The following is a 57,671-nucleotide window of genomic DNA, read 5'->3' on the forward strand; positions in this document are numbered from 1 at the left end:
CGCGGGGTGGAGCAGCCCGGTAGCTCGTCAGGCTCATAACCTGAAGGCCGCAGGTTCAAATCCTGCCCCCGCAACCAAGAAACATCAACAAAAACAAATACATAAAGCCTCAGCAAGGAGGCTTCCGTCGTTTCCAAGTTTAGCCGTGGAAGCACACTGGAAGCAGCAGAGATATGGCCACAGCGTGGAAATGGCGGAGTGACTGTAGATGTGGATTGATGCCAGCGTGTGGCGGAAACGCAACGCCAGTCGAAGGTGATTAGCGCGGGGGAAGCACCGAACGACCATGCGCCGCCCACTGAAATATCGGGAAAGGTCGTCTCGGCTACAGGCGAATGTCCGACATCCGCCCGTACCTTGGCCGCCACAAGTCGGCAACCATCCACCAATTAATCAAAGTGGCCGGTGCGCGCCTCTCATTCTTGCCACCCTGTTCGCCGGACCTTAGTCCGATCGAACAGGCCATCTCCAAGATTAAACATTGGGTGAGAAATGCGCAAAAGCGCGCCATCGCCCACACATAGCGTCATATCGGCAGCTTGATCGCAACCATCCAGCTCGCCGATTGCCAAAACTATCTCGATAATGCCGGATAAGGTTCCGTCAAAAGATGAAACGCTCTAGATATCAATGACCAGTTTGCCCTTCGCACGCCCACCTTCCAGCTCGTCATAAGCATGCGGCGCTTGGTCCAGCGAAAAGCTGCGATTATCCACAATGGGACTGAGCTGACTCGCCTCGACTATCTTGGCTATGTTCCTCAGGATCGCGCCGTGCTTGGCTTTCTCGTGATTATGAAGCATCGGGATGAGCATGAAAATTCCATGCAATGTGAGGCCCTTGGCGTGGACAAGTCCGAGATCCAGGGTGGCCCTTGCCGCCGTCGTTGCAATGCGTCCGTCGAGGGAGGCCGCCTCGAAGGAATTTATGAGGTTCGGACCACCGACTGTATCGATGATAGCGGAGAAGCCTCGCCCCCCGGTCAGACGCTGCTTGTATTCGGCAGGGCTCTCTTGCTTGAACAAGATCGCTTCGCTGGCACCCAGCGAAAGCGCAACGCGTGCGTCATCCTCATTCTCGACAGTCACTGTGATCGAGTTGGTGATACGCTTCGCGAGTTGAAGCGCGATGTGCCCTACGCCGCCCACGCCGCCATGAATGAGAAGGTTGTCATCTTCACGCAGTTGTAGGCGCTCAAGCAGGTTTGTTGCGGTAATCGACACCAGAGGAAGCGCCGCACTCTCTTTCACTGAAATGTTCGATGGCCGTTTCGCGATCAACTCCTGATCTGCGGCAATGTACTCGGCAAGAGCGCCACCGCGTCCCTTCACGCCGCCAGCGCAGCCGAATACCTCGTCTCCGACTGAAAAGCCTTCAACGCCATCCCCGATCGTCGCGATCACTCCAGCGAAGTCGCAGCCGATCACAGACGGAAGTTCTGGGCCGATAGGAAGACCGGCGCGGATTTTGTTATCGATCGGGTTGAGCGAAGCCGCTGCTATCCGGACAACCTGTCAATCGGCGTTTAAACGGAACCCCTTATCGGCGTCCAAAAAGTACCCCTCCTTTAGGTTGCAACGTTTAGCGTGCGCGGGCCCGGAACTTTCAATTTAGTGCAGGGTTTGCGCGCGCGGATCACTAGCGTTCTTCGGCTTTAGCTTTGAGAGCGGTTTTTGAAGCGCCACGATTCATTTCCCGTTTCAACGATCTCGCAATGATGGGTAAGCCGGTCGAGCAGAGCGGCGGTCATTTTTGCGTCGCCGAAGACAGTCGGCCATTCGCCGAACGTCAGGTTTGTGGTGACGATGATTGAAGTTCGCTCGTAGAGCCTGCTGATGAGGTGGAACAGCAACTGTCCGCCCGCTTGGGCGAACGGAAGATAGCCAAGCTCGTCCATAATGACGAAATCGAGCCTGGAGATAAAGTCGGCAAGACGCCCCTGCTTACCATTACGCGCTTCCGTTTCAAGACGATTGACGAGATCGACGACGTTGTAGAAGCGCCCGCGCGCGCCGTTGCGGATCAAGGCACGGGCAAGTGCGATGGACAAATGGGATTTTCCAGTGCCAGTTCCTCCAACGAGGACGACATTGTGCTGCTCGGCAAGGAAAGCTCCGCTCGCGAGCTGGCGCACCAGTCCTTCATTGACCGGCGTGTCGGTAAAGTCGAAGTCGTCGATGTCCTTGGCCAGCGGCAGCTTTGCGACGGTGATCTGGTATTTAATCGAGCGCGCCTGTTTCTCGGCGATCTCCGACTGCAACAGGTCGCCGACAATGCGCGGTGGTTCGTGCTGGCGTTTGATGCCAGAGGCCATGATCTCGTCATAGGCGCTGCGCATGCCGTAAAGCTTCAGCGTGCTCATCATGTCGAAGATTTGAGATCGTTCCATATCAGCTTGCCCTCCTGAGGCTGTCATAACGTGCGCAGTCTGCCACAGGCTCATGGGTCAGGCGCAGCGCATCGGGGATGGAAAGAATGGCGGCGGGCTGTGGATCACGCTTGCGAGCCAGAATGTTGATAATCACAGCGGCGGAGAATACGCCTTGATCAAGCGCCTCCTGGCAGGCCGCTTCGACTGCAGAAAGGCCGTCGATACCGACACATTCTAGGATCGACACCATCTGCCGGTCCCCATCATGCATGGCCTTGAGCTTTCGCCGAACATGCTCCATGGAGGCTGGCAGGACCCAATCAAGGAATGGTGCACCGTTCCTCAGTGCTCCCGGCTTGCGCGTCAGGACCGGAACATAATGCCATGGATTATAAATCGTCTCGCCACGGCCAAAGCAGCGTTCATGCTGGCCGATCTCGACACCATTTTGCCGTATGACGATGCGGTCGGCATAAGCATGTATCTCGGCCGGGCGGCCAACGGCAGTCGATAGCACCGAATATTTGTTGTTATCAAAACGCACGAGGCAGGTTTTGCCGATCGAGGCCTGTATCGTGTGGAAGCCATCGAATTTGCCCGGATAGCCGACCAGATGGGCCTTCTCCTCTTCGAACACCTCCCAGATTGTGCGCTCCGTCTGATCGACATGCTTATGAGCGCGGGCGTAGCTAATGCATTTATCCAGCAGCCAGCCGTTCAACTCATCGTAAGATTTGAAGCGCAGCCGCGGCGTGAAAAAGCGTTCCCGGACCAGATTAACCTGGTTCTCGACCTGACCCTTCTCCCAGCCCGACGCCGGTGTACAGGCCACCGGCTCGACCAGGAAATGACTGCACATTTGCTGAAAGCGGCGATTGTATTGACGCTCTTTACCGACGAAGACTGTTTCCACTGCTGTCTTCATATTGTCGTAGATGCCGCGTGTGCAAGCCCCGCCAAAAAAGGCGAACGCCCGATCATGCGCGTCGAACACCATCTCCTGCGTCTCGCGCGGATAGGCCCGCACATACATCATCCGGCTGTGGCAGAGCCGGATATGCGCAACCTTCACCGCCGTCGTCACACCGCCCAGAACGACAATCTCGTGGCTCCAGTCGAACTGGTAGGCCTCGCCGGGTGCGTAATAAAGCGGCACATAAGCCTCCGCCGTCACGGCCCCGCGCTCTTTCAACCACGAGCGTGCATAACGCCGGACTGTATCGTAGCCACCCGCGTAACCAAGATCGCGTAGATCTTCGAATATCCGGATCAAAGTCAGGCGTTCGCGCGAGGCCTTCGCCTCATTAGCTAGCAGTATTCCATCAAGATGATCACGCCAGGGACCGAGCTTTGGCTGCGGTTGACTGGAGCGCGCGTATTTGAAATCAGTCTCTTCACTGCGCAGAACCTTCCGCACAACTTTGCGCGAAACGCCCAGTTCCCGACAGATCGCTTTGATTGTTTTGCCCTGCACATGTGCAAGACGACGTATCTTCGAAATAGTCTCCACAATAAGCATCCAATAGAAAACCTCCGATTGAAATCGAAGATCATGTTACCCTTTAAACAAGGGGTCCCGTTTGGATGCCGATAACCCCTCAAATGGGGTCCTTATTCCATGCTTAATGACAAAAACGGCCTCGCCCATGTCATGGCTGCCCACAGCCCATTGTCGGCGCGACTGGCGGATGAGGCCGGGTTCGACGGTCTCTGGGCCTCCGGCTTCGAGTTGTCCGCCCTTTACGGCCTGCCCGATGTCAGCGTGATCTCCATGACGCAGCATCTCGACATGGTGCGGGCAATGGCCGAGCAAAGTTCGTTGCCGATCATCGCCGACATCGACACCGGTTTCGGCAACGCCATCAACGTCATCCACGCTATCAAGCAATATGAGCGCGCCGGAGCGGCGGCCGTCGTCATCGAGGACAAGACCTTTCCGAAGGTCACAAGCCTCGTCGCCGACGGCCGGCAGGAGCTGGTGCGCGTGCAAGAGTTTCAGGGCAAGATCCGCGCCGCCATAGCCACCCGGGCCGATCCGGATTTCCTGATCATTGCCCGCACCGAGGCGCTGATCGCAGGGCTGGGAGAGGAAGAGGCGCTGAAGCGCGCGGCGGCCTATGAGGAGGCCGGGGCGGATATGATCCTCGTCCATTCCAAGCAGAAGACGCCTGACGAGATAGAGAGCTTCGTGCGGGCATGGAACGGCAAGGTGCCGATCGTCATCGTGCCGACCGCCTATCCCGAGATGAACGAGGAACGCATCAAAGCACTCGGCAAGATCGCCATCGTCATCTACGGCAACCATGCTCTGCGGGCATCGGTGACGGCGATGCAGGATGTGTTCGCGCGCATCCTCAAGGACCGTGGCATCCATAACGTCAACAAAGACATTGTTCCGGTCGAGGAAATCTTCCGCCTGCAGAAGATGGATCAGGTGAAGGCAGACGAGAAACTGTTCCTTGCCTGACCATTGCATTTCGCCGAGCTGAGCGGACCCGCCCTTATGGGCGCAGCCGACGAAGTTGCAATTGGGCAATCGAGAACTACGTCAAGAAGGAGCACAGATTGGAGCTGCGTCATATCCGGTATGTCGTGGCGGCTGCTCGCAATGGCAGTTTCAGCGCGGCGGCGCATGAATTGCATGTCAGGCAACCGATCATCAGCAGGAGAATCAAGGAACTTGAAGACGAGCTTGGCATATCCCTGTTTGATCGTTCTTCTTCCGGAGCGCGGCTGACCCCGTGCGGCGAGGAATTCATTGTTGATGCAAGGCGTATCATCGAGGATATTCAGCGTCTCACCCAGCGGGCCAAGGCGAGCAAAGCCGGCAAGTTGGGCCGTGTTGTCGTCGGATTCTACAAATCGCTTTCGACCGGCCATCTGCGCACGAGCCTCCATGAATTTCGCCAAAGTGGGTTCGTTGCGGGCCTCATTCTGGGAGGTGTCATTACCGACCTGATGGGATGGCGCTGGGTACTGTGGATCAATGTTCCGATTGGCGTGCTGGTCGTGGCATTTGCTGGCGTGCTGCCAGTGGGTAAGCCGGGCGCCGAAGCGGTATCGGGAAAACTAGATGTTTTGGGCGCAATGTTGGTGGCAACAGGTGCCGCCTCGCTGGTCTATGCGTTTGCCAACAGCGAGCATGTCGGGTTGGCGCATCCAACTACCTTTGGCCTGATCTTGTTGGCACTCGCACTGCTCGGGATGTTCGTATGGGTGGAAAGCAAGGTGGATACACCGCTAATGCCCATTCCCGTCTTCTGGCGGCGATCGACGGGCGGAGCTAACCTTGTTTCCTTGCTGGCAAACACGGCGCTGGGTCCGACCTTCGTGATCGTGGCTTTGTATATGCAGGAAACTCTCGGCTTCACCGCAACTCAGACAGGCTTAGGTCTTCTGCCGATGGCGACAGCTTTCACGCTTGCAAGTGCGTTGGTCGGGCCTGCTCTGATCGCGAAAGTGGGGACAAAGCCGGTCGTCCTCGACGGAATGATCTTGTTCATCGCAGGGTTGGCGACATTGGGCGTATCTCTGTCGGCGGATGCCTCATGGGCAGCCTCGATATTACCAGGAACCGTAGTGGCAGGAATTGGCTACGGCATCGCATTTCCCGCTTGGACGGTTGCCGGGATTGAAGGTGTTGAAGCCGCCGATCACGGTCTGGCCGGAGGAATGCTCACCACGACGCAGGAAGTGGGGTCGGCCGTTGGGCTTGCGGTGGGCGTCGCTGTCAGCGTTGCCGTGCTGGCATCCGGTGGGACGGCCGCGCAGGGCGCGAGTTCCGCGATCCTGGTTTCGGCCTGCATCGTTCTGGTGGGCCTCATTAGCGCCGCGATCATTTTGCCGCGCAATGCCCGCGAGCGACCAGTCGCTAGATAGAGAAAAATCCTCACCATGGCGAACAGACTATTTCGAGGGAAAGAGATGAAAAGATCAGTAAAAGAAGATCTTACAACGGAAATCATAATCCGCGCCATCACTGCGGAGGATGCCGAGGCATGGCGAAAACTCTATAGCGGTTATGCCAACTTCTACAGCACGCCTATGGCAGATGACATTCTTGATCGGACGTGGGCGTGGCTGCTTGAGCCCGCTCACCCATTGGAGGGGCTGATCGCTCTGACCGATGGTGGCCAACTTGTCGGTCTTGTCCATTACCGGCTATTCCCAAAGCCACTTCTTGGACAAGATGCGGGTTTTCTAGATGATCTTTTCGTCGATCCCGGCAGGCGCGGATCAGGTGTCGGACGCGCCTGCTCGCCGACTTTATGATGATGTGGCGAAGGCAACGCCTTGGGTCACATACGATCTGAAACCATGAGGCGCGTGATGCTTGAACTTCGACCCAACTGCGAGTGCTGCAACTGCGATTTGCCGCCATCGAGTATTGAAGCTCGCATATGCAGCTTTGAATGCACGTTTTGCGCAATTTGCGCCAAGACGTTTCCCAGCGGGAGTTGCCCTAATTGCGGTGGCAATCTCGTATCGAGGCCGATCCGGCCCGGCGCCTTGCTCGCACGGCATTCAGGATCGACAGAGCGCATCTTCAACGCAAGACGTTGCGAACAGCCGGAGCGCGAAGCGGAGGGCTATGAGTGCATTTCTTGGGAAACATAGAAACGCCAATCGGACGGGTGCAAGCTATTGTGAACGGCGGCGGCGCTCTGGTCCGTCTCGACTTCGAAGGCGACACTCGGGCGGATGCAGACTGGCAGCCCTCGGATGGCATTGTCCCGGAAGATGATGCCGTTGCGCATGTTGCCGCACAGCTCGCGGCATACTTCCGCCGCGAGCTACAGGTTTTCGATCTCCCCCTCGCGCCTGTAGGTAATGCATTCCTACGCGAAGCGTGGTCACATTTGGCGAGGGTGCCTTACGGCACGACCATCACCTATGGCGATCTGGCCCAACGGCTGGACAAGCCAACATCGGCAAGGGCCATCGGGCGGGCTAATGCCATCAACCCGATCTCGATCATCGTGCCTTGCCATCGCGTAATCGGCGCGGATGGCAAACTCACCGGCTATAGTGGTGGACTGGAGAGAAAAGCCGCCTTGCTTCGCTTGGAGGGCGTCAATGCAGGTTGGGCCGGTCATGAGCCGGCTCGCCTCCTGTAGGGGGCGAACACGATGCGCAGGCGACGACATCGGCAGGCTTCCACAGGTCCTTTGTTTCAACTGCGAAGCGGTCGCATTCCAATGGCATCATTGGTGCAGACGCTAGCCGTCGCCGAGTATCTTAGCTTCCATCGCGCAGCAAAGGCACTCGGCACCAGCCAAGCGGGCGTCAGTGCGCGGATCAAGGCACTGGAGGAAGACCTTGGCGTCGTTCTGTTCGACCGCAACACACGCGGTGTCCGGCTACGGTGCCGATCTGTTCATCAGGGGGGATCTGGTCAAGCAAGTGGGGCAGCACAGGGCTGTCGCCCTTGTCGCTCGAGGTAAACTCTACAGCACGGATGTCGCCGGTGGCCGTATCCATCGCCAAATGAACCTTGCGATATTGGCGTCGGCGCTGCGTGCCATGCTTGCGCGCAAGCCATTCCCTATCGCCGAGGAACTTGATCCCGGTGCTGTCCACCAGCAGGTTCGGCGGACCCGGCGCACGGCGGTTCGATATCTGCACCGTGATGCGTTTTTGCCTGCGGCTCAGGGCTGAGAAGTCGGGCACTGGCCAATCGAGGCCAGCCATCGACAGAATACTCTCCACCATCCCGGTCGTTTGTCGAAGCGGAAGCCCGAACAGGACTTTCACCATGAGGCAGAACTGAATGGCCGCGTCGCTAAAGACCGCAGGCCGGCCGTTACCCCCAGTCCTGGGACCGCGCCACGCCATGTCCTTGTCCAGCCAGATCAGCAAGGAACTGCGCTGCTTCAGCGCTCCGTTGTAGGACTTCCAGTTCGTCGTATGGTAGCGGGCGGGTTCAGGCTTGGTCATCCCAGCCCCTTAAACCCACAGATTCGACGTGTGAATCCTGCTCGCTGGGGACTTCTGCAACAACGCCGTCAAAATGTCTCGAGCATTGAGGGTTATTCGTGAGTTTGCGCTTCTCTAATGAAGGTCCGGCATTTCCAGAGCAACTGGTCAATGCATTACTGACTGGTGACGTAGTATTTCTTTGTGGGGCTGGCGTTAGTGCACCTCAGCTCCCCGGCTTTGGCGGATTGGTGCGGGAGTGTTTCGAACATCTCCGCTTGGAGATGAATGCATCTGAATGCCTATCGTTACGAAGAGGTCTTGGGGTCGCTCAGCCGCAGGATTGTGAATCCAACGGAATTTACCCAGACAATCACAGAACTGCTGCGCCCTCCGGCAGAACCCGATCTTGGTACCCAAGATACTCGACCGGTTTATCGCAGCAATGCCTGCAATCGAATTTGACCGACGTTTGCAGTGGCTAGACCAACGTGCAATCCGCTACGATTGAGCAAAAGCCCCTAACTGCCTACTGCTTTTTACCGATTTCTGTTTTCAAACAGCGACTTGCAGTGAATGTCGGTATCGGTAGTTGCGAGCCCCCGCAACCAGTTCCGACATAAAAGCATTGTTATCTAGATATAGAAAATTGAGGTTCTTTCCATGCCTGATGTTTTCGGCTGGATCCTGTTTGGCTTTTGATTGGGTTATGCTACTTTAACCCGTCACTCATCCTTTTCATACAATCATGCAATAATTTGAATATGAGATGAGGTGGACTTTTTTGCTGCTTCTTGGGAGGAGGCGCAGATGGAGACCGAGGTCAAGCGCGCATGGGAACAATTTGTCAGTCGGGGGCAATTGCCGACCACCAAGATTCGTAGTGTTGTAGCTCAATCCTGGCAGCGCTCTGCGGAGATGCAGGTCAGTTTTGCCCGAAAGCAGGCACCAGTCCTGAGTGAAGGCGACCTGCATCGTCGCAAATTACACAGCGTTGACATGATTGCGGCTGCCGTTCCCGCGCTACAGCGATCGCGCCATTTTCTTGCCAATGCCGGATCGATGTTAATTCTTGCAGATGAATCTGGTCACATTATTGCCACTGAAGGTGATGCGCGGATTATTGATGCCGGTCGCGACAACCATCTTGAACTGGGAGGCGACTGGAACGAAGAGCGGATTGGAACCAATGCAATCGGCACGGCCCTAGTCGAAAAGACGGCAGTTCATATTCACGGTAACGAACATTATTGCGAGGGCGCTCAACGCTGGACATGTGCGGCAGTGCCTGTTTTTAATCCGGTAAAACGTCGGCTCATAGGCGTCGTGAATGTGTCGGGTCCGGCAAATAAATTCAATCCCCAAAGTATGGCCCTTGCCGTTTCGGTTGGCAGTGAAATCGAAGCGGCTATGGACCGCCAATTGCGTATGGAGCATGAAGTGCTGTTACGCCAGTTCCTGAGCAAGCGGGCTGTCTGGCTTAATGAGGATATGCTTGTTCTTGACCGATATGGCCAGATCATTCATTCCACCGACGAAAGCAATCTCAAAATGCTGCTGCTGGAAAGCGGCCTTCAGGAACAGATCGCAATCAATCCGCCCGAAGAGTGGCAGAGCCGGTTTCGCACCGGCGCAGCGAATGCGGAGTTGGATTTGATTAAAAGCGATGGTGTCAGCATTGGAGCAATCGTGCTGGCCCGGGGGCGCAGCAAGCGGGTTTCTTTGAAACCCATTCATCATTCATCGTCTTCTGAACGAGTGGTTTCATTTGAAGAAATTCTCGGAAACAGCCCAGTGGTCCGTGAAGCCAAGGAAAGAGCCCGTCAATTCGTCGAGGCGGGTCTGCCAGTGCTTCTCGAAGGAGAAACGGGAACCGGCAAGGAATTGTTTGCACGCGCCATGCATCAGACTGTGTACGCACCGTCGAGCCCTTTCGTACCGGTAAATTGCGGTGGAATTGCCAAAGACCTTATCGCAAGTGAGTTGTTCGGTTATGCCAAAGGTTCCTTTACTGGTGCAGATGTGCGCGGACGCGAGGGGAAAATCATTGCAGCGGATGGGGGTATGCTCTGCCTTGACGAGATTGGCGAATTGCCGCTCGAATTGCAGCCCTATCTTCTGCGCGTGCTGGAAGACGGTGTCGTCTACCCGGTCGGCTCGCAGGACGGGCGCAGCATAGAATTTCAACTCGTATCCATGACCAACCGCTCGCTTCAGTCCGAAATAGCGGCGGGGCGGTTCAGAAGCGATCTGTTTTACCGGATCGCTGTTGCTACTGTGAATATTCCTGCACTTCGTGACCGGGGTGACGACGCAGCTCTTCTGGCCGAGCATTTTGCTCGCAAGGCCGCCAGCCGAATGGGCCGCGCCAGTCTTGACCTCACGCCTGAAGCGCTCGATGCTCTTTGCCAGTATGATTGGCCCGGCAATGTGAGACAATTGCGCAATGTCGTTGAAACCGCCGTAGCGCTGAACCGCAACGGCAGGATTGAACTGGAGGATCTTCCAGCTGAACTGCATATGCAATCCGTGGTTCGTAGCACGCATGACAAAAAGATACTGCAACGCGTGGAAGAAACCGCAATCCGTGAAGCAATGAGCCAGTGCAACGGAAATCTGACCGAAGCCGCCAGACAGCTTGGCATCGCACGTTCCACGCTTTATCTGCGGCTTGAACGCTACGGCATCGCTCATTGACCGCTTCGCGGATCAAACAAATGTTCCGCGCAATATATTGATAAAAGACTATCTGGCAAAAGCTTTGATGCAGACCGCGATGCTCATACCGTAAGCTAGGGTCAGGACCCATTAATTTGATGAGAATGGCATTTGAAATGAGAAGATATGCCCAAGTATTCAAAGAGAGAGACGTAAGGACCGGGGTTGTTCCCCCGGTTGAGCGGCTCGACGCAGCAGATCGCCCAAATCGCATACTAGTCATTTCGATGTCCGAAGGATGTGGTCCATCCGCCCGGTCTACTTCGTCGTAAAGTCTTGAAAATGAACCACATTTCCTTCGCCTTTTCTTATCAAATCCAAACGGATGGCCTCACACCATTCCCGTCAAATTAATGAGTCCTGACCCTAGGTTATATGGATGGCTTCGATGAGGCTCGCCGGTATGCTGCAAGCCCGAACGCTCCTGACAGGATCGTCATGCCATGCTGCAATCTGTCCGCCAGGGCTTCAGAAGAGGTAGAAAAGACCTTGTCCATCAAACCATATTCCCGCTTGAACTGCTTGTTTATGGTGTATGGTTGTGGATTTGCCTGACGGGTGCGGCGTCTTGGAACCGCACCCGTCTGCTCTTCCCGGATGAGCCTTATGTGGCTTCAGTACGTTCCGGGACAGGCAACCCCAGCCAGTCCTTGTAGAAAGTATCGATGTCAGGTTCGAAATCCCGGATGATCGGATACCATGGCGTCGGAGCCTCAACGTCATGCAGCGTGCCGCATTCTGGGCAGCAATATTCGCGGATGACCTGCCATGTCGGTGTTGGCGCCATGAGACGGGGATAGATTTCCTCCATCTTTTCCGGCGTATCGCGCACATGCACCAATGCATGCAGTTTCCAATTCTGCCGCCAGTCGCAGAAGTCATGACCGCATTCGCAACGCACGGTCCATTGTTTCGATTGCTTCTGCTGCACGATATAGAGTTTTGGCCCGAGCGGCAGGATGATCTTTTCATCCCATGGCATCCGTTCCTGCAATATTTCGATATAGGTCTGGAAACGCTCCGGATCTTTCGGTGTCGAAAGCATCTGGTGCAGCGTATCGTGGTCGATCTTGCCGTCAATGAGATCGGCGATCTTGGCGCGTGTATAAGCCATTTTCATTCCTCCCAGAAAATGTAAGGTGAAGCGGATACGGGCCTTACTGCCCGTATCCTGATATGGTTCAGGAGATCATTCCTCGACGAACTGCACGGTCTTCACGTCCGGCAACTCAGAAATGTCCATCGAATAATTGGCGCCATAGCAAGGTATGCCGAGTTCTTCCTCGGTGAGAATCCAGCTATCCGGCAGGTCCCAGAATTCACGGAATTCCTTCTCGAAGCGCGGTCCGAGCTTGAAGGAAGCCGCGAACATCTGCTGGACCTGTGTTCCGGCCTTCTTGGCGAGAATTTTCTCCCTTTCTCCCTTCATCCATTCCCTTGCAGGAACCGATCTGGCGATACGCGCCTTGCGGATGGCTTTGCGCTCGGCTTCGGTTGCTGCTTCGTCCACAACCAGCCCTTCCGTGCCTTTCTTGAGAATGACGCCATAGACCTGTTGCGCGAAACGTTCGAGCACATAGCCGCCATTCACATCGTCAGCGACCGCCTGCGGTTCGCGGTCCAGCGGATCGCCGAAACCGGGGCCACCACGCATATAGTTGAGGTAAAGATCGTAATCGGAGAACATTTCCTCTGTGGTGATGGCCTGCTTGTCGCGCTTGATCCTCGCATCCTTGAGGAGCGAATCCCAGACCGGGTTCTGCGGATCGGTATCGCCGCCGAGCGGAATTTCCTTTCCTTCTTCGATGAGTTTCTTGAGATTGGTGTCATGGGCTGCGAAACGATAGCCCGATGCCGCCGGATAGCCGCCCATCAGACCCCAGTCCGAGGAAATATGGCCGTTGCCCATGAAGAACATGGTCCAGTCCTTGGCGTTCCAGACCATTCGCAGGCTTTCAAAACCGCAACCGCCGCGATATTTGCCCGAACCGCCCGACGATGCCTTGATCTGACGGCCCAGATAGACAAGCGGCTCCGCCAGTTCCCAGATTTCCATGTCGCCCATGTCGCCTTCCGGGTTCCAGATAGCGGCTGCATGGGAAAGTCCGTCTCCCACCGCCGTAGCCCCGGTTCCATTGGCGGCGCATTCAAAGGAATTGACGGCATGGATTTCATCATACTGGTTGAAACCACCACCTTGCAGCCAGTTGGATGTATTGGCGTTACCCGCATTGACCTCTTCCAGATAGCCGCGTCCGTAATAGGAACGTGACAAGCCGCGCCAGAGCGCCGTCCAGGCAGAGACGAGGAAGTGCCAGGAATAGGAGAAGGCGACACGGCGGTCGTCCGGGTTCATCCACGTGCCTTTCGGCAGTCGGAATTCGGTGCCGTAGGCCGCGCCGTCATTGATCATCTCTGACGGGATCAGTGTCTGGGTCATCATCACCCAGATGCCGGAGGTGAAGCTCACCTGATGCGCATTATAGGTGTGCCATCCCCAGCGGCTCGCGCCCTCGAAGTCGAGACGCCATGTGCCGTCACCACGAATGGTGATTTCGGACGGCGCATGCATGATGGTGTCGACCTTGGCGAAGTCGGAAGGCACGCGTACATCTTCGTGATCATAGGGCACATCGACGAAGCCTGCCTGACGGTATATGCCGGGAATGGTCATCGCCTTGATGCGGTTCTGCAAGCCCATACGGCCATGTTCGATCGATTCATAGGCGAATTTCCAGTAGGCATCGATGCCTTCCTCGGAGATTACCTCCTCCACCAGCTTGCGGATCATGTGGCAACCGGCCACGCGCGTACGCTCGTCCAGCATCCAGTAACGCGTGGTGCGCACCATACGCTGACTTTCATGCAGCCAGTCGCGGAACAGCGTGTCATTCTCGCCCACCTTGCGACAAGTGATCGAATAGCCATCGCCGAAGCGTTGTACCTGTCCTGTCGACATTGAACCCGGACCAACGGACCCGGTATCAATGACGTGGGTGACGCCGCCGACCCAGCCGATCAGTTCGCCTTCCCAGAAGATCGGTACGATGGTGTGGATGTCACAGGGGTGGACATTGCCGATCAGCGAGTCATTGTTGCAGAAAATATCCTTGTCACGCACACCGGGATTGGACTCCCAGCCGTTCTCGATCATGTATTTGATCGCGGCACCCATCGTGCCGACATGGATGATGATGCCCGTGGAAGTGAGAATTGCATCGCCCGCGGCATTATAGAGCGTGAAGCAGAGTTCGCCTTCCTGCTCGACGATCGGAGACGCGGCGATTTTCTTTGCCGTTTCACGCGCATCGACCACACCGGCACGCAGACGTGAAAACAGCTTGTTGTAAAGAATGGGGTCGCTGTCACGCAGCTCCATCTTATTCAGTCCGGCATAATGCTTGGTACGTTTGGTCGCTTCCATGAGCCGGTCGCGATGTTCCTTGAGGGTTTCGCCACCTCGCACGATACCGCGAGTGGCGCCCTGCAATTCCTTGTCTTTTACCGAAATATTCATTGTTTCGTTCCTTATTCAATCTTGAGGATTGGCTGTTCGCCAGCAAGGCGAAAACTCAGACTTCCTTCAGGTGGAACAGACGATGAGCGTCGAGCCATGTCTCGAAGCCATCGGGGACGACGAATGTGGTAGCGTCGGATTCGATGATTGCCGGGCCTTTGATACGGTTGCCCGGACGCAGCGATTCCATGTGATAAAGCTGCGCATCGACCCAACGCTTCTTGCGGTAGAACTTGCGTGTTCCGATTTTTGCTTCCTCGGGTGGCGTCTCGGATTGCAGTTCTTCCTTGGGAATCATCGGTTTCTTGATCGGCACCGTGCCGCGCATGATGGCACCCGTTACAGAATAGCCCAGTTCCGGCGAGCGGGCGCTGGCGGAATAAACCCGGCCATAGGTGTCGTTATAGGTATCGACCAGCTTGTCCCAGTCTGCGCTGTTCGACGCCGAATGGATGGGGCTTTCGATTTCGAGGTCGTTGAGCTGACCGCGATATTGCATGCGATAGCCGGGCTGCAATTGAACCTTGTCCGCATCATAACCATTGATTTTGAACTCTTCGAGCACGCGCTCGGTCAGTTCTTCCCATGCTTCCTGAAGCATTTTTGACGCTGATATCTTTTCCTCATCCGAGGCGTCGGGCGCGATGTTGATATCGAGTGACTTATCGTAGCGATATTCGAAATCCGCCGCAGCGCATCCGAAAGCGGAGAAGCCCGCAGCCCAGGCCGGTACGATGACGTCCTCGAAGCCGAGACCTTCCGTGTAGCCATAGGTATGAACCGGGCCGGCACCGCCATAGGAGAAGCATACGAAGCTGGATGGCGAATATCCCTTGCCCGAAATCATCGAACGCAGATAATCGCGCAGATCGGAATCGAGCAGTTCGATCACGCCTGCTGCCGCATCCTCCACCGAAAGCCCCAATGGGTCGGCGATCTGCTTCTTGATCGCATCCACGGAACGCTGCCGGTCGAGCTTCACTTCGCCGCCGAGGAAATTGTCCGGGTTGAGATAGCCCAGCACCATGTGGCAATCGGAAATGCTGACGGTTTCGATGCCGCTTTCCGCCCAGCAGACGCCGACGCGATAACCGGCGGAATCCGGTCCCAGCTTGATCGCCTTGGTATAGGGATCCAGCCGGATAAAGGAACCCGCACCCGCACCCACCGAATCCATCGCCACCAGCGGCAGGGAAAGCACCAGACGCGCCATGTCCGGGTCATTCTTGATGGTCAGTTCGCCCTGCGTGATCAAAGCCACGTCGAAGGATGTGCCGCCGATATCCGAGCAGGCAATATTCTTGTAACCCAGAACCTCGCCGAGATATTTCGCACCGATGACGCCACCGATCGGACCGGAAACGATGGTGCGGGCCAGTTCCTTTGCCTTCCACGAAATCGTGCCGCCATGGGTTGCCATGACGCGGAAGTCGAATTTGGTACCCTGTTCCTTGAAGGCGTCAGAAATTTTCTTCAGGGTCTGGCGAGACGGTTCTGCCGCATAGCCTTCGAGAATGGTTGTGTTGGTGCGATGCGTTTCCTTGCGAACAGGATAATAATCCGCCGAAGCAAAGACAGGTATGTCCTTGCCGCTCTTCTTTATTTCCTCAAGGACGATATCCCGCGTGCGGCGTTCGTGAGCTGCGTTTCTGTAGGAATGTAGCAGGCTGATGACTATGCCTTCCACGTCGAGATCGATTAGTTCGCGCGCGGCCTGCCGGGCGCTTTCCTCGCGCAGCGGTATGACGACCGTTCCAGACATGTCGACACGTTCAACCACCCCGCGTGTCAGTTGTCGCGGCACAAGAGGTGGATCATAGCGATGAGTGTTGAGATGAATACGGTCTTCATAGGCATAGCCCAGATAACACTGGATCGCGCGGCCCATGCGGTGAAAATCCTCCATGCCGGCATTGACTATGAGGCCGCATTTCAGGCCTTTTCGCTGCACGACGCGGTTGAGCATCGCTGTTCCGGAATAGACGCCTGTCTGCAATTGCCCAAGGGCTTCCGACATATCCATGCCCCAGAGCGCAAGGCCGTCACGACTGGAATTGATCAGACCGATGGCTTCATTTTGCGGAGTAGATTGCGCCTTGCCAACAACGAAATCGCCGTTTGCATCCACGAAGAACGTATCGGTCATGGTTCCTCCGGCATCGATGCCTAGAACCTGAACGCTCCGCGCATTTTTATTGTGCACGTTCATTATTGCTCCTCCATTTGAAACGATCCCTCCCGGACCGCATCTTAAGAGGCGCAAAGAATGTGCCAGTTCGTTTCAGCCTAACGTATCATTATGTTTTCTAATCATTTTCAAGTTTTCGAGTTTCGCGTGTGCAACTTATATGTCCAGGTTTCGGACGGTGTCCGACTGGAACGGAGCGAAATCGGACGGTAGGTAATGGCTGTTCGCCCTCTTTGTATGTTCCAGATGAGGGCTCACGTTGTGGACGCGCAGGCAGGTAAACTCGGCCAAGCGGCATGGCGTATTGTTTGAGTTTGACAGGTGCTGGCACTTGTGATGTTTCTCATGACGATTCAGGTGCCGGAGGAAACTCCGGGTAAAAGGGAATCCGGTCGGGTCAAACCCAAATCCGGAACTGCCCCCGCAACTGTAGGCGGCGAGCTGACCCGATATGCCACTGGCGCTATGTACGCCGGGAAGGCGGGGAAAAGCAAAGAACCGTAAGTCAGGAAACCTGCCTGGATCGTTCACCTGTTCTGACCGCGGGCGGCGTGTCGGGAGCGGCCTCTCCGTAAGGGTGATACCGTCGCTTCGTGCATTGTTTGTACGGAGCGTTTGTTCGTTCACCCGGTCGTATTTCTGCGGCCAGCTCGGAGGTGTGCTACGATGATGGAAATTCAAAGGCTCGAATTAACCCCGCCTGGCGGAGAAAAGAAAGTGCTACTGCATTCATGTTGCGCACCTTGTTCCGGCGAAGTGATGGAAGCAATGCTGGCATCCGGCATTGATTATACGATTTTCTTCTACAATCCCAACATCCACCCCGAGCGGGAATACCTTCTGCGCAAGGATGAGAACATCCGCTTTGCCGAAAAGCACGGTGTTGCGTTCATCGATGCCGATTATGACAAGGAAAACTGGTTCGCCCGTGCGAAGGGCATGGAATGGGAGCCTGAACGCGGCGTCCGCTGCACTATGTGTTTTGACATGCGCTTTGAACGGACCGCCCTTTATGCCCATGAGAATGGTTTTCTGGTTATAACTTCATCGCTCGGCATTTCACGTTGGAAGAACATGGCGCAGATCAACGATTGTGGTAAACGAGCTGCCGCACCTTATGAAGGACTGTCCTATTGGGAATATAACTGGCGAAAGGGCGGCGGTTCTGCCCGAATGATTGAGATTTCCAAACGGGAGGAATTCTACCAACAGGAATATTGTGGCTGCGTTTATTCTCTGCGTGATACGAATGCATATTGCCGCGAACAAGGTCGGAACTCCATTGAACTCGGCAAGCTTTATTACAGCAATAACAATCCTTGAGCCGGATGGCCTATGAAACCCAACCCTCCATCAAATCGTAATGGCTACAGTCAGATCAGCGGCATTTTTTGCCGGAAACGGTAGAAGCCTTCCGTGAGTTGGCGCGTCAAAAAGTTTCAAGCGCCAACTATTACTGATAGAGGCGCTAAATGACCTCTTTGAAATGCAGGGCATTGAGTGACTTGCCAATGAGAGGCTATGAACAGGGAATTTGTGCCAGAATCTCTCTTCTATATCAGGACAAGTCCACCTGACCGGTGCACTATTAGATCGCATCAGCCACTACATCAATATTTTTGGAATGAACGGCGACAGCTTCGCCTTCCTCAAAGCCGATCCAAAAAGTCCCGCTGATACACGCGCTAAATCGCCGGCGCCTCAAGGGGAAAACTCTGGTTTGGCGGCACTTTTTCACTATTGTTATCGTTATCAATAATAGTAAAGTAGATGTAAGAAGATAGTTCATTCGCACGCAATGTCAGTTGCGAATAGCTGAGGGACATTTGATGGAAAATTTACAGCCTGTTCTCAACAAGCTTTCCGATGAAAGCCTAGTGCTACAAGCACGTGTGCAAACGGAGTTAGGGCCTTTACCAGACCCGACGACGCTGCCGTCAGCGGAGGGCAGGGCGCTGTCGCAGATGATGAATATTCGCTGCAATCTCGATCTTCCATTGATGCAGAATGTTACGGATGTTTGGGTTGATGCTGATGCCGAACTGGGTTCCGCTCGTTGCAGATTGAAAGTACTCGTGCCGCCAGAAGCGCAGGCAGGTGCCATACTTTTTGTTCATGGCGGAGGCTTTGCGTTTTGTTCGCCGGAGACACATGAGCGTTGTGCTCGTGTTCTCGCAATAGAAAGTGGATTACCGGTCGTATTGCCGGATTATCGCCTTGCGCCGGAAAATCCTTATCCTGCAGGTCTGTTGGATGTGATAGCTGCGTGGCGCAATATTTTTAAGGTCACGGCGTCTGCGGAAGTTTCTCAAGGTCCACTAATAATAGCCGGGGATTCTGCAGGAGCTAATCTCGCTCTTGCGTCAATGTTACATGAACAGACCACAGGACGCCCTATGCCGGCCGGGGCATTGCTGTTTTATGGTAATTACGCCCATTCTTTTGATACGCCTTCTTATATGGAATTCGCTGATGGGCCTGGCCTTACACGAGAAAAGATGCAGCGCTATTGGGCATTTTATGCAGGTCAGAAGTGTATTGTTGATGATCCGCTTGCATGTCCGCTCATGGCTGATGATGAAGCGTTAGCGGCTTTGCCGCCCCTCTATCTCCTTGCGGCCGTTGTTGATCCGCTGCTTTCCGATACACAGTTACTATTTGAGAGGCTTATTGCTGTGGGCCGGAAAGATGATTTGGATATTGTTCCGGGTGTGATGCATGGCTTTTTGCAGAACTCCCGTGAGCTTGTGGCAGCACGAAATGCGCTCGCAACGGCTGGACAAGCGGCTCGACAATTTTCTATTGGGCTTAGATGAGCTATAAGGATGGATGCTTGGGCTTGCTCATCGTCTTTTTAGAATGTGTTTGGGCACAGTAAAATGACTTGCTCGCGGCTGCCCAATGGTGATATCAATATCGTTAACGATATCAAAGTATTGTGGTAGTTAGATATTTGAACGCTTACGCAACGAACGAACGTAGATCGGGGGCCCGTTCCGGTCGAAGATCAACACCACGCAGTCAGGCGATATTCGAAAGCCTTGAGCGGGACTTGATCCTGGGCATCCTGCGCCCAAATTCCACACTTCTGGAACTGGATCTCGCGGATCATTTTGGCTGTAGTCAAAGTACGGTTCGCGAGGCGCTGCTTCAGTTACAGGAGCAGGGGCTGGTTGAGCGCACCCCGCATCGTGGAACAAACGTCGCGGATTGCAGGATTGAAGATGCACGCGTATTGTTGAAAATCCGCCGTGACATCGAATGTAGCAGCATTGATCGAATTCTGAAGCGCTATGACACTCGCGTTCGTCAGGCACTGGTTGCAGAAATAGAGCATATGCTCAGAGCCGCTAAAGACAACGACGAGTATATGTTGTCGATGCATGATCGTCAGTTTCATCTGACATTATTCAACACTGCGCAATTGCCAAGTGTTGTGCCCATCCTGACACGCTGTCTGATACACAATCATCGCTTCAAGATTATGAACTCCCAGCCGAATCGAGCCTTATTGGAAACTGCTGAGCGGCATTTTCCGATTTTGGAAAGTCTTGATAAGGGCGATCCCAAAGCGCTCTATTCCGTTTTGTCCCATCATATCGCGACCATTGTGGATTTTGGTGCAGATTTTCTCGCAAATCGTGATGATCAACAAGCCTGATTAAAATCTTGCCGTCTAGTGTGGTTTAAGGATTTGAAGTTCCTAAACGTGGATGCCACGTTAATGACGGAACTTCAAATCCACTACACAAGCGTCCTGATCTTAAAGTGTCAGGCGGCAAGATTGGAAATAGTTATTGTATCTTTTTAGTCCCGGACAAACTCGTGGGTGGTGATGACGTTTTTGTTAATCATTTCCCAATCATAGCTCACACCAAGGCCCGGACCGGTTGGAATGGGGAAGGTGCCGTCATGGTTGATCGCATCAAGGTTATCGCTGTAACCGCATGTATAGACCTGAGGAAGTGCATTTTTCATGCCCGGGCCAACAAGAGTTGACTCATAAAAGTTGGTATTTCTTATAGCCGAAATACAATGACGCTGTGCTGGGCCTGGGGAGTGCAGCTCAACATCGAGGCCGAAGGATTCTGCGAGATGAGCAATTTTTATGGTGCCCGTAATGCCCAGATCAAATTCGGGGTCTGCACGAACATAATCAGTGGCGCCCGATACGATAAAATCGGCCTTTGGTTCGAGACCGCGAACATGTTCGGTCAGCAAAAGTGGTGTACGGATGAATTCCTTCAGTCGTTTTGCACCATGCTGAGAAACACCATTGTCGCGATAAGGGTCTTCCAACCACATGAAGTTAGCTTCATCGCATGCACGACCAACCTCAACTGCGGCCGAGAAGGTGCGTAGATCGCATGATGGATCGAGCATCAGATTCATGCTGTCACCAAACGCCTTGCCCAGCAGACGCACTGTCTGTGCTTCCTCTTTCGGGTCGCCTTCGCTGAAACCGTGTACTTTGAAGCCGCGATAGCCGAGTTCCTTACACTCAGCGGCGAAATCCACATAGGCTTCCGGAGAGCAAAGCCTGCCGTTTCTGTCGCCGTGAAGCGTGCTGGCATAGGCAACAACTTCCGATTTATACCCTCCGAGCAAAGTCGAGACTGACGCGCCGAACTTTTTTCCCGCAAGATCCCACAGGCAAATATCAAGAAGACCAATACCCATCATGTCGGTCTGGCGTAAGCCATATTTGAAGTCGCTATAGATCGCCTCACGCTGAAGCGGATCCCTCCCGACCAGCATCGGTGACAATTGAAGCACCTGTGCGATTGCTGCAGGTGTGCCTCCCCAGCCTGTGACATATTGACCCTCAACGCCATCGCTATCTCGGATCACGATCGCATGACGCATAAGCGTGTGATTCTTGCCGGGGGCGATAACAATATTGAACCCTCCGTCATCAAGCGAAAGGTTCTCAACTTCGTATTTGAAGCCCACAATTTTAACGCTTTCGATCGTGCTCAATTTTTCCTCCCAATTAAAGCTTGCGTTCATTATCGATTTCGATAACGATAATGGAGCAATTAGACAAGGCGAATTATCGTTGGTTTTGCGATTGGAGGAGGAAAAATGTCAAAACGTAAAATTATTATTGCAGCGCCGCTGCTGACGATCTTGCTTGGAGCTTCCGGTACATCTGCGGCTGAGCAGTTGACTATGTATTGTAGCGCACAACAGACCTGGTGTGAGGCAACTGCAACTGCCTTTACCAAAAAAACAGGTATTCCCGTCGCAATGCAACGCAAGGATACGGGCGCGGCGCTTGCTCAGATACGTGCCGAGGCGGGCAACCCGCAGGCTGATATCTGGTGGGGTGGTTCTGGTGATTCCCATATTCAGGCAGCTCAGGAAAATCTAACCGTCGAATATAAATCTCCAAATATAAGTGAACTGCATCCATGGGCGTTGGAACAGGCCGAGCAGGCCGGCTTTAAGACAGTCGGTATTTATGCAGGTGTGCTTGGTTGGGGATACAACAAGGAGTTCTTTGAGAAAAACAATCTTCAGCCACCTCTGTCATGGAAAGATCTTGAACGGCCTGAATATGAGGGCGAAATACAGGTTGCAAATCCCAATACATCAGGAACAGCCTATACCGCTCTTGCAACGTTGGTGCAGCTTTACGGTGAGGATGAAGCCTTCGACTATCTTAAGCGCATCAATGGCAATATCAGCGAATATACTCAGTCCGGCACTGCTGGCATCCGTTCTGCGGCACTGGGCGAAACGGGAATTGGCATCGCTTTCCTGCATGACGTGATTGAGCAGGCAGCATCGGGCTTTCCTGTAATCGCTGTGGCACCATCTGACGGTACAGGCTATGAAATTGGCGGTATGAGCTTGATTGCAAATAGCCGCAACCCGGAGGTTGCAAAACAGTTTTACGACTGGGCTTTGACTGCGGAGGCGCAATCTAATGCCTTGCCTAACAAGGCATATCAGATTCAGTCAAACAAGGCTGTAGAACCGGCTGCAGAATCTCCAAAGCTTGATACAACCAAGTTGATAGATTACGATTTTGCCAAATATGGTTCGGCTGAAACCCGCAAGGCGCTTCTTGCCCGCTGGGATGCAGAAATTGGCGCGGGTCGCTGATCCGGTGTATCAGAAGCAATCCTCTTTCAGGCTTTTCTGGCCAGCCATGCTTGGGCTGTCCAGCATATTGCCATGGTATTCGCACGGTGGCTCCAGCCTTTTGGGGCTGGCAGTTTCTGGGCAGACTTTCGTTCTGCCAACCGTTATTATTGGCTTAATCCTGCTTGTTTTCTATTTCGGCATTTTAAATGCCGGCAGGTGGCTGGTTCCTTTATTGGCACTAGCCGCTATAGGCTGGGTGCTCCTTTCCAACCGCCTTGCCGGACAGTCCGGTGCGTTTGATGAATCGAGATTGCTCGATCTTGCCAATCAGCCTGCTCTGGGAATAGGTGCCTTACTGTTCGTTATGGCATTGTTGGGTCTCATCGCCACGACCTTCGCACGGGCGAAGGTTATGGATGGAGACATATTTGGCAATCACTTATTGGTCGGTATTGGCGCAGTTCTTGTCCTTTTCATATTGCTTCCTTTGACAATGATCTTTGGCAAGGTGATTGATTCGGATGTTTGGAAGATGCTGTCGCGTGTCACCGGTTCCAATATTTGGGGATTAGCTTGCCTTTATGGTGCTGGCCGTTGTGGGATGGCGTGGAATTCGCTCTTCCTAGCGACTGCGGTGGCAACGTCTTGCACATTTCTTGGCATTGCTGCTGCACTTTTCCTGACGCGAACACAGGCGCCAGGGCGAGGGCCGGTCCGGCTTCTGACGTTGCTTCCTCTGGTGACACCTCCCTTTGTGGTTGGCCTTGCTCTTATTTTGCTGTTCGGCCGTAGCGGAACCATTACGTTGCTGGTCAGTGATTGGATGGATATAAGACCCTCACGCTGGATCTATGGCCCGCAAGGCATTTGGCTGGCGCAGACACTTGGCTTGGCACCGTTAGCTTTTATGGTGATCCAAAGCGTAATCATCTCCGTCAGCCCGTCGGTTGAAGAGGCCTCTTCGACGCTCCGAGCGTCACGATGGTATACGTTCCGAACTGTCACGCTGCCGTTGATACGGCCTGGGATCGCCAATGCATTTCTTCTATGCTTCATAGAAAGTCTTGCCGATCTTGGTAATCCACTGATCATCGGCGGTGGCTTTCAGGTGTTGGCGTCCGGCATTTATTTCAAGATTGTCGGCGCGCAGTCGGATCTCAGTGAGGCTGCTGGACTTGGCTTGGTTCTGCTGTTCATCACTATGGCTGTATTCATAATACAAACAGTTTGGTTGGGACGGGCGTCCTATATCACTGTTACTGGCAAAGGTGACAGTGGGCGCAATGCGAGCCTGCCTTCAAGAGTCAAAATCCCAGTATATGCTATCAGTATTGTTTGGATTGGCCTGATCGTTCTTATCTATGGCACGATTGCAGTTGGTGGTTTTGCTGAAATTTGGGGTCGGGACTACAGTTTTACACTACGACACTACATTTCAGCTTTTGGCCTGACGACAAGCGAGCATGGACTGGTTTGGTCCGGTGGTGCATGGAATTCATTTAGCACCACGCTTCTGATATCGGCGATCGCGGCTCCAATTACGGCAGCTCTGGGTCTTCTGACGGCCTATCTTCTGGCTCGTCGCAGCTTTCCGGGCCGTGGTTTGTTTGAATTTGCGGCAATGCTCAGTTTTGCTATGCCCGGGACAGTGATCGGACTGGCTTATGTCCTGTCGTTCAACGCCCCACCGATAGAGATGACCGGAACCGCAGCGATTTTGTTTTTTGTGTTCGTCTCGCGAAACATGCCTGTCGGTGTTCGCGTCGGCCTGGCGCAACTCTCACAGATTGATCGCAGTCTTGACGAGGCATCGACAACACTCGGTGCCAATCCGGGGATGACATTGCGGCGTGTTCTATATCCGCTACTCAAGCCCGCGATAGCGACCGCAATCATCTATGCCTTCGTATCGGCAGTAACGACGCTTAGTCAGGTCATATTTCTGGTATCGCCGCGATATGATTGGGCCACGACATACATCGTCAGTCTGGTCGAGAATACCAATTACGGTCCTGCCATCGCTTATAGTGTCGTGCTGATTGTGATGATGGTTGCGTTCATTGCGTGTCTGCAATTCTTGTTGCAGCAGGCAACAATCAGACGACGCGATAACGCAAAGGCAAGCACTGCAGCCTTGCCTGCTTCAGGAGACAATTCATGAGTGAAATCGCTGTCCTTTTCGAAAATATTCGCAAAAGTTATGGCTCTTTTGAAGCCGTCAGAAATATCAACTTTTCGATTAAAAAAGGAGAACTCGTCAGTCTTCTCGGCCCGTCCGGCTGCGGTAAGACGACGACACTGCGACTGATTGCTGGTCTGGAAATTCCGACATCGGGTCGCATCATGATAGGCGGACAGGATGTCAGTCAGGTTCCTGCCAATAAACGATCCATTGGTATGGTGTTTCAGTCTTATGCCTTGTTTCCGCATCTGAGCATAAGGGAGAATGTCGCCTATGGACTTATTGCCCAGAGAGAGCCAAAAGCCCAGGCCCATGAAAAAGCTGCGGCACAGCTGGAGCAACTTGATTTAGGACATTTGGGTGACCGGTTGCCTTCCGAGTTGTCAGGTGGCCAACAGCAGCGTGCGGCTGTTGCCCGTGCGCTGGTGCTCGGGCCGGATGTCCTGCTTTTTGATGAACCCTTGTCGAATCTCGACGCTAAACTGCGTCGTCAGGTGCGTGAGGAAATTCGAGATCTTCAGCAGCGGCTCGGTCTCACGGTCGTCTATGTGACCCATGATCAGGCGGAGGCATTGGCCATTTCTGATCGGATACTCCTGATGCGCAACGGAATCATTGAGCAGGAAGGCCCACCCCGCCAGCTTTATCAAGATCCGCAATCGGAATTCGTCGCCGACTTCATGGGAGACGCCAATGTGTTGCGTTTAAAAAGTGGAACCGACGGCCTAATCAAGATTGGTGATGTGGTTTTGGCTTCTGATGTGGGCGTGAACACTGAGATGTCGCTATTGTTACGACCGGAACATATCGAAATTTCAGCTGGTGCAGGCGGTGGCCTCAATGGTCGTGTGCTACGTGTTTACTATCTTGGCTCTTCGATGGAGTACCGTATCGAGACAGATTATGGATCTGTTCTGGTGGTTGATAGACATGTGAATAATGTTCTTTCGGAAGGGACAGAGGTAAGTCTGCATATAGATGGGAGTAATGCCAAATTGATCCCAACACCGGGTCCTGTTCCCAAAATTACAGCTGCGGTTGCTTAACAAAACCTAGGGTCCTGACCCTAGCAGGCATGCAGCAGCATAATATCCAAAACAAATATCGATAATGATAACGATGATAAGAATTTAAAAAGGAATGTCATGAACCCCGTTGGTTTGATTTCTATGCAATATGCGAGGCCGTTTACTGCCGCACATTATCCGTTGTTCGCTAAAATGCGCGAACATGGCTATGATTTTATCGAGCTTTTGGTGCCGGAAACCGGCGAGCTCGATATTAGCGAAACAAAGAAAGCGCTGGACGATGCGGGACTGGGCATTGTGCTTGCTGCCAGAGTCAATCTGCAGCGCAATCTGGCTTCACCAGAGCTTCAAGCTCACCGGGCTGGTATCGACTATCTGAAATATACTGTCGATTGCGCTGCCGCACTGGGTGCAAAAATAGTTGGTGGGCCATTGACGGGCAATCCACTCGTATTTGCAGGGCGTCCACCGCAGCCAGTTGAAGAGGCAGAGCGAATGGCGCGTAAAGACCGATGCGTCAGCGGGCTGAAGGAGGCAGGTGACTATGCGGCGCAGGCCGGGATAGTTCTCGCAGTGGAGCCACTTAACCGCTTTGAGAGCGACGTTTTGTGTACGACCAGGCAGGCGATGGAATTGCTTGATGCCGTGGATCATTGTGCCATTCAGCTTATGCTCGACACTTTCCATATGCATATGGAGGAAAGCTCAATCCCCGAGGCAATCCTGTTGGCAGGCAGCAGGCTCGCGCATTTTCAAGCCAATGAAAACCATCGTGGTTTTCCGGGAACTGGTTGCACGAATTGGGTCGATGTTTGCCGGGCACTCCATGAGATTGGCTATGAAGGGCCTGTTTCCCTGGAGCCTTTCCGCCGTAATGATGATCGTTTCGGTGTGCCGTTTGCCCAATGGCGTCCACCGCATGAAGATGAAAGCGATCGCCTGTCCGCTGCTAGTGCCTTCATTAAATCTCATCTCCTGCTTACGGAATATCGTCGATGACAATGAAAATCGGTTGGATCGGTTGCGGTATCCATGCAACCCAAATGTTGCTGCCTCAGCTCGTGCGCCATGACATCGAACTTGTCGCGCTGTGTGATATAGACGGCAAGCGCCTGAAAGATGCCGGGCGGCAATTCGGAGTGACAAATCTCACCACGGACGCGGAAACATTGTTGAAAACTCCGGGCATCGATGCCGTTGGCATGGCTGTCGGGCCTGATCAACATCTTGCTTATGGCAAGGCGGCGCTAGCGCGTGGCCTGCCTGTTTTCATGGAAAAGCCGCCATCAGGCTCTGCTGCCGGTGCCCGCGAACTTCTGGATGCTTCAGAGAAAGCCAAGAAACCGCTGCTTGTCGGCTTCATGAAACGTTATTCTATTGGAAATCGTATAGCCGCGAATATTGTGAAGTCAGGTGAGTTCGGCGAAGTGCTTGGCCTGACCGGCTATTATATGACAGCGCCCGGCTATTTTGCGGGTAATGTCGACTATACGGGCTTCTTTCTCCATCACTGCGTCCATTATATGGACCTTGTCTCATTTCTTGTTTCGCCAGTTCGCTCTATCTCAGCACGCAAGGTAGAGAAAACGCCGGGCCATCTGCTTTTTCATGCCGCTTTCGAGTTTGAATCCGGCGCTCTTGGCAATATCGCAATGGGCACGATTCAATCGCGTGGTACTCCGGTGGAACGGATCGAGTTGATGGGCGATCATCAGCGTATCGAAGTTGAGGATGTGATCGAGATTCGGTGGCATCGCAACCCACCCTTCAAGATTGATGATCTGGGAGCCACGCTGAATGAAAAATCTGACACGCTGACCTGGAAACCGAACTTTACGGCAGCCGCGAACGAGGATCCCAAGGGATATCATTCGCTTTTGGCCGATGTTGTGCCTGCGCTTGCGGGAGCTTCCACACCGGCTCCTACAATTGTTGATGGGTTGGTTGCCATGGAAAGACTAGAGAGCTTACGTCGAGAATTAGAACTGTAAGTTCGCGAAATGCTTTAAAGTCTCACAATCAGCATTGAAGATGTAAACATTCCCGCAGTGATCCGGCGGGAGTGTTTTTTTGTTTACTGAAGCAATTCTATGATCGATTGGAGATTCTTGTTTTTTCAAAATTTTTAATCATCTGGATTTTAGTTCAGTTTAGAATAATTTATACGTTCACTACGCTGATAATATTGGATATTTGGCCTTGCTTGGCTCAAGGATTAAGTTTCCATAGACGGGTTGCGTTTTCGCCACCCACCTAAATCAATTGGCTATACCGGTGCGCGGCTTAGCAAAAACTCACATATTATATATGCCCACGCGCATTATTCACTTCAAATCATAATCGTTGAAAGATAAATTGTCATGAAGGGCTTTTTATAAAGTAGGACAATCTATGTCTTGTACTGATTTTGTGAATCTGGACATGTGGCAGCCTGTGCTGGAAATGCGCAAGGGGTCAACCAAACACCGGCTTCTGACAGAAAAAATTGTTGAAGATATTGATCTGGGTGTCCTCAAGCCCGAAACACGTATGCCAACGCATCGTGATCTGGCACATAAACTTGGCTTATCCGTTCAGACAGTGAGTATCAGCTATAAAGAGGCCGAGCGACGCGGCTATCTGCGCGGGGAGGTCGGACGCGGTACTTTTGTATGCAATCGTGTCACCGAGCGTGCTGATCGTTTTATGCTTGACCGGGACCCGAATGGGGCTGCCGATCTTTCCATCATTCGTGCAGTTTATATGGGTGCGCATGAGCGCGCCTCGCGAAAACTGTTTGAAGAGATGAGCCAGTCGGACAATGCAGGTTTCATGCGGCCTTGTCGTCCGATAGCGGGGCTGGACCATCACCGCAAGGTGGCAAGTGATTGGCTGCGCGGCTTGTCAGTGGATGTGGATCCAAACCGTATCATCATAACAAATGGCGCTGCGCATGGGCTATTCCTCGCCGTTGCGGCGGTGGTCCAGCCCGGTGAGGTTGTACTCACTGAAAGCCTGACGGATCATGGTATTATCGGCTTGGCCAATGTGCTTGGCTATACTTTACGTGGGTTGCCAACGGATCGCGAAGGCATATTGCCGGAAGCTTTTGAAACGGCATGCAAGGCCGGAGATGTAAAAGCTCTTGTGCTTATCCCGACGCTTGGAAATCCGACCAGTCATCTGATGGGGGCTGAAAGACGCATAGCTGTTGCCGATATTGCGCGACGATATGGTATTTTTGTCATTGAGGATGAGGTTTATAAGCCGATTCTTGAAGAATCCTTGCCATCAATGCCGGAATTGCTGCCTGAACTGGGCTTTTTCGTTACCAGTTTCACCAAAACTGTTATGACCGGCTTGCGGACTGGCTATCTTGTTGTTCCTGCGCATTATTCTATTCGTGTGACTTCCATTCTGCGGGTGACAAGCTGGAGTGGCGTCAATGTCGTTGCAGAAATGGCCAGCCGCTGGGTCGAGGATGGCACCGCATCGCAATTGCTAGATATTCAACGCAATGAATTGCGTCTGAGACAGGCATTGGTCAGCGATATTCTCGGGAACCATGTTGTCGGAAGTAACCCGCTATCTCTTTGTGCCTGGCTGCAAATTCCAGGTAACTGGTCAGAGGATGGGCTGGTGCGGGCACTGGCCAATAAAGGTGTTGCGGTGACGCCTTCAGAACCTTTTGTTACCGGCGGAGATCGTGGCAATGGAGGTATCCGCATCTGTCTGGGCGGAAGATTATCACGTTCCTCCTTGCAGGCTGCTTTGGAGACAATTCGCGAAACATTCGCGCAATTGCCCCCGGTCTATGATGCGGGTTCTATTGCGTGATCGGGCTATAGCACGGACTGCAAGAACTCTTTCGTGCGCTCTTCTGTTGGTGATTGGAAAATCTGGTCCGGCGTTCCTTGCTCGCAGATACGTCCTTTGTCAAAGAAGCAAACGCGGTCGGAGACTTCGCGTGCAAAGCGCATTTCATGGGTAACAAGAAGCATTGTCAGATCGTGTTCCTGTGCGAGCGAGCGAATGACGGATAATACTTCGCCAACAAGTTGCGGATCAAGTGCGGAAGTCGGTTCGTCGAAAAGCAGGACACGCGGGCGCATTGCCAGCGAACGTGCAATTGCGACACGCTGTTGCTGACCGCCAGAAAGCTGTGACGGATAATGATCCTTCTTGTCGGTGAGGCCGACAAGCGATAAAAGGTCGATTGCACGCGCTTCTGCCTCAGGGCGTTTCATCCCCAGAACATGAACAGGAGCTTCAATAATATTACGCAAAACTGACATATGCGGGAAGAGATTGAAGCTCTGGAAGACCATTCCGACATGTGATCTGATCTTGCGCAAATGCGCTTCGCTGGCTTGAAACCGTCCTTTGGCATTTGGTTCATGATAGGACATACCGGCAAGCTCCAGGCTTCCTTCCTGAAACGGTTCCAGAGTCATCAGGATTCGCAGAACAGTTGATTTCCCTGAGCCGGATGGACCGATTAGCGTGACTTTCTCGCCGGTATTGACCGAGAAATTGAAGCGATCAAGCACTGTCAGTGCACCAAAGCGCTTTGTTACATCCTGAAAGCGGATAATTTCCTGGGTCATTTGAGAGCAATCCCGTTTTTTGGAAGTGTGCGTTCGAGCAGGCGTATGAGTGCCGAGCAGATGAGCGTCAGTACAAGGAAAATCAAACCGACCATCGAAAGAGGCACCAGATATTCAAATGTCCGGTCGCCGATCAGGTTTGCGAGGTTGAGCATGTCTACGATACTCACCACAGACAAAACCGGTGTTTCCTTCAGCATGGAGACAAGATAGTTGCCCATGGCCGGTATGATGCGTGGCACGGCTTGCGGGATAACAATATCAAGATAGGTGCGCCAGGATGTGAGGTTCAGCGCACGCGCTGCTTCCCATTGACCGCGTGAAATGGCTTCGATGCCGCCGCGATAAACCTCGGACGTGTAAGCGGAATATTGCAGGCCAAGTGCCAGAGCTCCTGTCAGGAATGCCGGCAGTACAATTCCGTAAACGGGCAATACATAATAAAGGAAGAACAGTTGCACCAGCAAAGGTGTATCACGCAGAAATTCCACGACCACTACTGTTGGCCAGGAGATGATTTTGTAAGGACTGCGGCGCAGAAGTGCGAAGATAAGGCCAAGAACCAGAGCGATAGCGAAGCCTGTTGCCGCAGCTTTGAGTGTTACTGTCAGGCCGATTGCCAGAATTGGCAGAATAGAAATTGCAAAGGAAAGCGTTGACGAAGTGTCCCAGGCATAACCGTAAATCATGCGAAGCCTCCCGCCATTGTTTTGCGACGAAGACGGCGTTCGAGCCAGCGAATGGCTGTTGCCAGCACCAGCGCCATAGCGAAGTAGCCAAGCAGCGTGAGTGAGTAGATCGTTACATTGTCATGGGTCAGATTGCGCAAACGCTGAGCCTGGAATGTCAGGTCACTGATTGCGATCAATGAAGCAAGAGCCGTATCTTTTAGATTATGTATGGCAAGATTGCCAAAGGCTGGCATCATTTCGACGATAGCCTGTGGCAAAACGATATGAAACAGGGTGTGTGTCTTGCTGAAATTGAGTGCTCTCGCGGCTTCATACTGGGCCTCAGGTACGGCTTGCAGGGCACCGCGCACGACTTCTGCACCATAAGCGCCGATATTGAGGCCAAGCCCCATAATGCCGGTTGTAACCGGATCAAAGGAAATGCCGACCAAAGGCAAGGCATAATAAAGCCAGAACAATTGAACGAGCAGGGAGGTTCCGCGAAATATCTCGATATAAACGACTGCAATTTTCGAGAGGATCGGTCCGCCGGCATATCGGGCCATGCCTGCGGTGAATGCCAGTATTGTACCAATCGCCATCGAACTGAGAGCAAGAATAACCGTGACTTGAGCCCCTTTGAAAAGGGCGGGAAGATATTCCGTCCAGTGCATATGGTCCTCTCCCGTGTAAAATGCGAAAAACTCTGTCAGGCCATTTCAGGCCCGACAGAAAGCAGAAAATTCTATTATGTGCCGCACAGAGCGGCAGTATCAACTGCACGTGCAGCCTCTACGCTTTCTTCGCTCAGACCGTAGCTGGTCAGAATTTGCTTGTACTCATCGGTTTTCTTGAACTCTATCAATGCGTTGTTGAAAGCCTCATAGAAATCCTTGTCTTCCGGGCGGAAGCTGAATGCTCCGAAGCTGCGCGCAGCTTTGCCATCTACAACCGGATCGGCAAATGGATGTGCCTGTTCCAGTTGAGGTGAGTTTTCAACAAGGTTGGCGACTGTCAGCTCGGTTGCCGCATAAGCATCGGCCCGACCCGCCTGTACGGTCGACGGGGCGTCGGCATTGCCCTGAATCATGACAATTTGTGAGTCATCAATGCCCATTCCATGCAGGAAGTCGATTTGATCCGCGCCGGAGACAATCGCGACTTTCAGCGATGGATCTTTCTTGATGTCTTCATAGGAATGGATTTTCTTCGGGTTGCCTTTCGGCACCAGAAGACCTTCACCATAGCTGGAATTGGCGACTGTAAACTGAACCTGTTTGCAGCGATCCGGCAGAATGTTTTGCTCGGCTGCAACAAATTCAAAGCGCTTGGCCTTCAGGCCGGGAATGAGTGAACCGAATGGTGTAACCGTCCAGTCGATTTCATCGATCCCGAGTTTTTTGAAAATGGCTGCGGCAACATCCGGGCCGATGCCTTTTGCAGCGCCGCTGGCGTCCATATATCCGTAAGGCACTTCGTTCGCGGTGGCTCCACGCACAAAGCCGGCGCTTTTCAGATTATCAACCGTTACCGCCTGTGACGGGATGGTAAGGGCTATGAATGCTGCTGCCGAGAGCAGGGCGGAGATTGTATGAAATTTCATGCGCATCTTGTTCACTCCTCTTTATGAATGCCGGTTGTCAGTTCGTCCGGTTTGTCAATTTATTGATATTTATCGGATTATCCCGGGATCGGCTCCTCGCTATGGGTTGCAATAACTGAAAGGCAGTCACCCATTTTGATCAGCCCCGGAAAATGACGTGCTGCCAGAATGCCATCAAGGGCTGCACGATATTCCTGCGGTGCGCTTCCGGTACGTGCAACCTGATGAATGCGGGCGATGAGATCTCCTTTGCGAAGCGGAGCGCCCAAATCAACCAGAGGTTCCAGCAGCCCATCGGTATCAGCAAAACCGAAGCATTCTTGCGATGGCATATCCAGCCAGCGCGTTGATGATGCTTCAACTCTGCCTTCCAATATTCCGGCATGAACCAGAATATTGCGAATACCGCGTTTGGCAATTGCAGCCGTTTGAGCAGAAATCGTACCACCGCCGGAAAGTTCGGTTGTAACAAATACCTTACCGGCTTCTTCAGCAGTGGTGTCATACATGCCAACAGTATCGATCTCGATCATCCGCATGGAGAACGGGGCCGAAAATGCTTTAACAGCCGCAAAACAACGGGCTTCCTGTGCCGTATCAGGCAGGGCGTGCGCCGCTGCATAGGGCAGGAAATCCAATGTGCGGCCGCCTGAATGAAAATCCAGTACGATGTCGGCTGTCGGCAGCAGATAGCGGGTAAAATAATCCGCGATTTTTTCCGTGACCGAACCATCCGGTCGTCCCGGGAAACTGCGATTGAGATTGCCTTTGTCAATCGGTGATGTCCGCGTTCCTGCCAGAAAAGCGGGAAAGTTCATTGCAGGTACAATAATGACGCGGCCATTGATCTCTTCGGGCTTGAGATTGGCTGCAAGATCATAAAGCGCCACTGGCCCTTCATATTCATCGCCGTGATTGCCGCCTGTTAAAAGTGCCGTGGGGCCGTCGCCATTGCGGATGACGCAAATTGGCAGCATTAACGATCCCCATGCGGAATCGTCGCGTGACCATGGCAGTCGTAAATGGCCATGCTGGACACCATCGCGATTAAGATCGACGGTTGGTGTGATGGGCGATGGACGGGCAGGTGGTGAGGCGTGCATCATCATGCTGTCCTTAATCCTTCACCACCAGCTTGCGCGGCACGTTCGAAAGACATTCAACGCCTGTTTCGGTGATGACAATGCTTTCCGTAATTTCGAGACCCATCGTTTCAAGCCATAATCCGGTCATGAAATGGAACGTCATGCCGGGTTGTAGTGCGGTCCGGTCACCGGGGCGCAGACTCATTGTGCGCTCGCCCCAATCGGGCGGATAAGACAGGCCAATCGAGTAGCCGGTACGGTTGTCTTTGATAATCCCGTACTTTTTGAGCACTCCGAAGAAACCATTGGCAATATCCTCGCAGGTATTGCCGGGACGCGCTGCAGCAAGTCCTGCTTCCATGCCCTCCAGGGTTGCTTTTTCTGCATCAAGAAAAGCCTGTGTCGGCTTGCCGAGAAATACGGTGCGTGACAGCGGGCAATGATATCGTTTGTAGCAGCCGGCGATCTCGAAGAATGTACCTTCGCCCGATTTCATCGGTAAATCATTCCAGGTAAGATGTGGTGCCGAAGCATCGGCACCTGAGGGCAGCAGCGGCACGATTGCCGGATAATCACCACCAAAGCCATCGACACCGCGTGTACCGGCATCATAGATTTCAGCCACCAGATCGCATTTGCGCATTCCCGGTTCGATCTTGTCGACGATACGCTGGTGCATGGCTTCTACAATGCGGCCAGCCTTGCGCATATAGCCGATTTCAGTCGGGCTTTTAACCGCGCGTTGCCAGTTGACGAGGCCTTGGGCATCTTTGAACTTGGCATTTGGCAAATGTTTCTGAAGCGCGTGGTGGGCTGCGGCAGTGTACCAGTAATTATCGAATTCGACGGCAATCGTTTTGTTACCCCATCCTTTTTCCTCAAGAATGGAAGCCAGAAGATCCATGGGATGACGTTCAAGCGATTGCACATAATGATCGGGATAGCCGATGATGCTGTCATGGCTGATCCAGGCTGTGCGTTTGGCGCCATTGCCATCCTGACCGCGACCATACCATATGGGTTCACCATCCATTGCTAGCACAACGCATTGATGAACATAAAACGACCAGCCGTCATAACCTGTAAGCCAGTGCATATTGGAAGGGTCGCTCACGATCACAACGTCAAAGCCTGCTTTTTCCATAGCATGTCGGGTCTTGGCAATGCGCTGATCATATTCATCACGCGTGAAATTGAGTTCCACACTCATCGGCTGGCTCCTGCATTTTTGCTTGAATCAATCTTGGCGCCCGCATCACGAAGGATGGCCCGTTGGGTGGCAAGGTGGGCAATGGCCGTATCCTGAACGCCGGTGCCCGTAAGATCGCAAATTGTGATGGCATTGGGATCTCGCTGGGCAGTACCTGCTTGCAGAATGGTCTGGCCAAGTTCCGGAAAACCCGCATCTTTCTTGATGACGCCTGCTGCAATGGCGTGGTGCAGTTCACCCAGCCTGCGGGTCTGGTTCAAACTGTCAGCCACATAGACAATCTGGCGTTTGAAAATCGCGGGTTCCAGCTCATTTTTATGTTCTGCGTCGGAACCCATTGCGGTGATATGCTGTCCTGCCTCCAGCCAGTCGGCTTTGAGGAGCGGCGTTTCAGAAGGTGTTGTTGTGACAATAATATCGGCTCCGCGACAGGCTTCCTGCGCATCGCTAAGTGCCGTGACCGGGATGCCAAGTTGTTGAGTTAAATCGTGTGCTAGGCCTTGTGCCTTCTGATGATCCCGCGCCCAGATGCGAGCTTCGGTAATCGGGCGTACCAGTGTCAGCGCCTCTAGTTGCATTCTGGTCTGTAGTCCGGCACCAATAAGCGTCGCTATATGTGCATCAGCATGCGCCAGATACTTTGCGGCAACTGCGCCTGCGGCAGCCGTGCGCACATCCGTTAGATAGCCATTGTCCAGAAGCAGCGCTTCGACGAGCCCGGTTTTGGCTGAAAACTGGATCATCAAACCATTAGTGGACGGAAGTCCGATGGACGGATTGTTGAAAAAACCCGGACTTATCTTGATTGCAAAACTGTCAAGGCCCGGAATATACGCGGTTTTAACATCAACTTCGCCGCGTGCGGCTGGAATATCAAGCCGCAGAATAGGCGGCATGCTGACCTTGCCGCCTGCTAGCGCGAGGAACGCATTTTCGACACAGGCAATGCTTTCAAGGTCCAGTGATATAAGTTCTCGAAGATCGGCTTCGGTCAGGATTCTCATCTTAGTCATCACCCCGCCCTCCGATATTGGTTCTCGACAATTGCGCGATGCTGTTCGGGATCAATATTGCCGCCCGATAAAACAATTGCTGTGGGGCCGGAAGGGCGGATTTTCTTGCTCAGAATTGCGCCAATTCCAACCGCTGCTGCGCCCTCAATTGTTTGGTTTTCGAGCAGGGCCGCATGTTTTATGCCATCAGCGATTTCATTTTCATCCAGCAGAATGACGTCATCCAGCAGCGCTTTGCAGATTGCAAAGGTCCAACGATTGCCAAGCCCTATGCCGCCGCCAAGAGAATCCGCCAGCGTGTCCAGTTCTTCAACATCGACAGGTTTGCCCATTTTAAGGCTTGCATCCATAGCGGCGCCGCGCTGCATGGAAATGCCGATAATGCGCGTTTGCGGGCGTTTCGCCTTGACCGCAATAGCTATGCCAGCTGCAAGCCCTCCGCCCGAAAGAGGAATAAGGACAGTTGCAACTTCTGGAAGATCATCAATAATTTCAAGTCCAATGGTTCCCTGACCGGCGATTACACGCGGATCATCAAAAGGCGAAACGGCTTTCATGCCTTTCTTCGCGACAAGACGTTCAACTTCGTTCATGGCCTCGTCCTGAGACTTGCCCACAATGCGTATATCTGCACCGAGTTCGCGGATCGCTTCGACTTTGTTGCGCGGCACAATAAAGCACCATTTACGACTGCAAGCCGTATTCTCGTTCCCCATATGCTTGATTTTTATCATTATGACTATGTGTGAAAGACCAAATAGATCATGTCAATAATTATATTGGATCATTACAATTATCATATGTCGCGACTTTTTAGGCGCTGGTCTTGAAAGGGAGGCAGGAGCATGCCAATGAGAATATGGTAACTGCTTAATCATTCTGGAACGCTATCATGAAACCCGCGCTCAAGCTCGATGCTGTTGATTTTCGCATTCTTGAAGCAGTGCAGGAAAATGCGCGGATCACAAAAATAGCTTTGGCCGAAAAGGTCGGGCTTTCCCCTACACCTTGCTGGCTGCGGCTGCGCAAGCTTGAAGAAGCTGGCATTGTCACGGGCTACCACGCGCATATTGCCTATCGCAAAATCGCACCTATTGCGCATGTCATGGTGCAGATCACGCTTGGTAATCATCGTCAGAGTGATTTCGACCGTTTTGAGCGTGCAATTGCAGCCATACCGGAGATCGTCTCATGCTGGTCTGTCGGCGGTGGTATTGATTATTTTCTGATGGTCATGACACACGATATTGATGCTTATCAGCGATTGATCGATCGGTTGCTTGACCTCAATATCGGCATCGAGCGCTATTTTACATACATCGTGACCAAATTGGTCAAGGATGAGAAATCTGGCACCTCTTTGTCGATGCTGGCAGATGATCTTGGATAGTCCAAATCCACTGTGTGAGTGACGAATTTTAGTCCAATTGCGCAGTTCTGCAACGTGCATTTGGTCTGAATAGGGGGCGGTTTCGTGAGATGTTTCTTTCAGAATTGGGAGAAGCGCAATGAATGCCGTTCTGGATCATCCAATACAACATGACGGGCTTAACAGGCTTCGTGATAAGCACCTCTTTCGTGAACTTAGCTATATCAATGGGCGATGGGTTGCCGGCGATAAGGTTGATACATTCTGCGTTTTAGATCCAGCAACAGGACGACGTCTGGCGCGTGTTGCAAGCTTGAGCCAAACGCAGACAATGCTCGCTGTTGATGCTGCTCAAGACGCGTTTTTTCAATGGCGCAACAGACTGCCGCAGGAGCGGGCCGCAATTTTACGCCGCTGGTTTGAGCTTGTTTTGGCTAATCGGGACGACCTGGCGTTGTTGATGACGCTGGAGCAGGGCAAGCCTCTCGATGAATCACGCGGAGAAATTGATTATGGCGCAGCTTTCATTGAATGGTATGCAGAAGAGGCGAGGCGCCTGAACGGCGAAACGATTTCAAGTCATTTACCCAATGCTGAAATGCTGGTGCGTCGCGAGGCACTGGGCGTTGTGGCTATTGTGACGCCGTGGAATTTTCCAAACGCCATGATTACCCGCAAAGCTGCGGCAGCAATTGCTGCGGGCTGCCCGGTTGTTATTCATCCGTCGTCGGAAACACCCCTGTCCGCTTTGGCTTTGGCTGAATTGGCGGAACGAGCGGGAATACCCGCGGGTGTTTTTAACGTGGTGACGGGCAAGGCTGCACCTATTGTTGATGTGATGTGCCGCGATGAACGTGTGCGGGCATTAAGTTTCACGGGCTCTACTGAAATCGGCAAGATCATTGCTGCAAAATGCGCCGCAACCGTCAAACATCTGGTGATGGAGCTTGGTGGGCACGCACCTTTAATCATCTTCAGTGATGCTGATATTTCCCGTGCAGTTGATATTGCCATGGCAGCCAAGTTCGCAACCTCGGGTCAGGATTGTCTCGCCGCCAACCGCATCTTTGTTCAGCGCGATATTGTTTCGGTTTTCACACAGGCTTTTGCTGAACGCATTCGCAGCTTGAAAACAGGCAATGGCCTTGATGCAGATGTCGATATCGGGCCGATGATGCATAGCCGTGCAGTCGATAAAATCGAGCAGCATGTGCGAGACGCTGAAAAGCGGGGCGCTCATGTTGAAGTCGGCGGCGAACGTATTGGCGACACGCTTTTCTTTGAGCCAACATTGCTGAGCAATGTCTCTGATGATGCTGCAATCATGCATGAGGAAACATTTGGTCCAGTCGCAGCAATTTCAGTTTTCGACGATGAAAATGAAGTTATCAAGCGCGCCAATGCTACACAATATGGATTGGTCGCTTATGTCGTGACATCGAACGGCGCACGCCAATTGCGGATGGGGCGGGCGCTTGAATATGGAATGGTTGCCATCAATCGCGCAAAAATTACCGGTGCGCCAATTCCGTTTGGTGGCTGGAAACAATCCGGCCTTGGTCGCGAAGGCTCGCATCATGGCATCGAAGCTTTCACAGAACTCAAATATCTCTGCATTGATACCGCTGCGTAAGAACGTTGCGGCAGGAAAGGACAAATCCATGTTGAACAACAGCAATGAACTCACCGCCTGGGATCGTGATCATTTCTTTCATCCGTCGACCCATATGGGGATGCATGCACGTGGTGAAACGCCAACACGTGTGCTGGAGGGCGGCGAGGGTGTTTATATTACTGATGTCAATGGCCGGAAAAGTCTCGATGCTTTTGCGGGTCTTTATTGTGTCAATGTCGGTTATGGCCGTACTGAGATTGCGGATGCAATTGCAGAGCAAGCACGAAAGCTTGCTTATTATCATTCCTATGTTGGTCACGGTACGGAAGTGTCGATCACTTTGGCAAAGATGATTATCGACCGCGCACCTGATCATATGAGCCGCGTCTATTTTGGTCTTTCAGGCTCGGATGCCAATGAAACAAACATTAAACTCATCTGGTATTATAATAATATTCTTGGCCGTCCTGAAAAAAAGAAGATCATTTCGCGCTGGCGCGGCTATCACGGCTCTGGTGTCATGACGGGTAGCATGACCGGGCTTGCAACTTTTCACAATGCATTTGATCTGCCGCGTGCGCCAATCCTGCATACGGAATCGCCTTATTATTTTCGCCGCGAAGATCGGTTGATGAGCGAGGAACAGTTCTCGCAACATTGTGCTGATAAACTGGAAGAGATGATCCTTGCCGAAGGACCAGATACTATTGCCGCATTTATTGGTGAACCTGTTTTGGGTACCGGAGGGATTGTTCCGCCACCTGCCGGTTATTGGCAGAAGATACAAGCCGTTCTTGATCGCTACGACATTTTGCTCGTTGCTGATGAGGTGGTCACGGGCTTTGGCCGTCTTGGCAGTATGTTTGGTTCCGATCATTATGGTATGAAGCCGGATCTGATCACCATCGCCAAGGGGCTGACATCGGCTTATGCGCCACTCTCCGGTTCCATTGTGTCTGAGCGTATGTGGCAGGTTTTGGTGCAGGGATCAGACAAGATGGGACCGATTGGCCATGGATGGACTTATTCGGCGCATCCTATTTGTGCTGCGGCTGGAGTTGCCAATCTAAAGCTTATTGATGAACTGAAACTTGTTGACAATGCAGGGTCTACCGGTGCCTATTTCCGTAATGCTTTGCAGGATGCTTTGGGAAGCCACAAGCATGTTGGTGATGTGCGCGGGGAAGGATTGATGGCAGCGGTTGAGTTCGTTGAAGATCGCGATGATCGAAAGTTCTTTGATCCCACCATGAAGATTGGTGCTCAGGTTTCCGCCGCTCTTCTGGCAAACGGCGTTATCGGTCGGGCAATGCCGGAGGGTGATATTCTTGGCTTCGCGCCACCGTTCTGCCTGACACGCGAAGACGCTGACAAAGTCGTCGATGCAACCCGAAAGGCAATTGCGTCTGTATTTGCTTAGGGTCAGGACCCATTAATTGGATGAGTATGGCATCTGAAATGAAAAGACTATGCAAGGAAAGACGCACGTGTCGGGGGCAGGACTGGAGTGGTTCCCGGTTGAGTGGCTCGACACAGCAGATCGCCAAGTCATTTCGATGTTCAAAGGATGTGGTCCATCCGCCCAGTCTATATCATTGGAAAAGCTTGAAAATGATCCATATTTCCATGTTGTTCTGAGTAAATTGGACAAGACCTTCCATGAATTTCAGGTGGGTAGGTTTAAATCGCCACCTTCATCGTTGGATCATCGCCAGATGATTTTGCTGTGCGTTTACGGTATGCACAGGATGGCATTGAAGGTTTGATAGATGGGTATCATGCAGGTCGATCGTCTGTCGGCCTGCACCTGGCGCGACTTTGCCATGAAGGTCGAGATAGACCGAGTGTCCAACCATATTATGTTCAAAGCTGATGATACCATGTCAGTTGAACCAGGCCTTTCAAATGCTCATATTTCAGATGAACGAACGGAAAAGTCGCTAACGATAATGCATGACTCGTAAGTTAAGGAAATGACGCTTTCTTTTTAGTCACCCAGCACCTGACGGTCGTCGCGATCGCGTGAGCGGACCAGTTCTTCCTTTATCTGTCGCAGAATGCGCACGGCACGATTCCGGTCCTCATAAGCAACCATGTTGGCCAGAATATCGATAGTCGCGAGGTAGGCATAACGCGTAGATGTCGGGCGGAAAATATTGTTGCCTTCAGGGAGGTCAATGGCAATGAGAACATCGCAGGCTTTTGCCAATGGCGAATTGCTCTGGGTGATGATGATTGTCGGAATGTCCCGCTCCCGCAAAAGTTTGACACAGTGCAACAGATCCGGATCTCGTCCGGTGATTGAGGAACCGATCACAACCGTTCCAGGTAGAGCAGCAGAAGAGAGCATAATATTCATGCTGTGGTCATTTGATGAATGAATAGGACATCCAAGCCGAAACAGCCGATTATGTAATTCATTGGCAATCATCGCCGAATTACCGCTTGCCCCAAAAGCCTGAATGAAGCTGGCGCCACGCAACAAGTGGGCGGCTTTACTGATCGCTTCGAGATCAAGTTGGCGATGCAATTGAAACAGTGCATTCTGTGCTTTGGTAATGATATCTTCCGCCACCTCTTCGACACTGTTGGTCTGGGTTTCAGGTGTCAGGTAACGCAAGCCCACATAAGTGATTTTTGCCAGTTGCACCTTGAAGTCCGAATAACCCTGACAGCCCAGATGACGGCAGAATCTTGTTACGGTCGGCGCAGAAACATTCACTTTTGCAGCCAACTCACTGATGGACGAATTGACAACAAAATCCACATTATTGAGTACAAAATTCGCGAGTTTTTTTTCAAGCCCTGAAAGCCTGATGTCTTCATCGTAAAGCACGTGAATAATATCCATAAGAGGGTTGAATCCTTTTAGTGAAGGCAGAGGGTTTGAAAAATAATTTCACATTTATTGAAAATGGCTGCAATAGTGTGAATAAGAATGGCAGAAACCTGCCCTTCAGGAAAATTATATACATAATTTCTGAGACAAGAGGTTCCCGGATGACATTCCCATGGCCCGAAGTGGGTACACTCATAAAAGACTTGCCAACGCCTTTGCCCATCATTGATGAAGACAGGTTAGCCGCCAATATTGCTCGCGTACAGGACTATATCTCAAAGAGCGATAAGTTTTTCAGGCCGCATATAAAGACGCACAAGATTCTTGCCGTTGCCCGTCAGCAGGTTGAGGCAGGTGCCAATGGCATCAATTGCCAGAAGGTTACGGAAGCAGAAGTTTTTGCTGATGCGGGGTTCGACGATATTCTCATTACCTATAATATTCTGGGAAAAGCAAAGCTTGCACGGTTGAAAGCGCTGAATGAAAAGATCGGCGCGTTGAAGGTCACAGCAGACAATGCAACTGTGGTGGCAGGGCTTGCAGAAACCTTTGATGTGGAACGTCCTTTGTCCGTGCTTGTTGAATGTGACACGGGCGGTAAGCGTTGTGGTGTGCAGACGCCGGATGCGGCCGTTGCGCTTGCAAAGCACATTGCCGGGCAAGCTGGATTGCGCTTTTCCGGTATTCTGACCTATCCGGCCATTGGTGGTGCGCAAGCTGTAGAACACTTTATTGTCGAGACAATGGAAAAGCTGCAAGCGCAGGGGCTGGATTGCCCGATCCGCTCCAATGGCGGCTCGCCAGACATTTATTCTGCACATCTGGTTCCATCTGCCACTGAGCATCGTGCCGGCACCTATGTTTATAATGATCGCAGTATGGTCCGTGCCGGGCAGTGTACAGCCGACGATATTGCCATGCATATTCTGGCAACCGTTGTTTCGCGTCCGGCCGAAAATCGGGCGGTTCTTGATTGCGGTTCCAAGGCGTTGACATCCGATCTCTTGGGATTTTCCGATTTTGGAGTGATAGAAGGCTTCGAAAGCGCACGTATAGTTTCGCTTTCGGAAGAGCACGCCGTGGTCGATCTCAGCGATTGCAAAGGGGATTTTCCTGCTATTGGTGCTATGGTCCGGGTCATGCCCAATCATACATGTGTAGTGAGCAATTTGTTTGAGCAGATGGTTTTTCATCGTGATGGTGTGGTAACGCGTGTCGAAGATGTCGCCGCACGCGGAACTGTCTGGTAAGTTTCAGGGCACTGTGAGGACTAAAAATAAGAACAAAATTTTATGAAAAAAAGTGCCTTCCTTGGGCTCTTTTTTTCATAATTAAACTAGGTGAATTTTACCCAGACGCTGAACTTGACTGGTTTGCTTTAGCTAAACCATTCACTAGCCGCTCTATTTTAGTGCGAACATAACTGAGCGTTGTCTAATCATATGAAAATCAATTACATAAAATTTACATAGATGTCGGCTTACTAATCAAAATACGCGCAAGACTGGTTGACATAGATGCGTATAATCGCATTATTAAGAAAATAAATTACAAAAAGAGGCGGAGTGGAAGAAAGTTTTCATTAACTGTGTCGACTGCTGAAATTCTTGCCACCGCATCAGATGCGGCGAAGAGAGATTCCTATCCTCATCATTGCTTGGCGATTGTATGCGTATTTTTACAGCCTCACTGGCCACCGAAACCAACACTTTTTCACCTGTTCCAACAGATATGGATGCATTCAGGGCAGCATTCTATGCCGGACCGGGCGAGCACCCCGACACGCCGACACTGTGTTCATCGGTAGTGCCAATCCTTAGACGCCGGGGCAGGGAGGATGGCTTCACCGTCATTGAAGGCACATCCTGCTGGGCAGAGCCAGCAGGCCTCATCCAGCGCAAGACCTATGAAACTTTGCGTGATATCATACTGGATGAGTTAAAGGCAGCTTTACCCGTCGATGGTGTTGTTCTCGGACTACACGGCGCCATGGTCGCGCAAGGCTATGACGACCCAGAAGGCGACTTACTGGCGCGTCTGCGGGAGATTGTCGGTCCTGATGTGTTGGTTGCGGCGGAATTCGATCCGCATAGCCATTTAACGGCCAAGCGTGTCGCTAATCTCGATATCATGGCGACTTTCCTTGAATTTCCGCATACGGATTTTGAAGAGCGTGGCGAGCATGTCGTGGATATGGCCTTGCGCACTTTGCGAGGCGAGATCAGCCCGGTCATCTCGACTTTCGACTGTCGTATGATCACCATCTATCCGACCAGCCGTGAGCCAATGCGCTCCTTCGTTGATCGTCTGGTCGCCTTGCAAGGCAAAGACGGCATTCTTTCTGTATCCATCATTCATGGCTTCATGGCGGGTGACGCACCGGATATGGGCACGCGTATTGTCGTTGTGACTGATAATGACCAAAGTAAGGGGGATACCCTCGCACGCAATCTGGGTCATGAGCTATATGCCATGCGCAAATTGACGGCTATGCCAATGTTTGAGACTGAAGCTGGGCTTGATCATGCCGTTGCAGTGCATAAGGCAAATCCGACACTACCCGTAGTCATTTCCGATATCTGGGATAATCCGGGTGGCGGTGTTGCGGGTGATGCGACCCATATCATTCGTCGTATGATGGAGCGCGGGTTTGATAATTTTGGCGTTGCTACACTTTGGGATCCTATTGCTGTCTCATTCTGTCATGCGGCTGGTGAAGGTGCAGAACTCGACATCCGCATAGGTGGAAAATCATCATGGCAAGGCGGCGATCCGCTTGATCTCACGGTCACGATTGCAAAGGTGATGGATACAGGCTGGCAGAGTTTTCGCAAAAGTCGCGTCAATCTTGGTCGTGTCGCAGTGGTGCGTCCGGTGGGGACGATGATTGACATCATTCTGATCACTAGCCGTTCGCAAACTTATGAGCCGGATATTTTCTCCAATCTGGATATTGATTATCGCGCCAAGGATTTCCTGCTGGTGAAGTCGACCAATCATTTTCAGGCTGGTTTTCAGCCTGTCACCTCGGAGATCGTTTATATCGCTGCTCCGACATCTTATCCGACAGACCCGGCAACGACGCCTTATCGCAAGGCAAGTCTTGAACTGTGGCCACGGGTCGCCGATCCGCTGGGACTGGATTAATCATTAGGGGAGCGGCGAAACGCCAATCCATAAAAAAGGGGAGTAAATTATGAAAAAAGGTCTTTTGATTGCAGTTGCAACCGCTGCTCTTGCCTGTTCAAGCGTGATTGCACTCGCACAGGCTCAAGATGGCATTCTGACTATTGCAACCATTGGTGAACCGCCGACGCTTGATGTCATGCAAACACCGACAGATATCGTGCTGACTATTGATCAGCATATTTTTGAGACGCTGTTCACCTATGATGACGAGTGGAAGTCGGTGCCGCTGCTTGCCGCATCCATGCCCGAAATATCGGAAGATGGCCTCACTTACCGTATTCCTTTACGTGAGGGTGTAAAATTCCACGATGGCAGCGATTTTGATGCCAAGGATGTTGTTGCATCACTCAATCGCTGGATGGAGATTAACACCAAAGGCAAGCAGGTTTCAGAAGTTGTCGAAAGTCTTAGCGAAGATGGCGATCATGCTGTTATCATCAAGCTTAAATCGCGCTATGCGCCACTTTTGGCCACACTGTCTCAGGCTTCGGTTATTATTCCTTCCGAAACGGTTGAAGATACACTGACCAAGTTTATTGGTACTGGCCCATATGCACTTAAAGAGCGCAAGCCCGACCAATATACGCAGCTTGTGCGTTTTGACGATTATAAATCGCCTGAAGGCGAACCGAGTAATTATGCTGGAAAACGTGAAGCCATCGCCAAAGAACTGCGTTTTGTGCCGGTTCCCGATGCCAATACCCGCGTCGAAGGCCTGATTTCTGGCCAGTTTGATTTTGCTGACTCTCTGCCTGTGAGCGCTTTTGAGCGAGTTGAGGGAAGCGACAAGGCCAAGCCTGTTATTTTTGAAAATACCGGTTGGGCATCGCTCAATATGAATATGAAGGAAGGCGTGTTAACCAAAAAGGAACTGCGTCAGGCGGTGCAGGCAGCATTAAATGCATCTGACATGATGTTGGCAGCTTTTTCTGACGAGCGCTTTTATAGTGTTGATGGTTCGATTTTTCCGAAGGGCTTTTACTGGCACACCGAAGCAGGTGTTGCCCGTTATGGTGACGGTGATCCTGAAGCGGCGGCAAAGCTTCTAAAGGAAGCAGGCTATGATGGCACACCAATTCGTCTTTTGACGAGCCGACAATATGAATTTCATTACAAGATTGGTGAAGTTGCCAAGGCCTATCTGGAGGCAGCCGGCTTCAAGGTTGATTTTCAGGTGGTGGACTGGGCAACCCTGACCACACGCCGTGCCGATCCAAAACAATGGGACATCTTTATCACTCATTCCAATTTTCCCGGTGACCCGACAACAATCAATACGATCACTGATTCCTACCCGGGCTGGTATGTTTCTGACCAGAAAGCCAAAGCTGTCGCGCAATATATGGACGCCACCACGGATGAGGAAAAACTGAAGGCCTGGGAAGGTATTCAAACGGTCATCTATGATGATGCTCCGCTTTACAAGGTCGGTAACTTTAACGCCTTGTCCGGTGTTGCAAATACAATCACCGATTATACGCCAACCTATTGGCCACATTTTTGGAATGTGACCCCTAAAAAGTAAGGCGCTTAACATGCAGAGGATCGCTTGGGCACTGTTAAGCCGTCTTGCCGGTATGCTGGTTGTGCTGGCATTGGTGGTAACTGTTGTTTTCATCATTGTGCGTGTAACGCCGGGCGATCCGGCAGCAGTCATGCTTGGGTCGGATGCAACCCCACAGGACATTGCTGATCTGCGTGCGAGAATGGGGCTGGATGCACCCATTCTTATGCAATATGCTCAGTTCGTACTGGGCATATTTCAGGGGGACCTGGGGCAGTCCATCTTCCTTAATCAGCCTGTGACACAAGCGCTTGCCGCACGAGCAGAGCCAACATTCTTTCTCACATTGTTTTCCATTCTGATTGCAGTGCTGATTGCATTGCCGGTCGGAGTTCTCTCGGCCGTCAAACGCGGAACTTTTTTCGATCAGTCGGTGGTAACGCTTACCATGGTTGCTGCCAGTGTTCCCAGCTTCTGGCTTGGTCTCATCCTCATACAGACGCTTGCTGTCGGTATGGGGTGGTTTCCGGCTTCAGGCTATGGTGGACCGGATACCGGCTTTCTCGACAGGCTGCACCATCTTGTTTTACCGGCAATAGCGTTAGGTGTTGTCAATTCTGCGCTCATTACACGCTTTACGCGGGCGGCCATGCTGGATGTTCTTGGCGATGACTATGTACGCACAGCACGTGCCAAAGGAGCAAGTGAGCGTCGTGTTATTCTCAAACATGCATTCAAGAACGCACTTGTACCCATTATAACCGTCATTGGCCTATCGATAGCTATGCTGGTTGCGGGGGCGGTAGTGACAGAAACAGTGTTTGGCCTTCCCGGTATTGGTAATCTTGTGGTTTCTGCCGTTCTTCGACGTGATTATCCGGTTATTCAGGGCACATTGCTGCTGGTCGCAGCGATCTATGTGTTGATCAACTTCATCGTCGATCTTCTTTATATTCTGGTTGATCCGAGGGTAAGACTATGACGCTCGCTTCCTTCTCCATACCTTTTGTGAACAACCTACGCCGACTCTTCGGCAATCGAGCCATTGCACTTGGGTTGCTCATTCTTATAGTTGTGGTTGTGGCGGCATTGCTGGCGCCATGGGTGGCGCCTTACGCGCCCAACAAACTCTCAATCGTCAACAAACTGCAGAGTCCATCTCTTTCGCATTTCTTTGGCACCGATGAGTTCGGACGAGATATTTTCTCACGCGCCATTTATGCTGGGCGCATTTCATTACTCGTCAGTCTGGGTGTGGTGGTTATCTCTACTGTTCTTGGTATCTTTCTGGGGGTAACGGCGGGCTATTTCCGAAGGCTTGATGCGCCAATCTCGCGTCTTCTCGATGCAATGATGTCATTTCCGGATATTCTTCTGGCAATCGCTCTGGTCGCAGCGCTTGGGCCTTCGCTTATGACCGTCATTATTGCGCTTGGCATCACCTATGCGCCGCGCTTGGCGCGTATCGTGCGCGGCTCGACACTGGTTATTCGTGAAATGCCATATATCGAAGCTGCAATTTCGCTGGGGCTGCCGACATGGCAAGTTTTGTTGCGCCATGTACTCCTTAATCTTGCCTCGCCTATTCTCGTTCAGGCAACATTTGTCTTTGCATCGGCAATGCTTGCGGAAGCCAGCCTTTCGTTCTTAGGCGTAGGTGTTTCTTCTGACATGCCAACATGGGGAACGATGCTGGCTTCGGGCCGTGAATACATGAACAATGCGCCATGGCTCATGCTGTTCCCTGGTCTTGCAATCGTCTTTTCCGTTCTGTCGCTGCAATTGGTTGGCGATGGTCTGCGCGATCTTGTTGATCCGCGTCTGGCGAAGGAAAGCTGATCATGACTGAAGTAAATCTTGATACAAAGCCGGTTCTGTCGGTTGAAAAACTGACTACCTCTTTCAAGACTGCACAAGGATGGCGAGCGGTTATTCGCGATATTGATTTTCAGGTTCACGCTGGTGAAACCGTCGCCATCGTAGGTGAAAGCGGTTCAGGCAAAAGTGTGACTGCGCTTTCAACCATGCGGCTTTTGCCTGCAGGTAAATCGCGTTCTCAGGGCCGTATTATGCTTGACGGACGTGATTTGTTACAGGTGTCAGAAGCGGAAATGCGCTCCGTTCGCGGTGGCTCCATCGGCATGATCTTTCAGGAGCCGATGACTTCGCTTAATCCGGTTTTCACTATTGGGAACCAACTTGCTGAAGCGCTGGTTCTGCATCAGAGACTAAGCTGGAAACAGGCTGAAGCACAGGCGTTGCAGCTTATGGAACGTGTGCGTATTCCGGCTGCAAAAACGCGACTTCATGAATATCCGCACAAGTTTTCGGGCGGTATGCGCCAGCGTGTCATGATTGCCATGGCACTTGCCTGTAAACCCAGATTGCTGATTGCTGATGAGCCGACAACGGCACTCGACGTGACCATTCAGGCTGAAATATTGCATCTTATCCGTGAATTACAGCATGAAGAGAACATGGCTGTTCTCTTCATAACCCATGATATGGGCGTGGTAGCGGAAGTCGCGGATCGTACCGTTGTCATGCTTCGCGGCGATATGGTTGAGACGGGTACAACTAGAGATGTTTTTGGAAGCCCCAAGGCTGCTTATACAAAAGCACTTCTCGCTTCTATTCCTCGTCTAGGTACCATGGGAGATGCCGTTGCGCCCAAACGCTTTCCTGAAGTCAATCCAGAAACAGGTGAGGCCGAGGATGGTCGCGTGACAAAGCCTGTTAGTGCCGAGCGCAGACCGATCCTTGAAGCCTCTGACATTGTGGTGCGTTTCGATCTGCCTAATGGGCGTATTCATGCGGTTGAAAATGTTTCATTCAATCTGCGGCCGGGTGAAACGATTGCACTGGTGGGGGAATCGGGTTGTGGCAAATCCACTACCGGGCGTGCGATCATGCGCCTTTTGCAACCGACCTCCGGCAGTATCGTTATCAATGGTGAGGACGTGACGAAACTTGGGGCGTCATCGTTACGCAGCATGCGCCGCAATGCGCAAATGATATTTCAGGACCCCTTTGCCTCGCTCAATCCGCGTATCCGTATAGGGGCCGCCATTGCCGAACCGATGCTTTCGCATGGGATTATGAAGAAACAACAGGCGAAGGAGAAAGTGGCAGCGCTTCTGCAACAGGTTGGTCTTTCAGCTGCCATGGCAGATCGCTTTCCGCATGAGTTTTCCGGTGGCCAGCGTCAGCGCATTTCGATTGCCCGGGCACTGGCACTTGAGCCAAAACTTATTGTTGCGGATGAGGCTGTTTCCGCGCTTGATGTTTCGGTCAAGGCGCAGGTGGCCAATCTCCTGATGGATTTGCAGGAAACGCATGATCTGGCTTATCTTTTCATCAGTCACGATATGGCTGTGGTCGAACGTATAAGCCACCGCGTGGCTGTTATGTACCTTGGGGAAATTGTAGAGATTGGTCCTCGACAGGCCATTTTTAATAATCCGCAGCACCCATATACGCGCCGCCTCATTGATGCTGTTCCGATCCCCGACCCAGATGCGCACAAACTCACGCGGCCACAACTTGGTGAAGAAATCAAAAGTCCATTGCGCCCACTCGATTATATACCGCCGCAAAAAATCTATCGGGAAGTATCTCCGGGGCATCTGGTGCAGGAAACCCAATAGTATGATTGAGAATAAAGCTCAGAAACTGGCTTTTATTGGCGTGGATTGGGGAACAAGCAGCTTTCGTGCCTGGCTGCTGAGTTCCGCGGGACATGTGATGGCAGAGAGCAGATCGTCTGAAGGTATGCTCTATTGCGCTGATAATGGCTTCGCCCCAGTACTTGCGGCGCATCTTGAAAAACTGAATGCTCCCGCAGGTTTGCCGGTCTTGATCTGTGGCATGGCAGGCGCACGACAGGGCTGGGTTGAAGCACCATATCTCCATACACCTACGGCGCTAGGTAGTTTGCATTTTGGGTCAGTTATGGCACCATTTTTAGCAGATGTTCGGATTCTGCCGGGCCTGGCGCAGACGGATAAAAACAGACCGGATGTCATGCGTGGGGAGGAGACACAACTTCTGGGTGCTATTGATGTTGATTTTTCTGGTATTGTCTGCATTCCCGGCACACATAGCAAATGGGTGCGGATAGTGGACGGTGTCGTAAAATCCTTCACGACTTATATGACAGGAGAACTTTTCTCTGTTCTGTCCAGCCACAGTATCCTCAAGCATGCTATTGACCGAGAGGACGCAGCGGTACTGAAAAGTTCAGCATTTTTTGCCGGTGTGGAGATGGGGCTTGAGAATCCTGGGAGCCTGACTTCGAGCCTCTTTGCTTTGCGTGCCAGCCAGCTTCTGGGCTTTTCCGAGCGTGAGAACGGTAAGGACTGGTTATCAGGTTTAATCATCGGTGTTGAAATTGCGGATGCGGTCAAAGAAGTGTCCAAAAATGAGCATTTCATTTTGATCGGGAGTGGGGACCTTGCATCGCTTTATGCGAAAGCCATGCAGCATGCTGATTATCAGCCTGTCACGAAGGATGCCGAAGCCGCTTCGCGTAACGGATTGCACAAAGCCGCGCGTAATCTCTGGAATATGGATAAATAAGATGGCCCAAGCATTTATTCCTCTTCATGTGCCATGGCCTGATTTTCGCCGTTCGCTGGTCGCTATCCTACGCGGTATTCTCCCTGACGAAGTGGAGGGGGTTGCCGATGCGCTTATCAATGCTGGTTTTGAAGCCATCGAAGTGCCGCTCAATTCACCCGATGCCTTTCAGTCTATTGAACGCCTTAGCAAACGCTTTGGCGCGAATTGCCTGGTTGGGGCCGGAACAGTTTTAACCGGCGAGGATTGTGCACGGGTTGCAGAATGCGGCGGGCGTCTCATGGTCAGCCCCAATATCGATGCGCAGGTGATCAAGATCGCCCAGTTAAATGCCATGGTGACGTTGCCGGGTGTTTTCAGTCCGACAGAAGCATTGATGGCAGTCCGCCTCGGGGCATCGGCCTTGAAATTTTTTCCTGCTTGCGCGCTCGGAGCGGCGGGCATTTCTGCAATGAGCACGATACTGCCGAAAGATACCATTATTGGTGCAGTCGGGGGAGTGTCAAACCGTGATTTTGCAGCTTATGGAGCAGCAGGTATACGAACATTCGGTCTAGGGAGCAGCCTTTACCGTCCGGGACAGAATGTGAAAGAAGTTGCTGCAAAGGCTGTCGAGGCTATCAAGGCGTATGACATGGCTCTTACGGTTAAAAATTGAGGATTTTTTGAGACATGAGTAACAAGAGAATAACCCGTTATGCTGTTGCTGATCAACAGGCGGGTGGACAACGCCGCCCTTTTGCCAAGGCTGTACGGGCAGGTGATTTTATTTATGTTTCTGGTCAAGTGCCAACGATTGATGGCGAAGTCGTTCCGGGCAATATCGTGGCCCAGACAGAACAGGTCGTTGCCAACATCAAGGATGTTCTGGCACTCGCTGACTGCACTTTGGCGGATGTCGTCAAAGTCAATGCTTGGCTGGACGATGCGCGCGATTTCTCCAGCTTCAACGCAGTGTTTCAAAAGCACTTCATTGATCATCCTCCGGCACGATCAACCGTGCAATCACCATTAATGGTCGACGCTAAAGTAGAAATGGACGTGATTGCTTATAAGCCTATTTAAGTAGCGGTTTACGGATGTGGCTAGGTTGTGTGGATGAACTTGATCAAGCATGGCGCAGCTGCGAAATTTGCGATGGAGTGATAATTTCTCTGTAATTATTTCAGTGCTGTTGTAAACAAAGGCAACTGAATTTTGGAGGCAGGGATATGGCTTGGTTTGTCACATCACGCAGGGGATTTCTGGTTGGATCAACCTCACTTGTAGCATTACCGCTTTTGTCCGGTTGGGCACGGGCAGACCAAGTACCACAAAAAGGCGGTCGGCTGGTCGTTGCAGCCGATTCCGAGCCACGTAATCTCAATCCTGCGATTGTCGCGTCCAATGGGGTTTTTTTTGTTGCAAGCAAGATTATAGAACCTTTGGCTGAAGCGTCATTTGATGGGGAAAATGGCCTGGAACCACGCCTTGCAATCAGCTGGGAAGGCGCTGACGACGGTTTGAGCGCTACATTTCATTTGCGTGACGGTGTGAAGTGGCATGACGGTACGCCGTTCACTTCGGAAGATGTGGCATTTTCAGCCATGCAGGTATGGAAACCGTTGCAAAATCTTGGTCGTGTCGTTTTCAAGGCGCTTGAAAAGGTTGAAACACCGGATAAGCATATAGCAGTTTTTCATTTCAGTGAGCCAACGCCGTTTCAGCTTATTCGTAATGCCTTGCCAGCTCTTACCGCGGTGTTGCCCAAACATGTGTTTGAGGGTACGGATATTGCCAGCAATCCCGCTAATGAAAAGCTGGTTGGTACTGGTCCGTTCAAATATGCCGAGCATAAGGCCGGGGAATATTATCGCCTTGTAAAGAACGAAGATTACTGGGGTGAGGGAGAGCCTTATCTCGATGAGATTATTTATCGTGTATTGCCAGACCGTGCAGCGGCTGCAGGTGCGCTGGAGGCCGGGGAAATAGACCTTGCTGCATTTTCAGCCGTGCCTCTGGCTGATCTTGATCGGATATCGAAAGTGCCGGGCCTTGATGTTGTGTCCAAGGGTTATGAGGCGCTGACCTATCAGCTGGTGGTAGAGATCAATCACCGGCGTAAGGCACTGGCAGATATCAAGGTGCGTCAGGCAATTGCCCATGCGATTGACCGGGGTTTTGTGGTCAAGACGATTTTCCTTGGTTATGCCAAGCCGTCGACAGGACCTGTTCCGCAATATGACAGCCAGTTTTATACGGGTGATGTTGCCACTTATCCCTTTGATGTGGCCAAGGCCAATGCGCTGCTGGATGAAGCCGGTTACAAACGGGGCAAGGATGGCACGCGCTTTTCATTGAAATTACTTCCAGCCCCATATTTCAACGAAACCAGGCAGTTCGGTGATTATTTGCGGCAGGCGCTGGCAGAAATCGGTATTGATGCACGCATCGTCAACAATGATTCAGCTGCGCATCAGAAGGCAGTTTATACGGATCATGATTTCGATCTTGCTATTGCACCAACAGTTTATCGCGGTGATCCGGCGATCTCAACGACCATTCTGGTTGAAAGTGGCATTGCAGCAGGGGTGCCGTTTTCAAATCAGGGCGGCTATGCCAATGCGCAGCTGGATGCAGTCATTGCGAAGGCTGCACATGAAATTGACGAACATAAGCGTATCGAACTTTATCACCAGTTTCAGAAATTGGTCGAAGCTGATCTGCCACTTGTCAATGTTGCTGAATGGAGCTTTATCACGGTTGCAAATGATCGCGTTAAAAACATTTCCAACAATCCACGCTGGGCGGTTTCCAACTGGGCAGATTTGTGGATTGCGCAGTGACGAAGCGCTGCTTTGACTATAAGTTCAAAGCGTGGCGCAGATTCTGACTCTTTTTCGCAAACGTTTGATCGGCAGCATTATTGTGCTGCTGATTGTTATCATTGGCTGTTTTCTGATGCTGGAGCTGGCGCCTGGTGATGCGGTTGATGCCTATGCCGTAAGCTTCGGCGGCGATGCAAATGCTATTGCAGAAATACGCGCACGATGGGGGCTGGATCAGTCCGTCTGGCACAGGCTCAATGCCTATCTTGTCGCTCTTTCGCAGGGTAATCTTGGCTGGTCTGTCAGTTTCAATCGCCCAATTCTTGATGTTATTCTTGAGAGATTGCCCAATACACTTTTGCTGATGGGAGCTGCGACGGCATTGTCATTTTCTGTCGGGTCTGCATTGGGGATTTTGGCAGGGGCAAAGCCCGGAAGCTTACGCGATCGTTTCCTGTCCGTTGCCTCGCTTGTGCTTTACGCCATTCCGGGTTTCTGGCTGGCACTTGTGCTGGTCATCCTGTTTTCTATCAAGCTGCGATGGTTGCCTTCAAGTGGCATAGAGACGATTGCCTCCGGCAAGGAAGGTCTTATGCGTGCGCTTGATATAGCACGCCATTTATTGCTGCCAGTTGTCTCGCTGGCACTGATTTATCTGGCGCTTTATCTGCGTGTCATGCGTGCCTCTATGGTTGATATTTGGCGTATGGATTTCGTGCGTGCTCTCAAGGCACGAGGCATATCGCGTCCACGTATTATATTGCGGCATGTGGCACGCAACGCACTTCTGCCATTGGTGACAATGCTTGGTCTGCAAGCGGCATCGATGCTGGGTGGCAGCGTGGTGATTGAAAGTGTCTTTGCTGTGCCGGGCCTTGGACGACTGGCACAGGAAGCCGTGACAAGCCGCGATACAGCCTTGCTGCTGGGTGTCATACTCGTAAGCGCTATTATGGTGATCTCTGTCAACTTTATCGTCGATCTTCTTTATGTCTGGCTTGATCCGCGTATAGCTGCGAGGAAGGATCGGCTATGAGCGGGATTACACGTTTATGCAGGTCTGGAGAGGGTATTGCAGGCGTGCTGATGTTGCTGGTGTTGATCATAGCAGCACTTTCTGCGCCATTATTGTTTCCCGGTGATCCGCAGCGAATTGTTGCCCCGCCACTGCTTGCACCTTTCGATAATCTTTCATTTCCGCTTGGAACGGATCGTCTGGGCAGAGATGTGTTGTCGGAGCTTTTTCACGCAAGCCGCACATCGCTGCTGGTGGGATTTACAGCCGCCGCCGGATCTATTTTCATTGGCAGTCTTGTTGGAACATTGGCCGGTTTTGCAGGTGGTCTGGTCGATGAAATTCTGATGCGTATTACTGAAGCTTTTCAGACCGTACCGGGCTTCTTGCTGGCGCTTGCGCTGGTTAGTATCGCAGGAGCTTCATTGCCGGTTCTGATTGCTGCGATTGCATTATCAAGCTGGACGCAAGCTGCGCGGCTAACACGCGGACAGGTTCTGTCGATCCGCGAGTGCGATTTTGTGGCATCAGCGCGTGTCATTGGCATGCATCCGCTGGAAATTGCTTTGCGGCAGATATTGCCCAATGCCTTGCCGCCTGTTCTTGCACTTGTGCCGGTGATTGTTGCTTCGGCCATTTTGATTGAAGCTGCACTATCATTTCTTGGGTTGGGGGATCCCAATCGGGTGACATGGGGTGGCATGATTGCCGAAGGGCGCACGGTTTTGCGTTCAGCGCCGTGGCTTTCCATCCTGCCGGGTCTGGCTTTGGTATTTACAGTCATAGGTGTTTATCTCGCAGGCGAGGGGATTGCCGAAGCTGCATCACGGCGGGAGGTGCAGCTATGAGTGTGCTTGTATCGATTGCAAATCTTGGCGTGCGCTATGGCAATGAGCAGGCATTGCATAATCTTAATCTTGCTATCAAATCGGGAAAAACGCTTGCCATAATTGGTGAAAGCGGTTCCGGCAAAAGCACGTTGGCTCTGGCCCTTGCCGATTTGTTGGCGGCAAATGCTAAACTTTCAGGCGAAATCAGATGGCCAAAAGGCAAACCAAAAGCGGGCTGCGATGTGGGTTTTGTATTTCAGGATCCTGCATCCAGTTTTGACCCTTTGATGCGCGTTGGTATGCAATTGGTTGAGACAATCCGTGCCCATGAAAATATTGATCGTCATGCGGCAAGAGCAAAAGCGATCAGTCTGTTGGAGCGAGTGCATATAGCCACTCCCGAACAGAGCTTCTCGCGCTATCCGCACCAGTTTTCGGGTGGGCAAAAACAACGTATCGCAATTGCACTTGCTATTGCTGCCAATCCTTTTCTGCTGATTGCGGACGAGCCAACCAGTGCACTTGATACCATCGTGCAGCAGGAAATCGTGACACTTTTGCGCAGCCTGGTTCACGGTGGCGGCATGACGCTGCTGTTTATTACGCATGATATTGCACTGGCCTCCAACCTGGCTGATGACATTGCCGTGTTCCGCCATGGTGAACTGGTTGAGACTGGTCCAGCGCATGAGATCATTGCGACTCCGCGCAGCGATTATACGAAAGCATTGATTGCAGCGGTTCCTGTGCTGGATGATGCGTCATGAATAGAGCACTGTTGCAGGCGGCTGAAATTACTGTGTCTTATGGCGCGAAACTGGCACTTGACCATGTTAGCCTTGAGATTGCAGCTGGTGAAACACTGGCGCTGGTCGGACCTTCCGGGAGCGGAAAATCTTCGTTGGCACGGGCACTTCTAAGGCTGCAAGCTCTGGATACGGGTTTGATCGAGTTTGAAGGAGAAAACTGGCTTGCACTCAAAGGTGCACAATTGCGCCAGCGTCGAGCCCGAATGCAAATGGTGTTTCAGGACCCGCTTTCGGCATTCAATCCCCGTGCAACGGTTCATGATCTGCTGCATGAACCGCTCCGTATTCATGGGATAAGACGCGATATTTCCGAGCTTTTGCAAAAGGTCGGACTTGATCCTGAATTGAGCAAACGCGGGGTGCATGAGATATCAGGCGGCCAGCGTCAACGTGTGGCCATTGCGCGTGCGTTAGCAACAATGCCTTCGCTTATTGTTCTGGATGAAGCTGTTTCCGCGCTTGATGTAACGGTGCGAGGGGCAATTCTCAAACTTTTGCAGGAGATACAGAAGACTGAAGGCACAGCTTATTTATTTATCACGCATGATCTGGCTGTCGCTGCACAAATGGCAGATCGCATAGCTGTGATGGAGTGTGGGCGTATTGTCGAATGCCGCCCGGCACGCGATTTGATTGCGGCACCACAAGCGCCTGTTACACAAGCGCTAATCGATGCGGTGCCCAGAATATTGGTTTAAGCTTTTCCAAGCTCGATCGAACGTTTACGTGCCGCATCCACGGCTTCTGTAATCAGATTCTTGAGACGATTTTCACCCATCAAAACCTCAAGGGCTGCGGCAGTGGTACCGTTCGGGCTTGTAACCTGTTCGCGAAGTTTTGTCGGGCTTTCGTTGCTGGACGCAGCCAATGCTCCTGCACCCATTACGGTCTGCATGGCAAGAAGTGCTGCCGTTTCGCGTGGCAGGCCGGCAGTT

The 57,671-nt window shown here is 52.2% G+C and carries 49 protein-coding genes, 1 tRNA gene, 5 pseudogenes and 1 riboswitch (1 of these 56 running past the window's edge); of the genes and pseudogenes, 37 read left to right on the plus strand and 18 right to left on the minus strand.

The window, feature by feature from the left end; translation table 11 throughout:
- Together FHY56_RS00005 and FHY56_RS18080 are read left to right on the plus strand one after the other, a co-directional pair.
- Nucleotides 1–77: transfer RNA gene (locus FHY56_RS00005), tRNA-Met, on the plus strand.
- Nucleotides 78–356: 279 nt separating this feature from the next.
- Nucleotides 357–596 (plus strand): annotated as a pseudogene (locus tag FHY56_RS18080) (transposase); the annotation flags it as partial.
- A 24-nt stretch (nt 597–620) separates the two neighbouring features.
- Here FHY56_RS18080 and FHY56_RS00015 read toward each other — a convergent pair.
- The 3 genes and pseudogenes from FHY56_RS00015 to istA form a co-directional block, all read right to left on the minus strand.
- The gene (locus FHY56_RS00015) at nt 621–1,502 is read right to left on the minus strand and encodes a zinc-binding dehydrogenase (RefSeq protein ID WP_268898890.1); all 882 of its coding nucleotides are present in this window, start codon (nt 1,500–1,502) and stop codon (nt 621–623) included.
- 152 nt (nt 1,503–1,654) lie between these two features.
- Nucleotides 1,655–2,389: an IS21-like element helper ATPase IstB gene (gene istB, locus FHY56_RS00020; protein ID WP_094509645.1), complete on the minus strand. Its 735-nt coding sequence runs from the start codon at nt 2,387–2,389 to the stop codon at nt 1,655–1,657.
- Nucleotides 2,322–3,890 (minus strand): annotated as a pseudogene (gene istA / locus FHY56_RS00025) (IS21 family transposase). The gene istB and the pseudogene istA overlap by 68 nt, the downstream one beginning before the upstream one ends.
- Nucleotides 3,891–3,989: 99 nt before the next feature.
- On the opposite strand from istA, the gene FHY56_RS00030 reads away from it, so the two are divergent.
- The 6 genes and pseudogenes from FHY56_RS00030 to FHY56_RS18085 form a co-directional block, all read left to right on the plus strand.
- Nucleotides 3,990–4,838: a phosphonopyruvate hydrolase gene (locus tag FHY56_RS00030; protein WP_140903143.1), complete on the plus strand. Its 849-nt coding sequence runs from the start codon at nt 3,990–3,992 to the stop codon at nt 4,836–4,838.
- A 98-nt stretch (nt 4,839–4,936) separates the two neighbouring features.
- Nucleotides 4,937–6,250, plus strand: a complete 1,314-nt coding sequence (locus tag FHY56_RS00035) for an MFS transporter (protein WP_140903144.1) — start codon at nt 4,937–4,939, stop codon at nt 6,248–6,250.
- Between the two features lie 45 nt (nt 6,251–6,295).
- On the plus strand, nt 6,296–6,643 hold the full coding sequence (locus FHY56_RS00040; protein WP_210240042.1) for a GNAT family N-acetyltransferase: 348 nt from the start codon (nt 6,296–6,298) through the stop codon (nt 6,641–6,643).
- Between the two features lie 57 nt (nt 6,644–6,700).
- Nucleotides 6,701–6,988, plus strand: coding sequence for a DUF1272 domain-containing protein (locus FHY56_RS00045; RefSeq protein ID WP_140903145.1), 288 nt, complete (start codon nt 6,701–6,703; stop codon nt 6,986–6,988).
- Nucleotides 6,976–7,488: a methylated-DNA--[protein]-cysteine S-methyltransferase gene (locus tag FHY56_RS00050; RefSeq protein ID WP_235889383.1), complete on the plus strand. Its 513-nt coding sequence runs from the start codon at nt 6,976–6,978 to the stop codon at nt 7,486–7,488. The genes FHY56_RS00045 and FHY56_RS00050 overlap by 13 nt, the downstream gene beginning before the upstream one ends.
- Before the next feature lie 81 nt (nt 7,489–7,569).
- A pseudogene (locus FHY56_RS18085) lies at nt 7,570–7,734 on the plus strand (helix-turn-helix domain-containing protein); the annotation flags it as partial.
- Here FHY56_RS18085 and FHY56_RS00060 read toward each other — a convergent pair.
- A pseudogene (locus FHY56_RS00060) lies at nt 7,727–8,308 on the minus strand (IS5 family transposase); the annotation flags it as partial. The pseudogenes FHY56_RS18085 and FHY56_RS00060 sit on opposite strands and share 8 nt — an antisense overlap.
- Nucleotides 8,309–9,097: 789 nt before the next feature.
- Here FHY56_RS00060 and FHY56_RS00070 point away from each other — a divergent pair.
- Nucleotides 9,098–10,984 carry a sigma-54-dependent Fis family transcriptional regulator gene (locus tag FHY56_RS00070; protein WP_140903147.1) on the plus strand — a complete coding sequence of 629 codons (1,887 nt, stop codon included), beginning with the start codon at nt 9,098–9,100 and terminating at the stop codon, nt 10,982–10,984.
- 625 nt (nt 10,985–11,609) lie between these two features.
- On the opposite strand, the gene FHY56_RS00075 is transcribed toward FHY56_RS00070, so the two are convergent.
- The 3 genes from FHY56_RS00075 to FHY56_RS00085 form a co-directional block, all read right to left on the minus strand.
- A complete protein-coding gene (locus FHY56_RS00075; RefSeq protein ID WP_140903148.1) occupies nt 11,610–12,119 on the minus strand; it encodes an acetone carboxylase subunit gamma in 510 nt (169 codons plus the stop codon).
- A 75-nt stretch (nt 12,120–12,194) separates the two neighbouring features.
- Nucleotides 12,195–14,522, minus strand: coding sequence for a hydantoinase B/oxoprolinase family protein (locus FHY56_RS00080; RefSeq protein WP_140903149.1), 2,328 nt, complete (start codon nt 14,520–14,522; stop codon nt 12,195–12,197).
- Between the two features lie 55 nt (nt 14,523–14,577).
- Nucleotides 14,578–16,731 carry a hydantoinase/oxoprolinase family protein gene (locus FHY56_RS00085; protein WP_140903150.1) on the minus strand — a complete coding sequence of 718 codons (2,154 nt, stop codon included), beginning with the start codon at nt 16,729–16,731 and terminating at the stop codon, nt 14,578–14,580.
- A 317-nt stretch (nt 16,732–17,048) separates the two neighbouring features.
- Nucleotides 17,049–17,246: riboswitch (cobalamin riboswitch) on the plus strand.
- A 130-nt stretch (nt 17,247–17,376) separates the two neighbouring features.
- Between FHY56_RS00085 and FHY56_RS00090 the strand changes: the two genes are divergently transcribed.
- The 4 genes from FHY56_RS00090 to FHY56_RS00105 all read left to right on the plus strand — a co-directional run bounded on the left by FHY56_RS00090 (nt 17,377) and on the right by FHY56_RS00105 (nt 20,371).
- Entirely contained in the window at nt 17,377–18,033 is a 657-nt protein-coding gene (locus FHY56_RS00090) for an epoxyqueuosine reductase QueH (protein WP_140903151.1), read from the plus strand.
- A gap of 211 nt (nt 18,034–18,244) precedes the next feature.
- Nucleotides 18,245–18,469 (plus strand): hypothetical protein, encoded by a 225-nt coding sequence (locus tag FHY56_RS00095; RefSeq protein ID WP_140903152.1) that lies wholly within the window; start codon nt 18,245–18,247, stop codon nt 18,467–18,469.
- A gap of 70 nt (nt 18,470–18,539) precedes the next feature.
- Nucleotides 18,540–19,526 carry an alpha/beta hydrolase gene (locus FHY56_RS00100; protein WP_140903153.1) on the plus strand — a complete coding sequence of 329 codons (987 nt, stop codon included), beginning with the start codon at nt 18,540–18,542 and terminating at the stop codon, nt 19,524–19,526.
- A gap of 212 nt (nt 19,527–19,738) precedes the next feature.
- The gene (locus FHY56_RS00105) at nt 19,739–20,371 is read left to right on the plus strand and encodes a GntR family transcriptional regulator (RefSeq protein ID WP_376890070.1); all 633 of its coding nucleotides are present in this window, start codon (nt 19,739–19,741) and stop codon (nt 20,369–20,371) included.
- Between the two features lie 146 nt (nt 20,372–20,517).
- Here the strand turns inward: FHY56_RS00105 and FHY56_RS00110 are convergent, their stop codons facing one another.
- The gene (locus FHY56_RS00110) at nt 20,518–21,690 is read right to left on the minus strand and encodes an enolase C-terminal domain-like protein (protein WP_235889384.1); all 1,173 of its coding nucleotides are present in this window, start codon (nt 21,688–21,690) and stop codon (nt 20,518–20,520) included.
- A gap of 105 nt (nt 21,691–21,795) precedes the next feature.
- On the opposite strand from FHY56_RS00110, the gene FHY56_RS00115 reads away from it, so the two are divergent.
- The 6 genes from FHY56_RS00115 to ehuR all read left to right on the plus strand — a co-directional run bounded on the left by FHY56_RS00115 (nt 21,796) and on the right by ehuR (nt 29,829).
- Nucleotides 21,796–22,821, plus strand: a complete 1,026-nt coding sequence (locus FHY56_RS00115) for an ABC transporter substrate-binding protein (protein WP_140903156.1) — start codon at nt 21,796–21,798, stop codon at nt 22,819–22,821.
- On the plus strand, nt 22,805–24,964 hold the full coding sequence (locus FHY56_RS00120; RefSeq protein ID WP_158447719.1) for an ABC transporter permease: 2,160 nt from the start codon (nt 22,805–22,807) through the stop codon (nt 24,962–24,964). The genes FHY56_RS00115 and FHY56_RS00120 overlap by 17 nt, the downstream gene beginning before the upstream one ends.
- Nucleotides 24,961–26,031 (plus strand): ABC transporter ATP-binding protein, encoded by a 1,071-nt coding sequence (locus FHY56_RS00125; protein ID WP_140903159.1) that lies wholly within the window; start codon nt 24,961–24,963, stop codon nt 26,029–26,031. The genes FHY56_RS00120 and FHY56_RS00125 overlap by 4 nt, the downstream gene beginning before the upstream one ends.
- 99 nt (nt 26,032–26,130) lie before the next feature.
- Entirely contained in the window at nt 26,131–27,012 is an 882-nt protein-coding gene (locus tag FHY56_RS00130; RefSeq protein ID WP_140903161.1) for a sugar phosphate isomerase/epimerase family protein, read from the plus strand.
- Nucleotides 27,009–28,004 (plus strand): Gfo/Idh/MocA family protein, encoded by a 996-nt coding sequence (locus tag FHY56_RS00135; RefSeq protein WP_140903163.1) that lies wholly within the window; start codon nt 27,009–27,011, stop codon nt 28,002–28,004. Before FHY56_RS00130 ends, FHY56_RS00135 begins: the two co-directional genes overlap by 4 nt.
- A 430-nt stretch (nt 28,005–28,434) precedes the next feature.
- Nucleotides 28,435–29,829, plus strand: coding sequence for a MocR-like ectoine utilization transcription factor EhuR (gene ehuR / locus FHY56_RS00140; RefSeq protein ID WP_140903518.1), 1,395 nt, complete (start codon nt 28,435–28,437; stop codon nt 29,827–29,829).
- A 5-nt stretch (nt 29,830–29,834) separates the two neighbouring features.
- Here the strand turns inward: ehuR and ehuA are convergent, their stop codons facing one another.
- The 8 genes and pseudogenes from ehuA to FHY56_RS00180 form a co-directional block, all read right to left on the minus strand.
- Nucleotides 29,835–30,599 carry an ectoine/hydroxyectoine ABC transporter ATP-binding protein EhuA gene (gene ehuA / locus FHY56_RS00145; RefSeq protein WP_140903164.1) on the minus strand — a complete coding sequence of 255 codons (765 nt, stop codon included), beginning with the start codon at nt 30,597–30,599 and terminating at the stop codon, nt 29,835–29,837.
- Nucleotides 30,596–31,288, minus strand: a complete 693-nt coding sequence (gene ehuD / locus FHY56_RS00150; protein WP_140903165.1) for an ectoine/hydroxyectoine ABC transporter permease subunit EhuD — start codon at nt 31,286–31,288, stop codon at nt 30,596–30,598. Before ehuD ends, ehuA begins: the two co-directional genes overlap by 4 nt.
- On the minus strand, nt 31,285–31,944 hold the full coding sequence (gene ehuC / locus FHY56_RS00155; protein WP_140903166.1) for an ectoine/hydroxyectoine ABC transporter permease subunit EhuC: 660 nt from the start codon (nt 31,942–31,944) through the stop codon (nt 31,285–31,287). The genes ehuD and ehuC overlap by 4 nt, the downstream gene beginning before the upstream one ends.
- A 74-nt stretch (nt 31,945–32,018) precedes the next feature.
- Nucleotides 32,019–32,879 carry an ectoine/hydroxyectoine ABC transporter substrate-binding protein EhuB gene (ehuB, locus tag FHY56_RS00160; protein WP_140903167.1) on the minus strand — a complete coding sequence of 287 codons (861 nt, stop codon included), beginning with the start codon at nt 32,877–32,879 and terminating at the stop codon, nt 32,019–32,021.
- Nucleotides 32,880–32,950: 71 nt separating this feature from the next.
- Complete coding sequence (gene doeB / locus FHY56_RS00165) at nt 32,951–33,979, minus strand: N(2)-acetyl-L-2,4-diaminobutanoate deacetylase DoeB (protein WP_140903519.1); 1,029 nt, start codon at nt 33,977–33,979, stop codon at nt 32,951–32,953.
- Nucleotides 33,980–33,989: 10 nt separating this feature from the next.
- Nucleotides 33,990–35,168 carry an ectoine hydrolase DoeA gene (doeA, locus tag FHY56_RS00170; RefSeq protein WP_140903169.1) on the minus strand — a complete coding sequence of 393 codons (1,179 nt, stop codon included), beginning with the start codon at nt 35,166–35,168 and terminating at the stop codon, nt 33,990–33,992.
- The gene (locus FHY56_RS00175; RefSeq protein ID WP_140903171.1) at nt 35,165–36,181 is read right to left on the minus strand and encodes a cyclodeaminase; all 1,017 of its coding nucleotides are present in this window, start codon (nt 36,179–36,181) and stop codon (nt 35,165–35,167) included. Before FHY56_RS00175 ends, doeA begins: the two co-directional genes overlap by 4 nt.
- Nucleotides 36,181–36,855: pseudogene (locus FHY56_RS00180) on the minus strand (pyridoxal-phosphate dependent enzyme); the annotation flags it as partial. The gene FHY56_RS00175 and the pseudogene FHY56_RS00180, both read right to left, overlap by 1 nt.
- A 218-nt stretch (nt 36,856–37,073) precedes the next feature.
- Here FHY56_RS00180 and FHY56_RS00185 point away from each other — a divergent pair.
- The 4 genes from FHY56_RS00185 to FHY56_RS00200 all read left to right on the plus strand — a co-directional run bounded on the left by FHY56_RS00185 (nt 37,074) and on the right by FHY56_RS00200 (nt 40,931).
- Complete coding sequence (locus FHY56_RS00185) at nt 37,074–37,571, plus strand: Lrp/AsnC family transcriptional regulator (RefSeq protein WP_140903173.1); 498 nt, start codon at nt 37,074–37,076, stop codon at nt 37,569–37,571.
- A 118-nt stretch (nt 37,572–37,689) separates the two neighbouring features.
- A complete protein-coding gene (locus FHY56_RS00190) occupies nt 37,690–39,183 on the plus strand; it encodes an NAD-dependent succinate-semialdehyde dehydrogenase (RefSeq protein WP_140903174.1) in 1,494 nt (497 codons plus the stop codon).
- A 28-nt stretch (nt 39,184–39,211) separates the two neighbouring features.
- Complete coding sequence (locus FHY56_RS00195; protein ID WP_140903175.1) at nt 39,212–40,585, plus strand: aspartate aminotransferase family protein; 1,374 nt, start codon at nt 39,212–39,214, stop codon at nt 40,583–40,585.
- 49 nt (nt 40,586–40,634) lie between these two features.
- Nucleotides 40,635–40,931 (plus strand): hypothetical protein, encoded by a 297-nt coding sequence (locus tag FHY56_RS00200; RefSeq protein ID WP_140903176.1) that lies wholly within the window; start codon nt 40,635–40,637, stop codon nt 40,929–40,931.
- A gap of 221 nt (nt 40,932–41,152) precedes the next feature.
- Here FHY56_RS00200 and FHY56_RS00205 read toward each other — a convergent pair whose 3' ends face one another.
- Nucleotides 41,153–42,016 carry a MurR/RpiR family transcriptional regulator gene (locus FHY56_RS00205; protein WP_140903177.1) on the minus strand — a complete coding sequence of 288 codons (864 nt, stop codon included), beginning with the start codon at nt 42,014–42,016 and terminating at the stop codon, nt 41,153–41,155.
- Nucleotides 42,017–42,165: 149 nt separating this feature from the next.
- On the opposite strand from FHY56_RS00205, the gene FHY56_RS00210 reads away from it, so the two are divergent.
- From FHY56_RS00210 to FHY56_RS00275, 14 genes are all read left to right on the plus strand, one after another.
- Nucleotides 42,166–43,254: a D-TA family PLP-dependent enzyme gene (locus tag FHY56_RS00210; RefSeq protein ID WP_140903178.1), complete on the plus strand. Its 1,089-nt coding sequence runs from the start codon at nt 42,166–42,168 to the stop codon at nt 43,252–43,254.
- Nucleotides 43,255–43,672: 418 nt separating this feature from the next.
- Complete coding sequence (locus FHY56_RS00215) at nt 43,673–45,151, plus strand: M81 family metallopeptidase (protein WP_140903179.1); 1,479 nt, start codon at nt 43,673–43,675, stop codon at nt 45,149–45,151.
- A 49-nt stretch (nt 45,152–45,200) separates the two neighbouring features.
- Entirely contained in the window at nt 45,201–46,718 is a 1,518-nt protein-coding gene (locus tag FHY56_RS00220; RefSeq protein ID WP_140903180.1) for an ABC transporter substrate-binding protein, read from the plus strand.
- 10 nt (nt 46,719–46,728) lie between these two features.
- On the plus strand, nt 46,729–47,679 hold the full coding sequence (locus FHY56_RS00225) for an ABC transporter permease (protein ID WP_376889962.1): 951 nt from the start codon (nt 46,729–46,731) through the stop codon (nt 47,677–47,679).
- Nucleotides 47,676–48,536, plus strand: coding sequence for an ABC transporter permease (locus FHY56_RS00230; protein ID WP_140903181.1), 861 nt, complete (start codon nt 47,676–47,678; stop codon nt 48,534–48,536). The genes FHY56_RS00225 and FHY56_RS00230 overlap by 4 nt, the downstream gene beginning before the upstream one ends.
- A 2-nt stretch (nt 48,537–48,538) precedes the next feature.
- Nucleotides 48,539–50,344 (plus strand): ABC transporter ATP-binding protein, encoded by a 1,806-nt coding sequence (locus FHY56_RS00235; RefSeq protein WP_140903182.1) that lies wholly within the window; start codon nt 48,539–48,541, stop codon nt 50,342–50,344.
- A 1-nt stretch (nt 50,345) separates the two neighbouring features.
- Nucleotides 50,346–51,275 carry a 2-dehydro-3-deoxygalactonokinase gene (locus tag FHY56_RS00240; RefSeq protein WP_140903183.1) on the plus strand — a complete coding sequence of 310 codons (930 nt, stop codon included), beginning with the start codon at nt 50,346–50,348 and terminating at the stop codon, nt 51,273–51,275.
- A gap of 1 nt (nt 51,276) precedes the next feature.
- Nucleotides 51,277–51,933 carry a 2-dehydro-3-deoxy-6-phosphogalactonate aldolase gene (locus FHY56_RS00245; protein WP_235889385.1) on the plus strand — a complete coding sequence of 219 codons (657 nt, stop codon included), beginning with the start codon at nt 51,277–51,279 and terminating at the stop codon, nt 51,931–51,933.
- Nucleotides 51,934–51,947: 14 nt separating this feature from the next.
- Entirely contained in the window at nt 51,948–52,340 is a 393-nt protein-coding gene (locus tag FHY56_RS00250) for a RidA family protein (protein WP_140903184.1), read from the plus strand.
- A 146-nt stretch (nt 52,341–52,486) separates the two neighbouring features.
- Nucleotides 52,487–54,100, plus strand: a complete 1,614-nt coding sequence (locus FHY56_RS00255) for an ABC transporter substrate-binding protein (RefSeq protein ID WP_140903185.1) — start codon at nt 52,487–52,489, stop codon at nt 54,098–54,100.
- A 31-nt stretch (nt 54,101–54,131) separates the two neighbouring features.
- Complete coding sequence (locus FHY56_RS00260) at nt 54,132–55,118, plus strand: ABC transporter permease (protein ID WP_140903186.1); 987 nt, start codon at nt 54,132–54,134, stop codon at nt 55,116–55,118.
- A complete protein-coding gene (locus tag FHY56_RS00265) occupies nt 55,115–55,945 on the plus strand; it encodes an ABC transporter permease (protein ID WP_140903187.1) in 831 nt (276 codons plus the stop codon). Before FHY56_RS00260 ends, FHY56_RS00265 begins: the two co-directional genes overlap by 4 nt.
- A complete protein-coding gene (locus FHY56_RS00270) occupies nt 55,942–56,694 on the plus strand; it encodes an ATP-binding cassette domain-containing protein (RefSeq protein ID WP_140903188.1) in 753 nt (250 codons plus the stop codon). Before FHY56_RS00265 ends, FHY56_RS00270 begins: the two co-directional genes overlap by 4 nt.
- Nucleotides 56,691–57,434: an ATP-binding cassette domain-containing protein gene (locus tag FHY56_RS00275; RefSeq protein ID WP_140903189.1), complete on the plus strand. Its 744-nt coding sequence runs from the start codon at nt 56,691–56,693 to the stop codon at nt 57,432–57,434. The genes FHY56_RS00270 and FHY56_RS00275 overlap by 4 nt, the downstream gene beginning before the upstream one ends.
- Here FHY56_RS00275 and proC read toward each other — a convergent pair.
- Nucleotides 57,431–57,671: the 3' portion of a pyrroline-5-carboxylate reductase gene (gene proC, locus FHY56_RS00280; protein WP_140903190.1), read on the minus strand. 575 nt of this gene lie beyond the right edge of the window; the window shows 241 of its 816 coding nt (coding positions 576–816); the start codon falls outside the window, past its right edge — the gene reads right to left on this strand; it ends in the stop codon at nt 57,431–57,433. The genes FHY56_RS00275 and proC overlap by 4 nt on opposite strands.

Origin of the sequence: Brucella gallinifaecis (assembly GCF_006476605.1) — a bacterium.
GTDB classification, from domain to species: domain Bacteria; phylum Pseudomonadota; class Alphaproteobacteria; order Rhizobiales; family Rhizobiaceae; genus Brucella; species Brucella gallinifaecis.

Excerpts from the sequence above, each read along its gene's own strand:
- ehuB (WP_140903167.1), bottom strand. The coding sequence starts at position 32,879 with ATGCGCATGAAATTTCATACAATCTCCGCCCTGCTCTCGGCAGCAGCA.
- FHY56_RS00245 (WP_235889385.1), top strand. The coding sequence starts at position 51,277 with ATGGCCCAAGCATTTATTCCTCTTCATGTGCCATGGCCTGATTTTCGC.
- FHY56_RS00225 (WP_376889962.1), top strand. The coding sequence starts at position 46,729 with ATGCAGAGGATCGCTTGGGCACTGTTAAGCCGTCTTGCCGGTATGCTG.
- FHY56_RS00240 (WP_140903183.1), top strand. The coding sequence starts at position 50,346 with ATGATTGAGAATAAAGCTCAGAAACTGGCTTTTATTGGCGTGGATTGG.
- FHY56_RS00275 (WP_140903189.1), top strand. The coding sequence starts at position 56,691 with ATGAATAGAGCACTGTTGCAGGCGGCTGAAATTACTGTGTCTTATGGC.
- istB (WP_094509645.1), bottom strand. The coding sequence starts at position 2,389 with ATGGAACGATCTCAAATCTTCGACATGATGAGCACGCTGAAGCTTTAC.
- FHY56_RS00195 (WP_140903175.1), top strand. The coding sequence starts at position 39,212 with ATGTTGAACAACAGCAATGAACTCACCGCCTGGGATCGTGATCATTTC.
- FHY56_RS00230 (WP_140903181.1), top strand. The coding sequence starts at position 47,676 with ATGACGCTCGCTTCCTTCTCCATACCTTTTGTGAACAACCTACGCCGA.
- FHY56_RS00100 (WP_140903153.1), top strand. The coding sequence starts at position 18,540 with ATGGAAAATTTACAGCCTGTTCTCAACAAGCTTTCCGATGAAAGCCTA.
- FHY56_RS00265 (WP_140903187.1), top strand. The coding sequence starts at position 55,115 with ATGAGCGGGATTACACGTTTATGCAGGTCTGGAGAGGGTATTGCAGGC.
- FHY56_RS00205 (WP_140903177.1), bottom strand. The coding sequence starts at position 42,016 with ATGGATATTATTCACGTGCTTTACGATGAAGACATCAGGCTTTCAGGG.
- FHY56_RS00125 (WP_140903159.1), top strand. The coding sequence starts at position 24,961 with ATGAGTGAAATCGCTGTCCTTTTCGAAAATATTCGCAAAAGTTATGGC.
- FHY56_RS00190 (WP_140903174.1), top strand. The coding sequence starts at position 37,690 with ATGAATGCCGTTCTGGATCATCCAATACAACATGACGGGCTTAACAGG.
- FHY56_RS00130 (WP_140903161.1), top strand. The coding sequence starts at position 26,131 with ATGAACCCCGTTGGTTTGATTTCTATGCAATATGCGAGGCCGTTTACT.
- FHY56_RS00215 (WP_140903179.1), top strand. The coding sequence starts at position 43,673 with ATGCGTATTTTTACAGCCTCACTGGCCACCGAAACCAACACTTTTTCA.
- FHY56_RS00135 (WP_140903163.1), top strand. The coding sequence starts at position 27,009 with ATGACAATGAAAATCGGTTGGATCGGTTGCGGTATCCATGCAACCCAA.
- FHY56_RS00210 (WP_140903178.1), top strand. The coding sequence starts at position 42,166 with ATGACATTCCCATGGCCCGAAGTGGGTACACTCATAAAAGACTTGCCA.
- FHY56_RS00085 (WP_140903150.1), bottom strand. The coding sequence starts at position 16,731 with ATGAACGTGCACAATAAAAATGCGCGGAGCGTTCAGGTTCTAGGCATC.
- FHY56_RS00200 (WP_140903176.1), top strand. The coding sequence starts at position 40,635 with ATGCAAGGAAAGACGCACGTGTCGGGGGCAGGACTGGAGTGGTTCCCG.
- ehuA (WP_140903164.1), bottom strand. The coding sequence starts at position 30,599 with ATGACCCAGGAAATTATCCGCTTTCAGGATGTAACAAAGCGCTTTGGT.
- FHY56_RS00250 (WP_140903184.1), top strand. The coding sequence starts at position 51,948 with ATGAGTAACAAGAGAATAACCCGTTATGCTGTTGCTGATCAACAGGCG.
- FHY56_RS00220 (WP_140903180.1), top strand. The coding sequence starts at position 45,201 with ATGAAAAAAGGTCTTTTGATTGCAGTTGCAACCGCTGCTCTTGCCTGT.
- FHY56_RS00075 (WP_140903148.1), bottom strand. The coding sequence starts at position 12,119 with ATGGCTTATACACGCGCCAAGATCGCCGATCTCATTGACGGCAAGATC.
- FHY56_RS00030 (WP_140903143.1), top strand. The coding sequence starts at position 3,990 with ATGCTTAATGACAAAAACGGCCTCGCCCATGTCATGGCTGCCCACAGC.
- FHY56_RS00080 (WP_140903149.1), bottom strand. The coding sequence starts at position 14,522 with ATGAATATTTCGGTAAAAGACAAGGAATTGCAGGGCGCCACTCGCGGT.
- FHY56_RS00115 (WP_140903156.1), top strand. The coding sequence starts at position 21,796 with ATGTCAAAACGTAAAATTATTATTGCAGCGCCGCTGCTGACGATCTTG.
- FHY56_RS00090 (WP_140903151.1), top strand. The coding sequence starts at position 17,377 with ATGATGGAAATTCAAAGGCTCGAATTAACCCCGCCTGGCGGAGAAAAG.
- doeA (WP_140903169.1), bottom strand. The coding sequence starts at position 35,168 with ATGAGTGTGGAACTCAATTTCACGCGTGATGAATATGATCAGCGCATT.
- FHY56_RS00070 (WP_140903147.1), top strand. The coding sequence starts at position 9,098 with ATGGAGACCGAGGTCAAGCGCGCATGGGAACAATTTGTCAGTCGGGGG.
- ehuD (WP_140903165.1), bottom strand. The coding sequence starts at position 31,288 with ATGATTTACGGTTATGCCTGGGACACTTCGTCAACGCTTTCCTTTGCA.
- FHY56_RS00255 (WP_140903185.1), top strand. The coding sequence starts at position 52,487 with ATGGCTTGGTTTGTCACATCACGCAGGGGATTTCTGGTTGGATCAACC.
- ehuR (WP_140903518.1), top strand. The coding sequence starts at position 28,435 with ATGTGGCAGCCTGTGCTGGAAATGCGCAAGGGGTCAACCAAACACCGG.
- doeB (WP_140903519.1), bottom strand. The coding sequence starts at position 33,979 with ATGATGCACGCCTCACCACCTGCCCGTCCATCGCCCATCACACCAACC.
- ehuC (WP_140903166.1), bottom strand. The coding sequence starts at position 31,944 with ATGCACTGGACGGAATATCTTCCCGCCCTTTTCAAAGGGGCTCAAGTC.
- FHY56_RS00175 (WP_140903171.1), bottom strand. The coding sequence starts at position 36,181 with ATGACTAAGATGAGAATCCTGACCGAAGCCGATCTTCGAGAACTTATA.
- FHY56_RS00040 (WP_210240042.1), top strand. The coding sequence starts at position 6,296 with ATGAAAAGATCAGTAAAAGAAGATCTTACAACGGAAATCATAATCCGC.
- FHY56_RS00235 (WP_140903182.1), top strand. The coding sequence starts at position 48,539 with ATGACTGAAGTAAATCTTGATACAAAGCCGGTTCTGTCGGTTGAAAAA.
- FHY56_RS00270 (WP_140903188.1), top strand. The coding sequence starts at position 55,942 with ATGAGTGTGCTTGTATCGATTGCAAATCTTGGCGTGCGCTATGGCAAT.
- FHY56_RS00185 (WP_140903173.1), top strand. The coding sequence starts at position 37,074 with ATGAAACCCGCGCTCAAGCTCGATGCTGTTGATTTTCGCATTCTTGAA.
- FHY56_RS00045 (WP_140903145.1), top strand. The coding sequence starts at position 6,701 with ATGCTTGAACTTCGACCCAACTGCGAGTGCTGCAACTGCGATTTGCCG.